The organism is Flavobacterium solisilvae (genome assembly GCF_012911605.1).
GTDB classification, from domain to species: Bacteria; Bacteroidota; Bacteroidia; order Flavobacteriales; family Flavobacteriaceae; genus Flavobacterium; species Flavobacterium solisilvae.
Window position 1 is genome coordinate 346,028 of the sequence record NZ_JAAMPT010000208.1, and the last position, 57,671, is coordinate 403,698.

The window sequence follows — 57,671 nt, forward strand, 5'->3', positions numbered from 1 at the left end:
ACGCCATCTTGTTTATTGACACCATATCGAATAATCATTTCGTTTACCCATTTCAGGTTTCCTTTTTGATATTTTCGTAAAAAATTCCCTTTCAGCAATCCCGAAATAGAACTATTTCCTCCGGCATTCCAGTTTACAAAAGCAATTTGGGTAATGTCTAAACCAACGGTATTTTTCTTTTCCCAATTAGAAATAACGGTATCTTTTACTACAGGAATTGCAGCTTCTTGTGCAAAAAAACTTGTTGAAAAAAGTAATGTTGTTAAGAGAAAAATCTTTTGAAATACCTTCATTTTTAGTAGAAAATAGTTAGACGATGCAAAAATCGGTTTTTTAGTAGTTTAAAAAAATATTTTCCAGACTTTTAACGTCGATTTTACAAATTTTTTGAAGTTCTTCCACCGTTCCATGTTCGATGAAAACATCAGGAATTCCAAGGACTTTTATCGATTTAGAATAGTTGTTTTCTGAAGCAAATTCAACTATGGCGGAACCAAATCCACCTTTTATTGTTCCGTCTTCAATAGTAATGATGTTTTCAAATGAATTGAAAATTTCATGCAACAGTTTTTGGTCCAAAGGTTTAATAAATCCAAAGGCATAATGTGCAATAGTTTCGGGTAGATTTAGATTTTTTAACGCCAAAGAAACATTATTCCCGATAAAACCAGTAGATAAAACAGCTGTTTTTGTTCCGTTTTTCAGCAAATTAGCTTTCCCAATTTCTATTTTCTCAAAACTTCCAGCTCCTAACTTCCAACTTCCAACTTCTAACTTTCCTCTTCCGCGCGGATAACGAATCGCAATTGGATGTGGCAAACCTAACGATGCGGTATAAAGGATATTTTGCAAATCGAGTTCATCTTTTGGTGCATAAATTATCATGTTTGGAATGCATCGCAGATAAGTAATATCAAAAACACCGTGATGTGTTGCGCCATCTTCACCAACAATTCCGGCTCGATCCAAACAGAAAATCACAGGCAAATTTTGCAAAGCCACATCGTGAATAACTTGGTCATAAGCACGTTGCAAAAAAGTAGAGTAGATGTTGCAAAAAACAATCATGCCTTGCGTTGCCATTCCTGCGGAAAGCGTAACAGCATGTTGTTCGGCAATTCCAACGTCAAAAGCTCTTTCGGGAAAAGCATCCATCATAAATTTCATCGAACTTCCGCTTGGCATTGCTGGTGTAATTCCGATTATTTTCGGATTATTTTTGGCTAATTCGACTAAAGTCAGACCAAAAACATCTTGAAATTTCATCGGTAAATGTGCTTCCGATTTTGGAATAATTTCTCCAGTTTTTGCATCAAATTTTCCTGGTGCGTGATATTTTACTTGGTCTTTTTCGGCTTGTTCCAAACCTTTACCTTTTGTGGTTACAATATGAAGAAATTTTGGACCTTTTATCTTTTTTAATCGCTCCAATTCCGAAATCAATTTGGGTAAATCATGACCGTCAATTGGACCGGAATAATCAAAATTCAACGATTTAATCATATTGTTTTGCTTCGGATTTTTTCCTTCTTTAACTGAAGTCAAATAGTGTTTCAAAGCACCAACACTTGGATCAATTCCAATGGCATTATCGTTTAAAATAACCAATAAATTAGCATCTGTAACTCCGGCGTGATTTAAACCTTCAAAAGCCATTCCGCTCGCAATTGAAGCATCGCCAATCACCGCAATATGATGTTTGTTTTCGCCTTTAAGTTGCGAAGCAATTGCCATTCCCAAAGCTGCAGAAATTGAAGTAGAAGAATGACCAACGCCAAACGTATCATAAATACTTTCGCTTCGTTTTGGAAAACCCGAAATGCCGTCAAGTTGACGGTTGGTATCAAACTTAGTTCTTCGTTCGGTTAAAATTTTATGACCATACGCTTGATGACCAACATCCCAAACCAATAAGTCATTTGGTGTGTCAAAAACATAATGCAACGCAATAGTCAATTCAACAACGCCAAGACTTGCGCCAAGATGACCTTCTTTTACCGAAACAATATCAATAATAAATTCACGCAACTCTGTAGCCAAATCGGGTAATTCCGAAAGGGATAATTTTCGTAAATCGGCTGGATTGTTGATGTTTTGTAAAAGATTGTTTTTCATTTGAAACTAAAAAACAAAGTTAGGGTTTTAATAGTCAAATTTTGTAATTCTGATTAATTCAATCGTATCAATTTTTGAAGTTGTTTTTTTTCGTAGTAACTTTTGTATAGTATCATTTGTAATATTCATTTCAATATCATAATAAAAAATTTGCTTTTTTCCTTCAAATTCAGCTGGATACCATTTTGGTGTTTTTTTTAGAACATTTATTAATTCATTTCCCGTTTCAAAGCCAATATCCTTTTTTACTTTAAAATCAATAAGTTCACCTGTTTTATTTACGGCAAATGAAACTACAATTTTTCCATTATTTTTAATGGCTTTTTTATGAATTATATAATTTTCTTTCACAAACTTATACAATTTTTGAAATCCTCCAGCATACTCAGGATAGGCTGTTATTCCTGGCATTCCATAAATAGCGTCATCTTCATAGATTTGTTTAATTGTGTCGTTTTTTGTTATGATATTTTCGACGGCTTTATTTTTTTCACTAGAATTATTTTTCTTTTTAATTGTTTTTATAGGATTATTTGTTTTTTCTTTTTCATATTTATCGTTAATTGAATCTTTTGGAGGTAAAATGATACCAAGTGTTATTTTTGGTTCTTCTTCAATAATTTCAACACTATCAATTTTTTGTTTAGTTCCATTTGAATTCTGACAACTAAATAAACTTGTTCCCATAGAAACCAATAATGCTAACATAAACATTTTATGAAAATGAACTTGCGAAAATAAAACTTGTTTCGGAACTCGAATAATAATAGAATTTAGTTGCTCATTTTTAAATCTTCCGCAAACGTTGCTATTTTCTCTCAAATAAGTTTTAATTTCCTCCGAATTCATTTTGGTAAAATCAACAACTTCTGTTGTACATGTATTACAAAATCTTCCTTTTGAAGAAGGATTCATTTTATTCCAATCTTCATGACAAGGTTTTGGAACACTAACTTTAAACATATTTTCCATAATTGAATTGTTGATAATACATTTATAACGAAAATCATTCTAAAATAGTATTTTTGTTTTATGGAAAGTCCTTTTACCGACGAATATTTTATGAAAAAAGCGTTGCAAGAAGCCGAAATGGCTTTTGAGCAAGGCGAAATTCCTGTTGGTGCTGTTATTGTTATCGACAATAAAGTTATTGCCAGAAGTTATAATTTAACCGAAATGCTCAATGATGTTACTGCGCATGCCGAAATGCAAGCCATAACTTCGGCGGCGAATTATATTGGTGGAAAATATTTGAAAGGTTGTACATTGTATGTTACACTTGAACCATGCCAAATGTGTGCCGGTGCGTTGTATTGGAGCCAAATTTCGAAAATTGTTTTTGGCGCACGCGATGAACAACGTGGTTTCATGACTCTGGGAACTCAATTACATCCAAAAACAGAAGTAAAATTTGGTGTTTTGGCAAAAGAAGCATCAGAGTTAATGATTCGTTTTTTTGCACAAAGAAGAAAAAAATAATCTACCTTTAGCATACTATTTAGTAGTTATTCACGTTTTACTGTAAATCAATTTGATCAATATGGAAAAAATTAAATCTTCGATAATTATTGGTGCAGCCATAATTATAACCGCTTGGATTTTGGGAAAATCATTTCAAAACCGCAATCAAAATCTAGATTCAATATCAGTAATTGGTTTAGGAACAAAAGATTTTGTTTCGGACGAAATTCTTTGGTCGGGTAGTTTTAATGCACAAAGTATGGATATTAAAACGGCTTATAATAAAATAGTATCTGACCAAAAAATAGTACGTGATTTTTTTATTTCCAAAGGATTTAAAACCAATGAATTTAGCTTTGGAGCAGTAAATTTTCAAAAAAAGTTCAAAGAAATTAGAAGTGAAAATAATGAAAACAGCTATCAAACGCGATACGAACAAGTTTTTGATGGTTATGAAGCAACACAAACCATTTCTTTTTCGGCAAAGAAAAATCCAAGCTTGATGAAACGCATCGAGGATGTTTCAGGTAAAACATCAGAATTGGTTAATTCAGGAATTGAATTGTCATCCAATTCCATTCAATATACTTTTTCGGGCTTGTCAAGTTTAAAGCAAAGTTTGATTGAAAATGCTACTAAAGATGCCAACGAAAGAGCGTCAAAAATTGTAAAAACAGCCGATGGAAGTTTGGGTAAATTAAAACGTGCTAGTATGGGTGTTTTTCAAATAACTGGTCAAGGCTCAACCGAAGACGATAGTTATGGCGGAATAAATGACACCTATAGCAAAAATAAAACCGCTCGAATTACAGTTAGATTGGAATACGAGTTGGATTAATTTTTGAAATATTACAAAATAAAAAAACCGTCTTGTTAAAAACGAGACGGTTTTTTTATTTATTCTTTAATTTTTTTTCCTTGTTCGTCATAAAAATGATATTCAAGGTACGTGTAAGCGTCACGAGGTATGATTTTCACCCATTTTTTATGTTCAAAGAACCACTTTGAACGTAATGATGGAAAACCTTTGGTAAGGTATGCTGCCACAAAAGGATGAACGTTTAGTTTTATTTTTTTGTGGTCTTTAATGATTTTTTCTAATGCAAAAGAAATTTTGTCAATAATTTGGATTGGCGCATCGATATCGCTTGCCAAATTATTAGGGTTTTCTTCTCTTGTTTCGATATTTACTTCTGGTCTTACGCGTTGACGAGTGATTTGGACTAATCCAAATTTACTTGGCGGTAAGATTTTATGTTTGGCTTTATCATCGCTCATTTCTTCTTTTAAGAAGTTGTACAGTGTTTGGCGGTTTTCAGAATTTTGCATATCGATAAAATCGATAACAATAATTCCTCCCATATCGCGAAGTCTTAATTGACGTGCAATTTCGGCAGCGGCAATTAGGTTTACTTCTAATGCTGTGTCTTCTTGGCTGGAAGCTTTGTTGGAACGGTTTCCGCTGTTTACGTCGATAACGTGAAGTGCTTCGGTGTGTTCAATAATCAGATACGCACCTTTGCTCATGGAAACGGTTCTTCCAAATGAGGTTTTTATTTGTCTTTCGATGTGGTATTTTTCGAATAATGGTACATCTTTGGACTGATAAAACTTTACGATTTTTTGTTTCTCCGGAGCTATTTCGGCTAAATAGTCCTTTGTTTCTTGGTACAACTCTTCGTCATCTGTTTGAATACTGGTGAAAGTATCATTGAATACATCTCTTAGTATTGATGAAGCTTTATTTAGCTCGCCTAATACTTTTGACGGATGATGAGCAGTTGGTAATTTTTTACACATTGCAGTCCATCTATTCATTAAGTTCTGCAAATCTTTTTCTAATTCGATAGTGCTTTTGCCTTCGGCTACTGTTCTCACAATAACGCCAAAACCTTTTGGTTTGACTGCTTGTACTAGTTTTTTTAATCGGTCTTTTTCTTCTTTTGATTCTATTTTTTGCGAAATAGAAACTCGGTCAGAAAACGGAACTAACACTACAAATCGTCCGGCAAAGGAAAGCTCTGCGCTTATTCTTGGACCTTTGGTAGAAATAGGTTCTTTTACGACTTGAACTAATACGGATTGATTGGCGCTAAGAATATCGGTTATAGCACCGTTTTTATCAATCTCTTTTTCAAACTGAAAGTTTTTTAGGGAGAAATCTTTTAGTTTACCTGCGCTTACAAGTTTTATGAATTTCAAATAAGAAGCTAAACTCGGACCAAGATCGTGATAGTGTAAAAAGGCATCTTTTTCATAGCCAACGTTTACAAAAGCAGCGTTTAGTCCGGCAACTGGTTTTCTAATTTTTGCAATAAATATATCGCCAACTTGAAAGTTGCTTGTTTCTTCTTGTTTGTGTAATTCAATTAGTTTTCCATCTTTTAATAAGGCAAAATCTACAGCATCTTCACCACTACGGATGATTAATTCTTTATTCATGTTGTAAATTTTTATCCATGTTTGAAATTAGAAATATGAATTTAGAAGTTAGAAATGATTTCTAAATTATAATTTCTGAATTCTGAATTTTCAAAACACAGATGGATTAAACATTTTAAACAGGTATTTTGTTACCCGGTGGAATTAATATTAAATTTTTTGATATTAAATATTAGATTTATGCAACTACATTTATATCTAATATCTAATATTTTAAATCTAAAATTCCATTTCAATGAACGTTTAAAAAGAAAAAAAGTAGTTTAGAACTACTTTTTCTTTTTGTGACGGTTAGCTCTCGCTCTTTTTTTACGTTTGTGCGTTGCTACCTTATGTCTCTTTCTTTTTTTACCACTTGGCATACTTTAAGATTTAGTGATTAATAAATAAGTTTTATACTGCTACTTCAGTATTAGTTTTTACTGATTCTACAAATACTTTAGCAGGTTTAAATGCAGGAATGTTATGAGCAGGAATCTTGATTGTTGTATTTTTTGAAATGTTTCTTCCAGTTTTTTCAGCTCTTGTTTTGATGATGAAACTACCAAAACCTCTTAAATAAACATTATCACCAGTTTCTAATGAAGTTTTTACTTCTTCCATAAATGCTTCAACTGTTGCTTGAACATCTCCTTTTTCAAGACCTAATTTTTCTGAAATCTTCGCTACGATATCTGCTTTCGTCATTTTCTTTCGTATTTAATATTATGTGTAATAATTTTGAGGTTGCAAATATATGAATTAAAAAAACAATATTTCAAGCATAATCTATTAAAATTTAATCACATAAAGATTTATTTTTGTCAACCACTTTTTTGCTATGAAATTTTCTAATTCTTTAATACAATGGTATTTACAAAATAAGCGAGATTTGCCTTGGCGAAATTCGACTAACCCATACCATATTTGGCTATCGGAAATTATGCTTCAACAAACGCGAGTTGCGCAAGGTTTGCCTTATTTTTTACGATTTACCGAAGCTTTTCCAACCGTTTTTGACCTTGCAAATGCTAATGAAGAACAAGTTTTAAAATTGTGGCAAGGTTTGGGTTATTATTCTCGTGCTCGAAATTTGCATAAAACAGCTCAATTTATAGCTTTTGAACTCGATGGAATTTTTCCTGCTACGTATAAAGATTTGCTAAAACTAAAAGGCGTTGGCGAATATACCGCAGCAGCAATTGCTTCATTTGTTTACAACGAAAATGTTCCAGTAGTTGATGGAAATGTGTTTCGGGTTTTAGCGCGATATTTTGATGTAGAAACCGATATTGCTTCGGCTGGAGCCAAAAAAGAATTTACGCAACTTGCCTCTGAATTACTTCCAAAGGGAAAAGCAAATGTTTACAATCAAGCCATCATGGAATTTGGCGCACTGCAATGTGTTCCAAAAAATCCCGATTGTACCAATTGTGTTTTAAACGATAGTTGCATCGCTTTGCAAAAGAAAAAAGTAGCTCAACTTCCAGTGAAATTGAAGAAGACAAAAGTTACCAATCGATTTTTTAACTATTTGATTTTTTCTGACGAAGAATCGAATACTATTATAAGTAAACGAACGGCAAAAGGAATTTGGCACAATTTATATGAATTTCCGCTGATAGAAACTGACGATTTGATTCCTGAAAACGAAATGGTTGAGGTAATCAAGAATCAAGCATTTATTTCCAATGAAATTGTTGAGGTTACATTATGCAATCCCGAAGCTATTTTGCATAAATTATCACATCAGCATTTAACTATTCGGTTTTGGGAAGTTAAGGTTCAAGGTAAAATCAGTGATAGTTTGACCTATGAATCTGCTAAAGCGATGCCGTTTCCAATTGTAATTTTTAATTTTATTTCAAAATTTTGGGTTGATTCTCAAAAAATCACTAAATTTGATTGAATTTAAACTTCATAATGATGAATGGAACTTTAAATAAAGTAATGTTAATTGGTCACCTTGGCGATGATGTGAAGATGCATTATTTCGAAGGTGGAAATTGTATTGGTCGATTTCCATTGGCTACTAACGAAGTTTATATCAATAAACAAACCAACGAAAAAATCACTTCTACCGAATGGCATAACCTTGTTGTTCGAAATAAAGCCGCCGAAATTTGTGAAAAATATTTATCCAAAGGCGACAAAATATATGTTGAAGGCAGAATAAAATCGCGCCAATGGCAAGCCGAAGACGGAACAACAAAATACACTACCGAAATTCAGGTAACCGAGTTTACATTTTTAACTACCAAAAAAGATGTAGAAGGAATTAAGCAGAATCATGCTTCTGAACCTAAAAACACTAACTTTGAAGCGTCAAGTCCTGAAAACGATTTGCCGTTTTAAAAAACCTTTTACATTCAGATTTTTTGCCTTACACATTTTATGAAAAGAATAGTTTTTAGTTTTTTAGTAGCATCGTTATTAGTGATAACGAGCTGCAAAGACGATGTTTTGCCTAAACCAGCAAGTCAACTTCGATTGGATTATCCAGTAGCAGAATATGCTTCGTTTAGTAGCGATTGTCCGTTTACTTTTGATATCAACGAAGATGCCAAAATCAAAGCCGATAACAACTGTGGTTTTAGTATTCAATATCCAAAAATGAAGGCTACAATTTATTTGACTTATAAACCTGTGAACAACGATATTACAAAATTGCTTCGCGATGCTCAAAAATTAACGTTTGAACACGTGGTGAAAGCGGATGATATTACTGAATTACCTTTTTTAAACCGAGACAAAAAAGTATTTGGAATGTTTTATCAAGTGAATGGAAATGCCGCAACCAATGCGCAGTTTTATGTTACCGATAGCACAAAGCATTTTGTAACCGGTTCTGTTTATTTTTATGCCAAACCCAATTTTGATTCCATCATGCCTGCTACAAGCTACGTCAAAGATGATATGCAGCATTTGATGGAAAGCTTGCAGTGGAAGTAGATTGTTTTCAGAAATTTCGGGGATAAAAGAGGTCGATTTTTTTTACATTAATTTGAATCAGAGTTGTATAATAGCTAATGTTATTTGACACTTTTTTATAAAAAATCTTCTTTTTCCGTTTCAGATTCTTTGCTTTTTAATTTATCAATTCTTGAATTGATGTAAGTGAAAACGTTTGATAAAATTAGAAATAAACCTAACATAATCCAAATATTTGTAGTTATACTAAGTTCATTAGTTTTATTTTCTAATCTCAACTTCGAGTTTGTTGCTATAACAATATCATATAATTTTTTTTTCTCTTCTGAATTTATTTTCTCAAATTTTAAAATTTGCTCGTATATCTTTTTTTGGTCTAAAAGAATTTTGTTTTGTTCTTCTATGTTTCTGTATGATTCTGTAATATTTCCAATTATATATATCAGGCAAAAAAATGAAATAATAGTTATTACAAATTTTACAGAGATTAACGATTTTAGGTTCATTTTTGTATGATTTTATTGAAGTGTTTCACAACAGCCAAATATACAAAAACTTCATACGGCCAAACAAAACTACATATTATATAAAAAGAAAACTTTGTTTTAACGATATTGTATTATAGTTAGTGTTTTTCAGTATAACTTTCCATATAATCAGCGATCGAACTCACTATTTTTACTTTAGGGTTAAGCGATTTTTGAATAATTTTTAAATCATTCATATTAAACTTTGAATCTGTAATTTTAAGGACTTTGAGATTTGGAAGTAAATTCAGCTTTGGTATTTCAGCAACAATGTTTAGATTTTTGTTCAATGCTAAATCTAAAACTTCAAGATTTTTAAGTTCTGATATTGAGTTAGGTAAACTTTTTAAATTGTTTGAGTTTAGAATTAAAACTTTTAATAATTTCAATTCTGATATTTTTTCGGGTAATTCGGTAATTTGATTTTTGTCTGTATCACTTTCTGGTAATGCTGAAAGTGGTGGATAAAAAACTACTTCTTTTGCGCCAAGTTGCAATTCGATTAAGTTCTTGTTTTCAAAAACACTGTCGGGAATTGTAGTTAATCTTTTGCTGCTTAAATCAATTTGGGTTTCCTTATTCAAATTAGAACAGGAATTAAATAGGAAAAGTATAAAAATGATATAATGTTTCATTGAGTAATTTTGAAGTATTGATGTAAACATTCAAATATACAAAAACTTCAAACAGCTAGACAAAACTTAAATGTAAATCAAAAAAAATCCCGAAAACTTCGGGACTTTTAATTATGCTTTTATTTTAACATCAGAGACTTTGTAGGTTTTGCCATCGGCTGTGGATTCAACCGTTTCTGAGATTTTTTCGGGAGATAAAACCGCTGCGTCAAAACTAACCGTTGCTTCTTTTTTATCAAAATCTACTTTTGCTTCTTGAACGCCTTCCATTTCGGTAAGTTTTCGCTCTATCGTTTTTGCACAACCCATCGAACAAGTCATTCCGTCTATTTTTAACGTAGCCGTTTCAGGTTTTTGTGCTACTTTTTTTTCGGTTGAACTCACTGCATTTGTTGACTCTGATAAATTTGGTTCGTTTCCAGTTTCTTTACAGCTCATAAATAATAATGAGCATAAAGTCATCGTTATAATTGGTTTAACAAAATTCATAAGTGTTTAATTTAATGTTTGTAATCATTGTTTGTTGAGGCAAAAATAATTAAAAATTAAAGTTATTACTCTTAAAATAATTACAAAATTTTGATTCACAATTTTTAACATAATTAATGAAGTTTTTAAAAATACTTATATTTACACTATGAGTTTATGGATTAAAACAAATTGGCTGGTAAAACGGATTTTTCCAAAGTATGTTTGGTCAATTCCTAACGACGAAAAAAAAGTTTTTCTCACTTTTGATGATGGACCAACGCCCGAAATTACCGAATGGGTTTTGGCAGAACTTCGAAACTACAACGCCAAAGCTACTTTTTTTTGCATTGGCGATAATATTCGAAAATATCCAGCGATTTTCCAGAAAGTTTTGGCTGAAAACCATTCCATAGGAAATCATACGTTTAATCATTTAAAAGGATGGAAAACGCCAACCGAAGAATATATCAAAAACACTCTACTTTGTCAATCACAATTCACAATTCACAGTTCACAATTCAGAAATCTTTTTCGTCCACCGTATGGAAAAATTAAACTTTCGCAAGCAAGAAGATTACGAAAACTGGGTTATAAAATAATTATGTGGGATGTTATTTCTTTTGATTTTGACCAAACAATTTCAAAAGAAAAATGTTTAGAAAATGTTCTGAAAAATGTAGAAAGCGGAAGTATTATCGTTTTTCACGACAGTAAAAAAGCATGGCAAAATCTTGAGTATGTTTTACCAAAAACCTTGAAATTTTTAAACGAAAAAGGATTTACTTGCGATAAAATAAATTAATTTCAAATTGTCATCCTGTCCCGAAACTTCGGGATGACGAAGGACTAAATCTGCTCGTTGACAATACTTATTAAAGTATTTGCGTCTAATTCGCCCGATTGTCTCCAAACCATTTGCCCATCTTTATAAATCATCAATGTTGGTAAACCTTTGATGCGAAGCGCTTCGGCTAGTTCTTGATTTTTATCAACGTCAATTTTAATCACTTTGGCTCTATCACCAAGTGCGGCTGCAACATCTCTAATTACAGGATGCATCGATACAGACGAGTCGTTCCACTCTGTGTAAAAGTCGATTAACACAGGAACTTGAGCGTTAATTAATTCTCCAAATTTTGACATAAAACCAAAATATTTTAATTTTCTTTTTTAAAGAAATGAATTTAGAATACTACAAATGTAGCATTTTTAACTAATTATGCTACTTTTTCTGCTTTTTTTAGTTCGAAAACGGTGATTTCAGGCCAAATTCCAACGCGACCAGGATAAGCATGAAATCCAAAACCGCGATTTACATAAATATATCGTCCTAAATTTTCGTATAAACCTGCCCATTGTTTGTAAACATATTGCACTGGACTCCAACGAATAATTCCCGGAATTTCAATTCCAAATTGCAATCCATGTGTATGACCAGAAAGCGTTAATTGGAAATTTTTGTTGTGATTTTTAACTTCATATTCCCAATGACTTGGATCGTGACTCATTAATATTTTAAAATCTTCATTGGTCAATCCTTCCGAGGCTTTGTTTAAATCGCCAGCTTGCTTGAAATTTTTGCCCCAATTTTCAACGCCAACAATAGCAATTTCACTTGAACCTTTTTTGATTTTTTTATTTTGGTTCAAAAGCAAATCAAAACCAATATCGCCATATACTTTTTTAATGGCTTCAAAGTTTTCGTTTTTTGCTGCTTGCGATGGCCAAGTTACATATTCGCCATAATCGTGATTGCCCAAAACGGCAAATTTTCCATATTGGTGATTATCAATTTTGTTAAAAATATCAATCCAAGGATGCATTTCAGTAGCATGCGTATTTACAATATCGCCAGTAAAAAGCATCAAATCGGTTTTTTGCTCATTGATTAAATCGATGGCATATTGAATTTTTTCAGGATTGTCAAAACTTCCACTGTGAACATCCGATATTTGAGTGATTGTAAAACCGTCAAAATCATCGGGTAAATCAGCAAAATATAATGGTTGCCTAATAACTCTGTAGTCATATTTCCCTTTTGTCATTCCATAAAGCAAAGATGTAAACGGAATTGCCGCAATAACTAACGCCATTTGACTGATGAATTTTCGTCTATCGGGTAAAAAACTGCCGCTATCGTTATCGCCAACAAAATGGGTAATTGTGCCGCTAAAAATTCTGAAAACATCTTCCAAAAGCATGAAAACGGTTAAAATAATTTTTGGAATTAAAAGCAAAAGCAAAAGTCCAAGCGTAAACAATGACATTTGAGTTTGTCCAACGCTTCGGTCAAATTTTGAAAATTGATAAAAAATAAAAGCAATTGCCAAAATAGAAACAACTAAGTAAACAACATTAACAACTTTCGATTTAGAAATTGTTCTAATTGCTTGAAAAGAGTAAACTTCTATTATTGCAATGATTATGAAAAGGAATAGCCAACGAAGCATATAAATATTTTCAGCAAAGTAACGAACTTTATCAGTTTGAGATTGTTAATTATTTTTTAAATTTCATACAGGTACTTTTTGATGAAAATATCATTCATATTAAGTATTTTTACAAATTCAAATTACAAATCATGTCACAAAAACGCCTTTATCTTCTTGATGCTTATGCACTAATTTTTCGCGGTTATTTTGCCTTTATAAAAAATCCTAGAATTAACTCTAAAGGAATGGATACATCGGCAATTATGGGATTTATGAATGCTTTGATGGATGTTATCAAACGCGAAAAACCCGATCATTTAGCCGTAGCTTTTGATAAAGGCGGAAGCGATTATCGCTATGAAATGTTTCCCGAATACAAAGCGCATCGTGATGAAACGCCAGAAGCAATTAAAATTGCCGTTCCGTACATTCAAGAATTGTTGAAAGCAATGCATATTCCAATTATTGAAGTGGCAGGTTTTGAAGCCGATGATTTAATTGGAACGTTGGCAAAACAAGCCGAAAAAGAAGGTTTTAAAGTATATATGGTTACGCCCGATAAGGATTTTGCACAATTGGTTTCCGAAAACATTTTTATGTACAAACCAGCAAGAATGGGCAACGACATCGAAATTTGGGGAATTCCAGAAGTATTGGAAAAATTTGAAATCGAACGACCAGAACAAGTGATAGATTTCTTAGGAATGATGGGCGATGCTGCCGATAATATTCCGGGATTGCCAGGCGTTGGAGAAAAAACAGCAAAGAAATTCCTAAAAGAATATGGTTCGATGGAAAATCTTTTGGCAAACACACATCAGTTAAAAGGTGCGATTAAAGATAAAATCGAAGCCAATGCCGAATTAGGTTTATTATCAAAAAAATTAGCAGCAATTTTACTCGATTGTCCTGTTGAATTTAATGCCGAAAATTTTGAACTTTCAAAACCTGATGTTGAAAAAACCGATGCGTTGTTTCAAGAATTGGAATTCCGTCAAATGAAAGCGCAGTTTGATAAATATTTTGGAACTGGAAAAGAATATGATGAAATTGACACGAATGGCAATAGAACTTCAAGCGAAACACCACAACAAACTAAAAAAACTCCAGCTAAGAAATCCAACGAAGATCAATTTGATTTGTTCGGATTTTCGGATGAGGAAAGTGGTGAAGTGAAAACTAATTCTAATTATGCAACGTTAGAAAATACCAATCATAATTATCAGATTATTCAAGGTGATTTGGGTACAAAATTGTTTTTGCAGAATTTACTTAATCAAACTTCGGTTTGTTTTGATACCGAAACTACAGGAATTGATGCTTTAAATGCTGAACTAGTTGGAATGTCGTTTTCTTGGCAAAAAGGCGAAGCATTTTACGTTCCGTTTCCAGAAAATCAGGAAGAAGCACAGATTTTAGTCGATAAATTCAAACCGTTTTTTGAAAATGAAAGCATCGAAAAAATTGGTCAGAATATAAAATATGATTTGAAAATTCTCTCGAATTATGGAGTTCAAATCAAAGGAAAATTATTCGATACGATGATTGCGCATTATTTGATAAATCCAGATATGCGTCATAATATGGACGTTTTATCAGAAACCTATTTGAAATATTCTCCAAAATCCATTGAAGATTTAATTGGCAAAAAAGGTAAAAATCAAAAATCGATGCGCGATGTTGCTTTGGAAGATATCAAAGAATACGCTGCCGAAGATGCTGATGTTACCTTTCAATTAAAACAAAATTTCAGTCCGATTTTAGACAAAGTAGAAACCAAAAAACTTTTTGATGAAATTGAAATTCCGTTAATTCCTGTTTTGGCTGCAATGGAATTGGAAGGAATCAATCTTGACGTTCCTTTTTTGAAAGAAATGTCGGTTGAAATGGCAAAAGAAAGCTCCGAATTAGAACAAAAAATATATGAAACTGCTGGTGAAAAATTCAATTTGGCTTCACCTAAACAATTGGGCGACGTTTTATTTGATAAAATGAAAATTGGCGGTGAGAAACAAAAGAAAACCAAAACGGGTCAATATGCTACTGGCGAAGAGGTTTTGAGTTATTTAGCCAACGAACATCAAATTGTAAAAGATATTTTGGAATGGCGACAAATGGTGAAATTGCAAAGTACTTACATTGATGCTTTACCTAACCAAGTTGATAAAAAAACAGGACGTGTTCACACCGATTATATGCAAACGGTTGCGGCAACTGGTCGTTTGAGTTCGAACAATCCAAACTTGCAAAATATTCCGATTCGTACTGAACGCGGACGATTGATTAGAAAAGCATTTATTGCTCGTGATGAAAATTACACTTTAGTTTCTGCCGATTATTCTCAAATAGAACTTCGAATTATCGCTGCTTTATCTGGCGAAGAAAATATGATAAAAGCGTTTCAAAATAATGAAGATATTCACAGAAGTACGGCTGCAAAAGTCTTCAATGTACCGTTAGAAGAAGTTACAAAAGAACAACGCAGCAATGCCAAAACCGTGAATTTCGGAATTATTTATGGTGTTTCAGCCTTCGGACTTTCAAATCAAACTTCGCTTTCGCGAAAAGAAAGTGCCGAGTTGATTGAGGCTTATTATGCAACCTATCCTAAATTGAAATCGTACATGAGCAATCAAGTTGATTTTGCAAGAAAAAACGGTTACGTACAAACAGTTTTAGGAAGAAGACGTTATCTAAAAGACATCAATTCGGCTAACATGATGGTAAAAAGTGGTGCTGAACGAAATGCTGTAAATGCACCAATTCAAGGTTCGGCTGCTGATATTATCAAAATTGCGATGATTAATATTCACAAAAAACTAACTTCTGAGAATTGGAAATCAAAAATGTTACTTCAAGTTCATGACGAATTGGTTTTTGACGTTCACAACTCCGAATTAGAAAAAATAAAACCCATGATTAAACACGAAATGGAAAACGCCTTCAAAATGGATGTTCCGTTGGATGTTGAAATTGGCGTTGGAAAAAATTGGTTGGAAGCGCATTGATTTTAGTGTTCAGTTTTCAGTGGCAGTTGGCAGTTGAGTAACTTTGACATTTCTTAGGAATCTCAAATACTATTTTAAATGAAGAAAATAATTCTATTTTTCTTTTTAAGTTTTTCAAATTTGATTTTTTGTCAAGTTGATGATTCAATTAAACTTAAAAACTACGTGTTAGCTGTAAATAATTTTAACAGCACAATGCCTTATTTTGTGATTTTTAAATACAAAGATTTGAATACTAATTTGATAAGAGAAGTTTGTGTTTTAAGCAGTGATTTAATTTATTCTATTTCTGAAGAAAAAAAGATAACCCATTTTGAAGCTTTTGAACTTGCGATTAAAAACGAATCTATGTATTTTGAGTTCAAAAATGTTAAATCACTTGAAAGATTAAATATGATTACTTACTCAAAGGATGAATTCAATAATTTTAAAAGAAAAAAAAGAGTTAAAAAACTTATCGTAAAAACTTTAACATCAAAACAAAGTGAAAAATTATTTCCAAAAGATGAAAAAGAACAAATTATGTTTGCACATTTTTTATTCAATTTTGGATTTTTAACTGCTATAAATGAATGCTTTGGAGGACAAGAATTAATAGTCATCAACTCTACATCAGAATAATTTACAATTTCTAAAAAAAATATCATGCTCAAGAAAATACTTTTACTTTTTATAATAGCAATTACATCAGCATCAAATGCTCAACAAACAAAATTTCAAAAAATTGATAGTTTATTGACTTTTTTGAATACCAATAACAAATTTATGGGCGAATTGTCCATCATCGAAAAAGGTAAAATGGTTTTTAGTAAAGCTTATGGCTTTGCTGATGTTGAAAGCGGAAAAAAATTAGATGTAAACACCAAATTGAAGATTGGTTCAATTACTAAAACTTTTACGGCAACTATGATTATGCAATTGGTTGACGAAAAGAAACTGACTTTAGATACAAAACTTTCAAAATTTTATCCAAAAATTCCAAACGCTGATAAAATTACCATTCATCATTTGTTGCATCACCGAACTGGAATTCCAGATTTTTTGAATGACGATCCAACAGTTGGAGAATTCATTTATGTAGAAAATAAAAAGGAAGATTTGGTAAAGCGAATGGAGAATTACACTTCAGCATTTGAACCCAATTCGCAACACAAATACAGTAATTCCAACTATAATTTACTCGGTTATATTATTGAAGATATTACCAAAAAAAGTTTTTCCGAAAATCTAAACACTCGAATTATTAAGAAAATAGGTTTGAAAAATACACTTTTCCCAACTAAAATTGATATTTCGAAGAACGAAGGCAACTCTTATTTTTTTGATGGAAAAAATTGGACAAAAGTTCCCGAATGGCATAGTTCATTGTCTTTTGCAGCTGGCGCAATGGCATCAACAACAGATGATTTGAATCTGTTTTTAGAAGCTTTATTGGAAGGTAAATTAACTTCAAAATCTTCTTTGGAGCAAATGAAATCTATGGAAGATTATTATGGAAAAGGATTAATAATTGCACCTTTTGAAAACCGAAAATTTTATGGACATACTGGCGGAATTGAAAACTTTCGCGCAGCTGCAGGTTATAATCCAGAAGATAAAACAGGTTTTTCGATTATTGTAAATGGCGATAATTATAGTAGAAACGATATTATGATTGGCGTGTTGAGTTTGTTTTATGGTAGTGACTATTCATTTCCAGAATTCAAGCAATTTGAGGTTTCGAAAGCAATATTAGAGCAATACTCAGGAACATATAAATCGGCTGCATTTCCAATGAAAATTAAAGTTTTTGTAGAAAATGGCAATTTATTAGCGCAAGCAACAGGGCAAAGTTCTTTTCCGTTAACAGCAAAAAGTGAAATTGAATTTGTTTTTGAAGCTGCCATGATACAATTGAAATTTGGAGAAAATAAAATGAATTTCAAACAAGGAACGATGGAATTCGAATTTATTAAAGAATAACTTTTATTTCATAAAACAAAAAAGCCGAAACTAAATTATTTCGGCTTTTTTTGATATAAGTTGTAGACTAATTTATAATAATTTTCTTCCAAGATTTTTCAGTTTCATTTACTAATTCTAAAAGGTAAATTCCGGTTTGTAAACCTTTTACATTTACTTCAGGAGCATCGGTTTCATTTTTAACTTCAACTGATTTTATAAAAGCGCCCGTTTGAGAGTAAATATTGATTTTTTGCAATGTTGTTTTCGCTTTTACAAGAAATTCTCCGTTGGATGGATTTGGGTAAATTTGAGTAGCTCTTAATGAAAAATCTTCAACGCCAAGTGTTGATAAAGGCGTATTTATCGCATAGCCACGATTAGAAAAGCCATGACTGTTAAGCGTATAACCTGCTGTACTTCTTCGAGCAAAAGCAAAATCAATTGAAGCTTCTGAAAAATTAAACTGATAATCATCGGTATCATTTGTATTAAAAGGTCTTGAAAAAACTATAGTTCTAAGTCCGTTAGAAGGAGTGTTATCAGAATTTGATACTAATGTCCAATTGTTAGTTGTGTCTGGAGTTGGAGCAATTCCTACTCCATTATGTGATGCATCAACTAAGGTTACATTATTCCAATAAACTACATCAATTCCATCAACCATTCCATCACCATCTTCAAAAGATCCAAATTGTAATGCAAACCATCTGTCATTTGGTCCAGACAAAGTTAATGTGGCTGTTTGAGTAGTATTGTTGAGTAGTAAAGTGGCTGTTGTATTACTCAACAAGTTAACTAATCCAGTAGATTTTTGTTGCGCAAATGCACTTAAACTAATTAAAGAGATAATAAGTAAAGTTTTTTTCATAAACGTTTATTTTAAAAGATTGATAATAGCTTCGTTTCCAGAAAAAGCGGCATATTCAAATGCTGTTTTTCCTTTGTTGTCTTGTAATGATTTATCAGCTTTATTAGCTAATAATAATTTTACTAATTCGATGTTTTTAAACTGAACAGCATACATTAATGCGGTTGTCCCTTGTGCATCAGTTAGGTTTACATCGGCTTTTTTATTGATTAATAATGAAGCTATTTCGTTGTTTCCTTTAACGATACTAGCCATCAAAGCCGTTCCCATTTCGCTTTTAGTATTTAATTCGCAATTGTTTTCAATCAAAACTTTTGCGACTTCGTTGTTTCCTCGATAGCAAGCTAGAATTAAAGGTGTATATCCGTTAGTATTTATTGTGTTAAAAGCTTTTGCATCTGTTTTAATGATTTCTAATGCTTGTTGTGCGGTTCCTTTTCTGGCGATTTCAAATACATCTAATTTTTCCTGAGCAATTGAAGTCAAACTAAAAAAGAAAACAATAAAAAGAAATGCGAATGTATTTAATTTCATGTTTCAAGTTTGATTATTACTTCTTGATGAATCAAATGTTAAAAGGTTGCGTCAATTTGTTAAAAAAGGTTAAATTTTTTTAGTTGAATCGCGTTGTCTTAATTCTGTTTTGATTACAGTTGTAGTAAAAGTGTAAGTTTCGTCGTTGCTTTCAAGTTTGTCGATTAGTAATTGTGCTGCAACTTCGCCAATTTCTGGACCATGTTGACTAACCGTTGACATACTTGGAGTCATTCTTCGTGACCAAACACCATCAGCAAAACCAATGATTGATAGTTCTTGTGGAATTTTATATCCGTTTTGAATGCCTAATTTCATTGCTGTTACCGATGCATGTTCGTCAAGAGCAAAAACGCCGTCGGGTTTGTTTTTGATAAAGAAACCGCCAATTTTAGAATTAAATTCTTCGTTGTTATTAGTTAGTATGACTAAATCTTCGTCAACCTTTATTCCTTTTGCTTCGATGGCTTTGTAAAAACCTTTTGCTCTAAGTTTTCCAACGCTTAAATTATCAATGGCTGATAACAATGCTATTTTTTTACAACCCGATTTTATTAAATGTTCGGTTGCATTCACTGCCGATTCGAAATCATCAACTATTACTTTGTCGCAGTTTACTTCGTCGGCAATTCGGTCAAACATTACAATTGGCGTTCCTTCATTGATAATTTCTTTAAAATGATTGAAGCTTTGAAGTTTTTGAGATTCTTCTGAAATGGAAAGAATAAAACCATCGATAGTTCCGTTACTCAACATTTCAAGCGCGTTGATTTCTTTTTCTAATGATTCATTAGAAATACAAGTAATCACTTTATAGCCTTTTTCGTCACAAACTTTCTCAATTCCGCTAAAAACTTTAGCAAAAAAAGAATTTAAGATATTAGGAATGATTACACCAATAGTTTTAGTTTTTCTATTTTTTAGATTTAAACCAATAACATTTGGCTTGTAATTTTTCAGTTTTGCATATTCCTGAACGCGCTGTTTTGTTGGTTCGCTAATCTCTGGACTTCCGTTCAAAGCCTTGGAAACTGTCGAAACAGAAACTCCTAATTCTTTTGCAATTTGTTTTAAAGTGGCTTTCGATTTCATTTGGTCATTGTTAAAGTGTAAAAATAGAAAAATAAATTATAGGAATGGTATAATTATTTAGATTCGCTAATTGGTTGAAAAGCAATTAAAAGAATCTTTTTCTTACTGTTTGCATATATGATATTTATTTGTACTTTTGCACTCCCTTAATTGGGAATGGAATGTTTAATTAAAATAAATTATTGTGAACACATTAAGCTACAAGACAGTTTCAGCAAACAAAGCTACTGCAGACAAGCAGTGGGTTGTTGTAGACGCTGAAGGTCATAACTTAGGTCGTTTAGCTTCAAAAGTTGCGATGCTTTTGAGAGGTAAATACAAGCCAAGTTATACACCGCACGTTGATTGTGGAGATAACGTAATTGTTATCAACGCAGAAAAAATCAACCTAACTGGAAACAAGTTAGATGACAAAACGTACATCAGACACACAGGTTATCCAGGAGGACAAAGAAGCTTATCTGCAAAAGTAATGCAACAAAAAAACCCTGCATTATTAGTAGAGAAAGCTGTAAAAGGAATGTTACCTAAAAACAAATTAGGTGCTGAATTATTCCGCAATTTAAATGTAAACGTTGGTTCAGAGCACAAACATGCAGCTCAACAACCAAAAACCGTAAACCTTAACGACTTAAAGTAATGGGAGTTATTCACAAAATCGGTAGAAGAAAATGTGCAGTTGCACGTGTTTATGTTTCTGAAGGAACAGGAAAAATTACCGTAAACAAAAGAGAATTTAACAACTACTTCCCAACAGCTACTTTACAGTACAAAGTATTGCAACCAATGTCTATGACAAACAATGCAGAAAACTTTGATGTAAAAGTAAATGTATATGGTGGTGGTTCTACAGGACAAGCTGAAGCTGTAAGAATGGCAATCGCTCGCGCAATGTGTGAAGTTGAAGCTGAAAACAGAGCTATCCTAAAACCAGAAGGATTACTAACAAGAGATCCAAGAATGGTTGAACGTAAAAAATTCGGTCAGAAAAAAGCACGTAAGAGATTCCAATTCTCAAAACGTTAATATTCAGATTTTTTTACAAATTAAAATTGAAATTAATAAAGTTGCCGATATTCTTTTTGACGAAAAAGGAATTAGTTTAGCATCTAAATTTTCAAGACGAACGAAAGTAACTACTTGAAAATTGCTATAACAACGGAACGTAAACTATTACACAATGGCAAACAAAATTGAAGTTAAAGATTTATTAGAAGCAGGTGTTCACTTTGGACACATGACTCGTAAATGGGATCCAAATATGGCTCCATACATTTATATGGAAAGAAATGGTATTCATATCATCAATCTATATAAAACTGCAGCTAAAATTGAAGAAGCTAACGAAGCTTTGAAAAAAATTGCTGCATCGGGTAGAAAAGTACTTTTCGTAGCTACCAAAAAACAAGCAAAAGACATCGTAGCTGAAAAAGCTGCAGCTTGTAACATGCCTTACATCACTGAAAGATGGCCAGGTGGAATGTTGACTAACTTTGTTACTATCCGTAAAGCTGTTAAAAAAATGGCTTCTATCGATAAAATGAAGAAAGACGGAACATTCATGACACTTTCTAAAAAAGAAAGATTACAAGTTGATCGTCTACGTGCTAAATTAGAGAAGAACTTAGGTTCTATCGCTGACATGTCTAGATTACCTGCTGCATTATTCGTAGTAGATATCAAAGCTGAACACATCGCAGTAAAAGAAGCACAAAAATTAAACATTCCAGTTTTCGCAATGGTTGATACTAACTCTGATCCACGTGAAGTAGATTACGTTATCCCAGCCAATGATGATGCTTCAAAATCAATTGATAAAATTTTATCTTTAGTTACTGATGCTGTAAAAGACGGATTAGCAAACAGAACTTCTGACAAAGAAGTTGATGCTCCAGAAGTTGAAACAGCTGTTGCTGAAGTTGCTGCTCCAGAAGTAGAAGCTACAGAAACTAAATCTGAAGAATAAATCAACAACATAATTACGAATTATGAGTTTCGAATTGCGTTGTTTTGGCGTAATTTTTAATTCGTAATTCGTAATTTTTTTTAAAGAATTTTTTAATCTTAAAATATAAAAAACAAAATGGCAACAATTACTGCTGCAGACGTAAATAAATTAAGACAATCTACAGGTGCCGGAATGATGGACTGTAAAAAAGCTTTAGTTGAAGCTGATGGAGATTTCGATAAAGCAATACAAATCCTTAGAGAAAAAGGACAAAAAGTTGCTGCTAATCGTTCTGACCGTGAGTCTTCTGAAGGTGCTGCTGTTTCTTTTGTTAATGCAGACAATACAAAAGGAGCTATCATTACTTTAAACTGTGAAACAGATTTCGTAGGTAAAAACGAAGCTTTCGTAACTTTAGCTAAAGATTTAGTAGAAAGAGCAATCAACTTCTCTTCTAAAGAAGAATTTTTAGCATCAGATTTCAACGGAATTACGGTTGCTGAAAAATTAATCGAGCAAACTGGTGTTATCGGTGAAAAAATCGAAATCGGTGGTTTTGAAATCTTAGAAGGTGCATTCGTTGGATCTTATGTTCACGTGAACAAAATTGCTGCTTTAACAGCTATTTCTGCTAAAGTTGACAACGCTGAAACATTAACAAAAGATATCTCTATGCAAGTTGCTTCAATGGGAGCTGACACATTATCTTACAAAGATTTTGATCCTGCTTTCGTTGCCTCAGAACTTGCTGCTCGTATTGCTGTAATCGAAAAAGAAAACGAAGAAGCTGCACGTTTAGGAAAAACATTGAAAAACGTTCCTAAATACATCTCTTTCTCTCAATTAACTCCAGAAGTTATCAAACAAGCAGAAGAAGATGCAAAAGCTGAATTAAAAGCAGAAGGTAAACCAGAGGCAATTTGGGACAAAATCCTTCCAGGAAAAGTAGCTCGTTTTATTTCTGACAATACTACTTTAGATCAAGAAAAAGCATTATTAGATCAAAACTTCATCAAAGATGACAGTAAAAAAGTAGCTGATTATGTTAAAGGATTTAATGTAGAAATCACTGGTTTCAAACGTGTTTCTTTAGGATAATATAGTATCAAATTTTAGATAGTAACCTCGTTTCTTAATTGAAACGAGGTTTTTTGTTTTTTGGAGCAACAGGTTTATGCTTTTTGCTATATTTTTTTGCATAACCCTAATTGGATACAGAATTACCCCGATAGGATACTTTGTTATTGTTATAGGATACTTGATTACTCCAGTTGGATATTTAGTTCATACGGATGGAAGCTTTATCTTTTTAGTAATATTGTGTTTTGATGTAATAGGATGGATTTTTACCCCAATGAAATGCTTATTTACCCTAACTTGATGAGCAGTTTATGGGGTATTATTTACTATAACTCTTATGAAATTGAATAATTGTATGTTGATGTTTCACTTTTTTTTGGTTAAAAATTTGTTAATGTAGTATTTTTCAGTTTTTTTGGCATTTGGTTTGTAATTTGATTGATAGCAAGATGTTGCTAAGTATTATTTCCAATCAAAAAATTATTATTATGAATGCAAATGTTAAAATTGAAGAGATTGCACCATTGGGAGATTTTGTTTTAACGAGTTATACTCGTGATTTTGGAGCAATAGAGAGTAAGTTTCCAAAACTAAATGCTGATTTTAAGGCAGAATTTGAAGCTAAATTGGCTCTTGTTAAAGATTTAGAGAGTAGTTTAGTTTTGACTGAACAGCAAAAAGGTGTTACTGCGAGTTTGTATGCCGAGGCAAATGAGCTTAGTAAAGAGTTGAATTTTTTGAAGGTTTATGTTAAGGATGCTGGTTTGAATTTTGGTGTTGTTTTACCCTTGAAACAGGACTTGCAGAATGGTAATATTGAAGGAGCTTTGCTAAAAATGGAAGCTGTTAAACAGTTTGTAGTTACTCATAAAACTGCATTAATGGAAGAAGGTATGCCTGCTGAATTTGATGTTGTATTAGCCAATTATAAATTGAGTATGACAACAAAAAATAATTTGCAAAATGAGATTTTGAATAATAGAAAGCAATTGACTGAGGTGAATAAAGTTCATTATGAAGAGTTGAAGTCTATGATTAAGAAAATTTGCAGTAAGGGTAAATTAGTTTTTACAAAAACTGTTTATGAGGATGAATATGTAGTGACGAAGGTAGCTCAACGAATGCGTGCTGCAAAACGTACAGCATAATGATTTTGTGATTTAGATTTTAAAAGGTTTGCGATAGCAAGCCTTTTTTTTTAATTTTAAGTTAAATTTTTTTATATAAAATATTGTTATAAATTGTCAATGTTTTATTACTAACTACATAACTTATTATCTTATGAAACAAGCAAACAACGTTCAATGGATTTTTAATACCATTACTTTTTTATTAATCATGTTGTTGTCTAATGACATCAATAGCCAAGAACAGCTTGACAAACAACTATTAACGGAACTTATTTTATTAAGTTTACTGATAGTTCAAAAACTGTAACCAAAGTGGTAGTAATAAAAAAATAAACTATGAAAAATATATTTTTCTTATTATTTGCTAGTAGCTGTTTTCCCCAAGCAGGTTCCTATGACACTACTTTTGGCAGTAACGGCAAATCAACTCATTGTCTAGAGGAATGGCAAACGTATAATAATATGGATGCCGATTTTCAATCTACTGGCAAAATAATTAGTTACAGTACAAACTACAGTGCCGTAGGAGCTAGTTTAGTTCGGTGGAATACTAACGGTAGTTTAGATACTACTTTTGGGGTTAATGGATTTATAAATTTTATGCAATCGGGTGTATTTATAAATGGCGGACACCTACCTTTCGATATGGTAATTCAACCTGATGATAAAATTATCATTATGGGGACGCAACAAAATGATGTTTATTATAATTCCTTCTGGGTAGCCCGACTACTCCCCAATGGAGAATTGGATACCAGTTTTAATGGCACTGGTTATAAAGATGTTCTTTTTGGAACGACACAAGGTGGTGGCACGTGTGTTGCATTACAACCCGATGGAAAGATACTTCTTGGAGGTTCATCGGGTAATACAGCCGACTTGTTTGCCGTGGCACGATTGAATAGTGATGGTTCTTTTGATACCGATTTTGGCATAAATGGTAAAACACAAATTGCGTTTAATGGTACTGAAAGCTTTATACAGAGTATGGCACTGCAAGCTGATGGTAAAATAGTTTTGGGTGGTTATACCGTTGCACCTACTAAAGATTTTGCTTTAGCAAGGATAAACAGCAACGGAACATTAGATACCACTTTTGGTACCAACGGAAAAATGATAACTACACTCAGTACTACACATGGAGATGTTATTACTGATTTAATTATAGAACCTGATGGTAAAATTGTAGCTGGAGGCATTTATTCTTATGAGTTTAACTCAAGAGTGTGTTTGGTTCGTTATACTTCTAGTGGTAGCATAGATAACAGTTTTGGAACAAATGGGATTTTTATTAATGCCAATTATTACAGTCGAAATTGTAGTTTGGCCCGTCAGCTTGATGGTAAATTCGTTTCAGCCAGTGGTTGGGATGGAACTTATTTTATAGTAGCTCGGTATAATAATAATGGAACTCTTGATACTGCTTTTGGAGATACTGGTTATGTAAATGCTTTTTATGGTTATGCAGCTAAAATACTTTTACAATCTGATGATAAAATAGTTGTTACTGGCACAATATTTAATTCTGACGATCAAGTGTGTACTGCCATAATTCGTTTGAATCCTGGAACATTAAGTGTTGAGGAATTTGAGGATGAAGAAGTGGTTGTTTATCCTAATCCAAGTAACGGAATATTTCAGTTGACTTTTAATGAAGCTTTTTCTGAAAAAATTGAATACTCGGTTTATGATGTATTGGGTAAAATAATAGTAGAGAAAGAGAATTCAAACGACTTAGATGCAACTGAAGTAAATCTTGAGAATTATCCTGCCGGAATTTATTTGCTTCGTATGAAAATAGGCGAGGTTGTGGTAAACAAAAAGCTTTTGAAAAATTAAACACAAAACAAAACCCCAATTCAATCAGAATTGGGGTTTTGTTTGATATTTACCTCGTAACTCTAAAATTCCTTGCTCGCATCAATGCATCGCTTGTTGCAGCTTTTCCGCGGTATTTTTTATAGGCAATTTCAGGATCAATTGTATTTCCTATGCTGAAAACATTTTCCAATAAACGTTTGGAAACTTCTTTGTCATATAATCCGCCTTTAGATTCTGTGAAAGCTTCGGTTGCATCGGCACTAATAACATCTGCCCATAAATAACCATAATATCCAGCGGCATAATCATCGCCTGAAAAAATATGTCCAAACTGCGGAATTCGGTGACGCATTACAATTTCCGAAGGCATTTTTAGCTCAGATAACGTTGTTTTCTCAAAATCTCTTGGATCAATTTCAGGATTTTCTAATAAATGTAATTTCATGTCAACCAAAGCGCTCGAAATGGTTTCTACGGTCGAAAAGCCTTCGTTGAACGTTGCTGCATCTTCAATTCGTTTTACTAAAGTCATTGGCATTGGTTCTTTCGTTTGATAATGCAAAGCAAATTTATTCAACACTTCTGGCGTTGATAACCAACGTTCCAAAATTTGCGATGGAAATTCAACATAATCTCTTGGCGTATTTGTTCCCGATAAACTTGGATAGGTAACATCCGAACACAATCCATGTAACGCGTGACCAAATTCATGGAAAAGTGTCGAAGCATCATCCCACGAAATCAGGATTGGTTCGTTGTCATTTCCTTTGATGAAATTACAATTATTGGAAACCAATGTTAAAACTTCGCCATCAACTCGGCTTTGTTCTCTATAAGCTGTCATCCAAGCGCCAGAACGTTTCCCTTTTCGTGCATAAGGATCAAAATAGAATAACCCAACCGTTTTTCCAGAATTTTTACGTGAAACTTCCCAAACGCGAACGTCTTGATGAAAAACAGGAACATTATTTACTTGTTTGAAATTCAAATTGAAAACTTCGCCAGCAACCCAAAACATTCCTTCGCGGAGTTTTTCTAACTGCAAATAAGGTTTGATTTGATTAGCATCGACATCATATTTTTCTTTGCGAACTTTTTCGGCATAATAGCGATAATCCCAAGGTGCAATTTTAAATTTTCCGCCTTCGACTTCAACCATTTTTTGCATTTCGGCTACATCTTCATGTGCTTTTGCCACAGCTGGTTGCCAAACGGATAGCATCAATTCCATTGTTTTTTCAGGATTTTGTGCCATCGTATTAGACAAACTCCAATCGGCAAAGGTTTTAAAACCTAACAATTTTGCCTTTTGAGCACGAAGCTTTAATATCTGAACTAGAATAGCATTGTTGTTGTTTTCGTTGGAATTATCGCCACGTTTTACAAAAATGTCAAATGCTTTTTCGCGCAAATCTCTTCGGGATGAAAACGTCAAAAATGGTTCAATCGATGAACGCGTGTTGGCAATGCAACCTTTTACTTCTAGTTTTCTTTCTTTGGCTTCGGCAATTGCCGCATTTTTTAATTCGGCTGGTAAACCTTCAAAATCGGCTTCGGTTTTTAATTCCAAATAATAATTGCTTTCATCGGCTAATTGATTTTGACTAAACTTGGTAAAAAGTGATGCCAATTCCTGATTGATTTTGGCAACTTTGGCTTTGCTTTCCGCAGATGCTTTTGCGCCTTCGCGAACAAAATTGGCATAATGATACCAAACCAAACGTTGTTGTTCGCCAGTTAATTTACTTTTATCTTTTGAGTTGTAAATGGTTTCTATTCGCTCAAACAACTTTTTGTTTTGGTAAATTTTACTGTTCAATTCTGAAAACAATGGCGTAACTTCTACTTCGATGGGTTCAAATTCGGGCGTATTCAAATTGGAACTGTAGATGTCAAAAACAGCTTTTGCCTGACTTAATTTTTTTCCTGCTTTTTCCATGGCAACGATGGTGTTTTCAAATGTAGCAGGTTTTGGATTGTTGGCAATTGTGTTGTATTCGTCTAGTTTTTCTTGAATTGCAATTTTTATTGCGGGTTTTAAATCAGAGATTTTATATTCGTTAAAGGCTGGAACGCCACCATAATTTCCGGTCCAGTTTTTTAATAACGGGTTTTGATTGTTCTGTGCTTCGGCAGTAATAATTGGAATACTCATAAGCAAGGTTGCTATTATTTTTTTCATGATTTGATTAATTTTCTCAAAAATACGAAAATAGAATTGTAATTGAATGCAAGTTAATAACTCGTAATTAGCTATTTTTGAGAAAAGAAATTATCATGTTCACTAGAAGAAAAGATACCGTTTATATTATCCTTGCTGGGATTTTTATTACCAATGCAATAGTTGCTGAACTTACTGGCGGAAAGCTAATTGACGTTTTTGGCGTTCCAATGAGTATCGGGATTTTACCTTGGCCAATTGTTTTTGTAACCACCGATTTAATCAATGAGTATTTTGGTGAAAAAGGAGTGAAGCGATTATCACTGATTACTGCAGGATTGATCGCTTATACCTTTTTTGTGCTGTATTTTGCCATAAAAATTCCTTCTACCGGGATTAGTTCGGTAACGAGTGAGCAATTCAAATCGGTTTTTGGGCAAAGTCAGTTGATAATTGTTGGAAGTATTGCGGCATTTTTAGTATCGCAGTTGATTGATGTTACCATTTTTCATTTGGTAAAGAAACGAACAGGCAATAAAATGATTTGGCTTAGAAGTACAGGTTCAACGGTAATTTCGCAGTTTTTTGATAGTTTTATCGTTCTAGGAATTGCGTTTTATCTGCCAGGAATTATGGATTTTAAAACCTATATAATTTCGGGATTAACAGGTTATTCCGTTAAATTAGTCATTGCGATTTTAATGACGCCAATGATTTATTTAGGACATTATGTAATACAAAAATACATTTCAAAAGATGGAAAATAGAGTTCGATGTGCTTGGTGTGAAAAAGATGATTTATATAGAGATTATCACGATAACGAATGGGGAAATCCAGTTTATGACGACGAAACCATTTTTGAATTTCTAGTTTTAGAAACGTTTCAAGCTGGTTTAAGTTGGTACACGATTTTGAAGAAAAGAGAAAACTTCAGAAAAGCATTTGACAATTTTAATTATAAAAAAATCGTAAAATACGACAAAGATAAAATTCAAGAATTGCTTCAAGACGAAGGTATAATTAGAAATAAACTGAAAGTTCGCGGAACGGTTTCTAACGCCATTGCTTTTATGAAAGTTCAGGAAGAATTTGGTAGTTTTTCAAAATACATTTGGGGTTTTACAGGCGGAAAACCAATTGACAATCAACCCAAAGTATTGCGAGATATTCAAGCAACTTCTGCGATTTCGGATGCATTAAGTAAAGATTTAAAAAAACGCGGATTTAAATTTGTAGGTTCAACCGTTGTTTACGCACACATGCAAGCAACAGGAATGGTGAATGACCATGTGGAAACGTGCTGGAAAAGGAAGTAGTTTTTCCAAAAAATTTGACCACTAAGTTCACTATGAAAGCTCAAAGAACACTACGTAATTGTGTACTTTTTGATAAACTTCGTGTACTTTGTGGTTGGACAATCAAACAGTAGATTTCAAAACCCTCATAAAAGTATCTCTCGAAATTTCAAAAGCACCTAATTTTTCCAAATGATCGTTATGAACTTGACAATCAAGTAACAAGTAATTGTTTTCTTTTAAGTGTTTTATCAAAGTTACAAACGCAATTTTACTAGCATTTGATACTTTGGAAAACATGCTTTCACCACAAAAAACATGTCCTAAATCAACGCCATACAAACCGCCAACTAATTCGCTATTTTGCCAAACTTCAACCGATTTGGCAATTCCCATTTCGTGTAATTTGGTATAAGAAGCAATGATATCTTCAGAAATCCATGTATCATCTTGACCTTTTCGTTCAATTTGTTGGCAATTGCGGATAACCTCAGCGAAATTTTGATTAAAAGTAACTTTAAATTTATTCTGATTGAGAAGATTTCGGATGCTTTTTGATACTTTATACATTTGAGGCACAACAACCATTCGTTCTGTTGGCGACCACCAAAGTATCGGTTCATCATCATTAAACCAAGGAAAAATACCATTTTGATACGCTAACAAAAGTCTTTCTATTGACAAATCACCACCAATAGCCAAAACACCTTCATAGGAAGCTTCGTCAACAGGCGGAAAATAAAGTTCTTTGGTTAAAAAATACATTTTTCAATTTCAAAAATCAACTACAAAATTCAACTTCAAAAATCATCTCGTCCTAAAAGACGAGATAAAAATCAACTACAAACTCAATTGTAATGAAAAAGCCAGAAATTCAAGTATTACTTAAACTTCTGACTTCTAACTTTTGACTTCTAACTTATTAAAAAGGTAAATCGTCGTGTTCTTCTTCTTTAAAATCGGTTGCTGGAGCAAAAGCTTCTGCTGGTGGCATTGCCGGCATTGCTGCTGGTTGTTCTGCTTGAAGTCTTTCAATTCTCCAACCTTGAATATCGTTAAAATATTTAGTTTCTCCTTGTGGATTAACCCATTCTCTTCCTCTAAGATTGATAGAAACTTTTACCGCTTCACCTACATTATAGTTGTTTAACAAATCACATTTATCTTGTACAAAATTAATACTGATAAACTGTGGATATTGCTCTTCTGTAGCCACAACCAATTCTCTTTTTCTAAAGCTAGCACTCACTTGTTGCTCAGCATTTATTACTTTAATTTTTCCGGTAACTTCCATAATTATAATTTAGCTAAAAGTACTTTCCATGCCGAAAGCACATCATTATTATTCAAATATTCTTTTGCTTTTAACTGAATTTTTTGCTCATCATCTGAACTTAAAACACCTTTTACCGCAAAATTTTGTTGTACAAATATAGCAATTTCTTCTTCGGTTGGCAACGCTTCTACATTTCCTAATTTTCCCAAATCATTCCCGTCAAAAATAGGACTATTTTTAATAAAATCAGGAATAGCATCAACGCCAATTCCAAGCGTAACCAAAGGTTTTTCTACTTCAAATAATCCTTGATTGGAACGCGAATACCAATTGCCACCAAGACGCGAAACCAAATCAATTTTATTTTGGTCAATTGTTCCTTTCTCGTCCAAAACCGCTTCATTGACATGAATTTTTACGACTTCACAAATAATCAAATTTCCCGCACCACCTTGATTTCCCAAAGCAATAATTTCGTTGACCTTGCATTCAAATTGTACTGGACTTTCTGCAACACGATACGGTTTTACCATATCCGAAGGCAACATTGTCAATCCCGATTTTACAAATTCGTTCACACCATCAGGATATTCCGTACTCGAAAGCGACATTTGTTGCACAATATCATAATTTACCACATTAATTACTACTTGTTTTGTAGCCTGACAGTTTTCCAAAGTGTGTTTCGTTGTGTTATTTCTCACGCGTCGAGCTGGCGAAAAAACCAAAATCGGCGGATTAGAACTAAAAACATTAAAAAAACTAAACGGCGACAAATTAGGTTTCCCATTTTCATCCATCGTGCTGGCAAAAGCAATTGGTCTTGGCGCTACAGCACTTTGCAAATAACCTTGTAGTTGCGCTGGCGACAGTGTATGTGGTTCAAAAGAAAGCATGATTTTTTATTTTTTCAAAAATACAATTTTAATTCATTATTGTCAATCTCAATTTAGTTGAGATTTGGAGCAAAAGGTTTGGGAATTCTTGTTGTCCATTTTCCTGCTATTCGTTTCAATCTTTTTATTATTTTGTCACATCGAGCGCAGTCGAGATGCTTATTTTCAAAATAATAAAAAGGATTTTCACTTCTATCAGGGCTAAAAGAATAAACGTATTGCATTTTTACCACTTTTGGCTATATTTATAAAAAAAATTTTCAATGCAGTTTTCCGAAAAAAGAACAACCATTCGCTGGATAATTATCATAACATCATTTGTTATCGTAAGTTTAATTCTTTGGAACACGTATTCCTTTTTTCAAATCTTTAAAAGCGAAGAACGTGTAAAAATGGAACAATGGGCTTTGGCTCAAAAAGCATTCAAAGAAGCTGGATTGGATGATGATGTAACGTTGCCGTTTCAAATAATTTCGACAGCAACAATTCCTATTATTCAAACTACAAACAATGATTCAATTATCAACACTACCAATATTGATGAAGAAATTGTAAAAGATAAAAACAAACTAAATCAATTGTTTCAAAGTCTTAAAAATCAAAACGAACCCATCGTTACCCAAGATGAAAAAGGACGAGATAATTACCTTTACTACAGCGACTCGCCTTTGTTGAACAAATTAAAGTATTACCCAATTGCACTTTTGTTGATAATTTTTCTTTTTGCCACAGTAGTTTACAACTTCTATCGAAGTACAAAAATGGCAACCCAAAACAAACTTTGGGCAGGAATGGCAAAAGAAACCGCACATCAAATCGGAACACCATTATCATCTTTAATCGGTTGGCTCGAAATCATGAAAGCCGATAATGTTGATGAAACTACGGTTTCCGAAATAGAAAAAGACATCAATAGACTTCAAACCATAACGGATAGATTTTCAAAAATTGGCTCAGAACCAATTCTAGAAAATCGTAACATTATTGAAGAAACCGAACAATCTTTTGACTATTTAAAATCTCGTTTTTCAAATCAAGTTACCTTTTCATTCAAAGCACCCGAAAAAGTTTTGATGGTTTCATTAAACCCAATATTACACAGTTGGACCGTTGAAAATTTAGTCAAAAATGCTATCGATGCAATGAAAGGTCGAGGAAAACTAGCCGTTGAAATTATAGAAGAAAATAATTTGGTAAAAATCTTAGTCACCGATTCTGGAAAAGGAATTCCAAAAAATCAATTCAAAAAAGTTTTCGAACCCGGATTTACAACCAAAAAACGCGGTTGGGGTTTAGGTTTGTCATTAACAAAAAGAATTGTGGAAGAATACCACAAAGGAAAAATTAAAGTCCTAAATTCTGAAATCAATAAAGGAACAACTATGCAAGTTTCTTACAGAAAAACATAAAAGAAAACGCCTCATCTATTGAGGCGTTTTCTTTATAAATTATTCTGAATGGCTTCGGCGAGTGCTTCAAATTCTTCTTTGGTAAGTGAAACCTTTCGCTGAAAACGCATATCATCCATGTCTTGCAACGGAATTAAATGTACATGAGTATGTGGAACTTCAAGTCCAACAACGGCAACACCAATTCGTTTGCATTCAACGGTTTTTTCTAACGCTTTTGCAATTTTTCTTGAAAATTTCATTAATCCAAGATAATGTTCTTCTTCCATGTCAAAAATCTTGTTGATTTCTTCCTTCGGAATACAAAGCGTATGACCTTTTGCATTTGGGTTTACATCCAAAAATGCCAAATAATTTTCATCTTCAGCTATTTTGTAACATGGAATTTCTCCGTTTACTATTTTGGTGAAAATACTAGCCATAATTAGTCTCTAGAAATTTCTAATATCTCAAAATTCAATTTTCCATTTGGTACCGTAATTTCAGCGATTTCACCAACTGATTTTCCTAACAATCCTTTTCCGATAGGAGAAGTTACTGATATTTTTCCAGTTTTTAAATCGGCTTCGCTTTCAGCAACCAATGTATATTTCATTTCCATACCATTTGCCTGATTTTTGATTTTTACATTAGATAAAACCAAAACTTTAGAAATATCTAGCTGCGACTCGTCAATTAAACGTGCATTAGCATATAAATCTTCCATTTTAGAAATACGCATTTCTAAAAGCCCTTGAGCTTCTTTAGCCGCGTCATATTCGGCATTTTCAGACAAATCGCCTTTATCTCTTGCTTCTGCAATTGCTTGTGATGCTTTTGGTCTTTCAACGCTTTTTAAATGTTCTAATTCGTCTTTTAATTTCTTTAATCCTTCTGCTGTGTAATACGATATGCTCATAATTTCCTCATTTGTATAAATAGAAAAAATCCCATCGCAACGGGATTTCTTTTTGCAAAGATACTATTTTTGATTTATTTTAAATTTGTTTCACTCAATAGTGTTTGCCAAAGTTAAATAATTTATTTTTGTTTGTCGAATATTTAGAACTAAAAATTTAGATGAAAAAAATTATTGCTATACTATTGTTTATGGGATTAATTTTAAGCTGCGATTCTGGAACGGTTAACTACAGAAATCCTTACTTGCCTAATTATCCTGTGGATTTATTTATCAACTTGAGTTTGCCTCAGTATTCTAATCTTAATTTTCCAGGAAATTATGTTGTGGATTATTCTCAAGGCATTCGTGGAATTGTTATTTACAACACTGGAAGCGGTTATACAGCTTTTGATATTGCTTGTCCTAATCAGGATTTGACTTCGTGTTCTACGATGACTATTGCAGGCACTAATGCTGTTTGTCCTTGCGATGACGCTGAATATAGTTTGTTTACTGGAATTGCTGGAGGAAAAGATTATCCTATGAAACCGTATCGAGTTTTGGTAAATGGAAGTTCTCTAAACGTAAGAAATTAAAAAAAATCCCGTATCAATTAAACGATACGGGATTTTATTTTTTTTTAGAATTTCAAAGTAATTCCGGCTAAGAAATTAATTCCAGCTTGTGGAAAAAATCCTGCACCTTCAATAGTTGAAATGGTTCCAGGATTACTAAAATCGTCATCATAGGTGTAGAAATAACCATTGGATTCATATTCTAAATTGAACAAGTTATTTACTAATGCCGAAAAAACCATCGATTTTAAACCTTTATTGATTTTCCATTCATAAGAAACATTCAAATCGCTCACAAAATAGGCGTCTAATTTTGAATTGTCTGAATCGATATTTCCCATATATTGTTCGCTCACAAATTTTGATAATAGCGAAATTTGAAAATCTTTTATTGGCAAAAAGGTAATTCGGTTTCCGGCAACAATATTTGGCGAAAAAGCAATATCAGTATTTCCTAAATTTTGTAAAACACCATCTCGCTGAAAGTAGAAATCACGGTTTTTGTTTTGGCTCAAAGTAACATTTGGGTTCCAAATTAATTTATCGGTTATAGCAATTACCGATTCAACTTCTAAACCAATTCGATAACTTTTTCCGCTATTGGTAAAAATCGGTGAACCAACATCGTTCAAAGCACCAGTTAAAACCAATTGATCTTGGTAATTCATATAAAATGCATTGGCAGAAATTTTCACTTTTTGCGTGTTGTATTTCCAACCCAATTCATAGTCAAACAAACGTTCTGGTTTAATTGCACCAGCTTCATAATCATCGCGTCTAGGTTCTTTATTGGCAATTCCGAAATAACCATAAAATGAATTTTTATCATTCAATTGATAATTCAAACCAGCTTTTGGATTAAAAAATCGAAACGTATCGTTTACATCATCAAAACGGAAACTTGTTGCTTGATAATTTACCATTCGATACTGCAAATCGGCAAAGAAATTAAGTTTTCCAAATTGCTGTGAAGCTTTTGCATAAACATTTATGTCGTCTTTGTTTCCAAAATTATCATAATAACGATTAGAATTTGGCACATAATATTGCGTCCAAACTACTTCTCCAAAATGATCTCCTAAATAACGATTTGCTGCTCCGCCAAATAGAATATCAGTTTTAGCAGTTTTATAATTCAAAGAAAAAGTAGCGCCAAAAAAATCGTTATCTAACCATCTTTTTCTAACCAAATCCGATTCCGCATTTCCTTGAGAATTTGGTAAAAAATAATCGGCTAAGGTTTCGTCTTCTTTGTATTGTTCAAAATAACCTTTCCCTTTGGTATAATGCAACGCAGCATTTGAAATCCATTTTTCGGACCATTTTTCGGACCAATGCAACTGAAAATGATTTTGCCAATAATTATCGGTTTCATTATCATAAAACTTCATGTTTCCATTTTCGTCAAAATACATTCCGGCAACGTTAAACGTTCTGTCATTTTTCAACTTTTCTGGATCTTCAATACCATACCAAGCTTGATAGGTTTTTTGTTTTCCGCCAAAAGCAATTGCTTTAATCAACGTCGTTTCGGTTACATAATTTCCATTGAAAAAATAGCCAAACATGCTAGATGAAGCTCTATCGATAAATCCATCAGAAGCAACATTTGACAATCGTGCATTCAATTCAAAATTGTTATGCAAACCCGTTCCAAAGGCCAAAGTGTGTTTTCGTGTTCCAAAACTTCCAACAGAATTTGAAATTTCAGCAAATGCTTTCTCCTGATACGACTTTGTTTGCATGTTTAAACTTGCACCAAAAGCTCCAGCACCATTCGTAGAAGTTCCAACTCCGCGTTGCAACTGAATACTTTCTAGCGACGAAGCAAAATCGGGTAAATTAACAAAAAATGTTCCTTGACTTTCGCTGTCATTAAACGGAATTCCGTTGAGCGTAACGTTAATTCTAGAACCATCAGCTCCACGAACTCTCATGTAAGTGTAACCAACTCCATTTCCTGCATCGGTTGTAGAAACTACAGATGGCAAATAATTCAGTAAAACCGGAATGTCTTGCCCTAAATTTCGTGGCGCAATTTCTTCCTTAGAAAGATTGGAATGTGTAATTGGATTTCTGCCTTTTGCTCTAACCGAAGAAACCGTTACTTCGTTAAGCTGATTGACTTTTGTTGTGTCTTTTACTTTTTCCTGTGAAAAAGAGAGAAAAGAAAAGAGAGAAAAAGTAAATGCCGAAATCAAACGAAATTTTTGACTTTTGCTTTTTGCTTTTTGTCTTTTGTAATTGAAAAGATATTCCATTCGTAAAAATGTTACGAATAAAAAGAGGTAATTATTCTTTGTTAAAAAATAAAAATGTTTGTTTCCTGCGACAAAGTCAGCGTGCACTCTGTTTTGTCACTTTTCCCTAAACAGCATTACCTGTTCTAGGTTCATTGGGTATAATCTCAGCTTGTAATTTAAAGCACCCCTTTTTGAGACGAGGCAAAGATAAATAAAGTATCAAGATTAGAGTATTAAGAATTAAGATTTTTTTTCTTGATACTAAATATCTGGTCTTTTCCTGTTCTGTTTTACTTCAGAATTAGTTTTTTTATCCTTAATTCGCTTTTCAACAACCGATTTTGGTACTGAAGTTGGCTTTCTTTTCTTTGGAACAACCAAAGCTTTTTTTAGCATTTCCAAAAAACGCTTGGTTACAATTTCTTTATTTTTGAGTTGGCTTCGGTCTTCATCGCAGTTTAAAATCAAAATGTTTTCCGAAGTTAATTTGGTTGCCAATTTTTCAGAAATAAGCATTTTTTGCTCGTCGGAAAGTGCTTGAGAAGCATTCAAATCAAAAGTCAAAACCACTTTTGACGAAACTTTGTTTACGTTTTGTCCGCCAGCACCGGAACTTCTAACGGCTTTGTATTGCAATTCAGTTAAAAGTAAATCAGTTTTCATATTGCGGTTGATGTGCCGGTTTTAATAAATCGTTTACTGTTTTCACCGGATTGAATGTTACGAGCGGAACTTCTACAAAAACAGTTATCCATTTTGCCATTGCACCATTCCAAAGTCCAGGTAATTCGTATCCTTTTAATTCTTTTCCTTTGTTGTTTTTTTGCACAATAAATCCGGAGGTATGATCGACGAATTGTGTTAAATCAAATTTATTTCCATGATAATCTTTGGTTGCGCAAACTAAATCCACTGGATTAAAATGAGTTGCTTTGGATAAAATTTCGTTTTGAACAAAATCGTTTGTATCAACTTGAGAACTTTCTACAATTTGGAGAGACAAATTACCTTTAGCATTTCTTACCCAAAATGGTCCGCCGCCAGGTTCACCTTCATTTTTTACCATTCCACAAACACGAATTGGTCGGTTTAATTTGGTTTTAATGAACTCGATTTTGTGCTCAAATGTAAACTTCTGAAAATCATCTCTTACTTTAATGTTCAGTTTTGATTTCATAAAATCAACAACAGTTTCCACTTCGTTTTCTTGAAATTCTTGTTTTTCGATGGCATTCAAAATGGCAAAAATTTGCTCTTGAAATTCGAGTAAAATTCCAGCCAAACCTTTTTTATACAAAGTAATTTCTTTGATATGATTTTGGATTACATTGTCAATATTTTTGATAAAAATAACATCAGCATCAAGCGAATTTAGGTTGTTTATCAATGCGCCATGTCCACCAGGACGAAAAACTAATTGTCCATTTTCATTACGAAATGGTTGGTTTTTTAAATCAACAGCAATCGTATCCGTTGATTTATGCTGATAAGAATAACTCACATTCAAAGTGGTTTCAGTTCTATTTTCTACTTTTTCTTTTACATTATCTACAATTTCACGAAATAAGGCTTCATGATTTTCTGAAACGGTAAAATGAAGATGAGAAACGCCATTTGACGTAGCATAAAAAGCACATTCATTCAGGTGTTCTTCCACTGGAGTTGCAATGTGTGATTGATATTTATGAAAATCCAAAACACCTTTGGGTTTATTTGCAAAATCAAAATGTTCACTTGAAAGCATTGTTTTAATGAAATAATAACTTTTTTCGTGACTTTCTAGCGAATAATAATTGGGAACCAAAGATTTAACCTTTGATTTTATTTCTTCAAAAAAAGGAAATTTTTCAATTCCGGCTAAAAAAGTGGGAAGGTTTTTGTCTTTTTTTCGGTTGATGTATGCGTTTATGGTTTCATTTTCATGATCAAAATCATTAAGAAATTCATTCAAAAATTTGAACATTCGACTGGCTGCACCCGAAGCTGGAACGAATTTTTTCAACTTTAACGTTGATTTTTTTTCGTCAAAAAATACTGATTTTGAATTGAATTCGTCTTCAGAAAGTTTTAAAATTCCGTCGTCAATTTTTGCTGGACGATACAAATACATTTTTGGAATTCCAGTTTGGAAAATAGCGAGTTCTGCCTCAATTTTACTCAAATCAATTCCATGTTTGTTAATTTGATTAAAATCGGCTTCGGTAAATCCGTATGTGTTGACTAATTTGTCTTTTGTTGTAAAATTTTCTTCCATTCTAAATAACCATAAATGGCGATAATTGTGAAAAATACATATTGAATACTCGTGAAAGTATATCCTTTAGCAAAATACATTGGGATAGAAATGATATCACCAATTATCCATAAAATCCAGTTTTCTATCTTTCGTCTTGCCATTAACCACATTCCAACGAAAAATATTCCTGTTACAAATGTATCAATATAGGATGTCCAATGTGTTAATTTATCAAAAAAGATATAAACCGAAATGACTAATGCTATACTTGCAAGAAATAGCAACATTCCTTTTTTTATTTCGGATGAAGCAATTTTTGAAATGGGAAATTCATCTACTTTGCCTTTTTTTCTTGTCCAAATATACCAACCATAAATGCTCATGATTACGTAGTAAAAATTAATCATCATGTCACCAAGCAATGACCATTTCCAAAGTAAAAACACATAAATTGCCGTATTGATAATTCCTGTTGGAAACACCAAAATGTTATTTTTTTTGGCAAACCAAACACTGAATAGTCCGAATAAAATTGCGGTTAATTCTAAGGCAATTTCAAGCGCTGGATAATTTTTATATTGGGAAAAAAGGAAATCTATCATTTTTTTTGCACTTCGACTGCGCTCAGTGTGACATTATGTTGATTATCAAAAAAGTTTATGTCATTTTCAAAAGCTGTTCCAATAACAACCATATCTGCGCCAGCAAGAAAAGCGTCGTCAATAGCTTTTTTGGAACGAATTCCGCCACCAACAATCAACGGCACAGAAATTCTACTAGAAACTTCTGAAATCATTTCCAAAGGAACGGCATTTTTTGCGCCACTTCCAGCTTCGAGGTAAATTAATTTATTGCCAATAAATTCGCCCGCTTTAGCCGTTTGTGTAACATATTCGATATTATTTTTACTCAAAGGTTTGGTTTTACTAACGCGTTCTACGGCAGTTTCGTTTCCACTTTCAATTAAAATATAACCCGTTGAAATTACTTCCAAAGTTGTTTTTTCTAAAATTGGAACGGCTTCAACTTGATGTTCAATTAAATAATCAGGATTTCGTCCAGAAAGTAATTGCAGAAACAAAATCCCATGAGCTTCTGAAGAAATTTGCGATGGATTTCCAGGAAAAAGTAAAATAGGAAGTTTAGTATTTTTTTTTAACTGGACGATAATTTCGTCTAAATGATTACCTTCAAATGAGCTTCCGCCAACTAAAATATGTGTTGCTGGCGATTGATTTATTTTTTCTGCCAAAGTTGAAATGGTTTCCAGTGCAACTTTATCGGGATCGATTAAAATTGCCAGAAGTTTTTCTGACTTGGCTTTTGAAATTCGTATTTCGTTGTAAATGTTTGTCATTTTTTAGTTATTCGTTTTTTTCGAAAGCACAAACAAAAACATAGTCTTCGATAAAATCAAAAACTACATCGAAATATTCTGTTTTGTTGTTAAACTTCAATTTGGCAACTGCTTTTTTATCTTCCAAGTTAAATTCTTTTTCAAAAATATGTAGCGGAAAACTAATTCCAGGTTTGTTTTTAATTTTAAAAACACTTTCTTTAATTCCCCAAATTACGGTAGCTTTTCTCATTTTTTCTTCATGCGATAAGTTTTCCAAATGAAAAATTTCCATAAATCTTGGAGCAATTTTTAAGGTTTTCTCTTTTAATAATTCTAAATCAGCACCAATCACTTCATCACTAATCACGATAACCGAAAATTCATGCGAATGAGAAATGGTGATATGTTTTCCATCATTCAAATGTGGTTTTCCAAATTCATCATAATACAAATCAAAATCAGTATATCCAGCCGACATCAGCAACTTTCGAACGCTCAAAAAGCCTTTTTGATGACTTTCGGATTTCATTGTTTCTAATCGTGCCAACGAAACATCTTTCAAAGCAACACTCCGAAAAAGTTCGTCCCAGGTTTCGGATATTTTCCAAACCCAAAGTTTTGTTGTCTTGTTTAATTCTTTGATTGTAAGTAATGGCATGACAGTGTTGAAATTATCTATTTGTTTTTCAAAAGATTAAAGGATTAAACATTTCACAAATTTTGAAAATAAATTATTAAATTAAAAACCTATGTTGTAATTTTGCATCAAATTTTATAAAACAAATATACAAATAGATGAGTACACAAACATTACCATTTGTAGCTTACAAAGTTAAAGACATTAACTTGGCAGCTTGGGGAAGAAAAGAAATTGAATTAGCTGAAGCTGAAATGCCAGGATTAATGGCTTTAAGAGCTGAATATGGCGCAACTCAACCGTTGAAAGGTGCGAGAATTGCAGGTTGTCTTCACATGACTATTCAGACTGCTGTTTTAATTGAAACTTTAATTGCTCTTGGTGCAGAAGTTACTTGGTCATCTTGTAATATTTTCTCAACTCAAGATCAAGCTGCTGCTGCAATCGCTGCTGCTGGAATTCAAGTGTATGCTTGGAAAGGTTTAAATGAAGAAGAATTTGACTGGTGTATCGAACAAACGTTATTCTTTGGTGAAGACAGAAAACCATTGAACATGATTTTGGATGATGGTGGTGATTTGACTAACATGGTTTTTGACCGTTACCCAGAATTAATTCCTGGTATTAAAGGTTTGTCTGAAGAAACTACAACTGGTGTTCACCGTTTATATGAAAGAATGAAAAACGGAACTTTGTTCATGCCGGCAATTAACGTAAACGATTCAGTTACTAAATCAAAATTTGACAACAAATATGGTTGTAAAGAATCGGCTGTTGATGCTATCAGAAGAGCAACTGATGTTATGTTAGCTGGAAAAAGAGTTGTAGTTTGTGGTTATGGTGACGTTGGAAAAGGAACTGCGGCTTCTTTCCGTGGCGCTGGTTCTATTGTAACTGTAACTGAAATCGATCCAATTTGTGCTTTACAAGCTGCAATGGATGGTTTTGAAGTGAAAAAATTAGACACTGTTGTTGGAAATGCAGATATTATCATTACCACAACAGGAAATAAAGATATTGTTGTAGGAAGACATTTTGAAGCGATGAAAGATAAAACTATCGTTTGTAATATTGGTCACTTTGACAATGAAATTGATATGGCTTGGTTAAACAAAAACCACGGTTCAACAAAAATCGAAATCAAACCTCAAGTTGATAAATACAACGTAAACGGAAAAGACATCATCATTTTGGCTGAAGGTCGTTTAGTAAACTTAGGTTGTGCAACTGGTCATCCAAGTTTTGTAATGAGTAATTCATTTACAAACCAAACTTTGGCACAAATTGAATTATGGAATAATTCGGCTAACTATAAAAATGAAGTATACATGTTGCCTAAACATTTAGATGAAAAAGTGGCTGCTTTACACTTGGCTAAACTTGGTGTTGAATTAGAAACTTTAAATGATGAACAAGCTGCTTATATTGGAGTAGAAGTTCAAGGTCCATTTAAACCAGAATATTACAGATATTAATATTTTAGCATAAAAATATTAAATCAAAAACCCTTGCAATTGCAAGGGTTTTTTGTTGGCTGAAATAAAAGAAAAATCCTAATTTATCCCCGATTGTAACGGAAATCCTCGCAGAGATTGAAGTGGAAAGCGGGAAAATGGTTTTCAAGGAATTAATAATCTTTCGATTTTTATATGTTTTTTTGTAACTTTGAATAATTGGCACATATTTTGTTTGGTTAATTTTAACATTTAAAAACTATAAAAAAATGAAAAAAGTATTTTTGACTATGGCAGCTGTAGCGATGATTTTTGCTACATCTTGTAAAAAAGAAACAACAGAAACAACTCCAGAAGAAGTGGTTACAACTGTTGAAAACGAAGTTTCTGAAGGTGCTGATGCGCTAGAAGCAAGTTATAACGAAGCAGTTGCTAAGCTTGAAGAAGCTAAGAAAAACGGCGATGCAGCAGCTGAAAAACTAGCTCAAGAAGCAGTTGATAAAGCAAAATCGGCTTGGGAAGCAGCAAAAGCTTCAACAGAAGAAGCAGCAAATGATGTAAAAGAAGGTGTTGAAAACGCTGCTGGTGATGTAAAACAAGAGTTGAAAAAAGCAACTGAATAATTTTAATAAGCTTAAAACAAAAATCTCTTAGTTTAAGAAACTAATTTAGAATTTTTAAACAAAAAACCCGTTCGCCTTGGCGAACGGGTTTTGTATTTTAATAAGAGTTTGTTCTTATGCTTCGAATGGAATTACAGAAACAAATGATTTGTTGTCACCTTTTTTCTGAAATTTCACTACTCCATCAACTTTTGCATGTAAAGTATGATCTTTACCCATGTAAACGTTTTCACCTGGATTGTGTTTAGAACCTCTTTGTCTAACGATGATATTACCAGCAATTGCAGCTTGACCACCATAAATCTTAACGCCTAAACGTTTCGATTCTGATTCTCTACCATTCTTAGAACTACCGACACCTTTCTTGTGAGCCATGACGTTTTAGTTTTTAAATGTTAATTATTCTTCTGTAGCTTCAGCTTTTTTTGCTGCTTTCTTTTTTGGAGCACTTCCGTTGATACCTTCAATCACGATTTGAGTTAGGTATTGTCTGTGTCCATTTCTTTTTTTGTAACCTTTTCTTCTTTTCTTTTTGAAAACGATTACTTTGTCTCCTTTTAAGTGTTGTAACACTTTGGCTTCTACTGAAGCACCTTCTATAGCTGGGGCGCCAAGAGTAACGTTTCCATTATCGTCTAATAAAAGAACTTTTTCAAAAGATACTTTTGAACCTTCTTCATTAGCTAAACGGTGAACATAAACTTTTTGGTCTTTGCTTACTTTAAATTGTTGCCCTGCTATCTCTACGATTGCGTACATAACAATAATGTTTAATTAATTTTAAATTCCGACTTTTCGGGATGCAAATATACAACTAATTCTTTTACACGCAACTGAATGCTTAAAAAAGATTTTTTCCTAGTAAAAATAAGACTTTATGTAAGTTTTAATTTTTTGAACCAGAATAAAAAAGTACTTTTGTGTAACAAAATGGTAAGTTGGCTTACTAACTAAACTATCAACGAAAAAAATTTCAATTTTTTATGAAAAAATCATTAATTGCTTTAAGTTCAATACTTATGTTTGGCGGAGTTGCTTCTGCTCAAAAGGTTGCTTTTGAAGAATATGACTTAGACAACGGATTGCATGTAATTTTACACAATGACCAATCTGCTCCAGTCGTTATTACTTCGGTTATGTATCATGTAGGTTCAAAAGACGAAAATCCAGAAAGAACAGGTTTTGCTCACTTTTTTGAACACCTATTATTTGAAGGTACTGAAAATATTAAAAGAGGTGAATGGTTTAAAATTGTAACTGCTAATGGTGGTACAAATAACGCTAATACTTCAGAAGATAGAACCTATTATTTTGAAGTTTTCCCTTCAAACAGCTTAGAAGTTGGTCTTTGGATGGAATCAGAAAGATTAATGCATCCAGTGATTAACCAAATTGGTGTTGATACTCAAAATGAAGTAGTTAAAGAAGAAAAAAGACTTCGTGTGGATAATCAACCTTATGGAAGCATAATTGCTGAGGTAAAGAAAAATATGTTTAAAGTTCATCCTTATCGTTGGGCGCCAATTGGTTCTATGGAACATCTTGATGCAGCAACATTGGAAGAATTTCAAGCGTTCAATAAAAAATTCTATACACCAAATAATGCAGTTCTTGTAGTTGCTGGTCAATTAGATATTGCACAAACTAAAGCTTGGATACAAAAATACTTTGGCTCAATTCCAAGAGGTGAAAAAGTTAAAAAACAAACATTTGTTGAAGAACCAATCACCGAAACAATTAGAGCAAAATATGAAGATCCAAACATTCAGAAACCGATGGTGGTTGCTTCATACAGAACACCGTCAATGAAAACTCGTGATGCTAGAGTTTTAGATATGATTTCAACAATTTTAAGCGATGGTAAAAGTTCTCGTTTATACAAAAAAATAGTTGACGACAAGAAAATGGCGTTACAAGTTGGAGCTTTCAACTACAGTCAAGAAGATTATGGTCAATACATTCTTTATGGAATGCCACAAGGTGATGCAACTTCGGAGGATTTAATTAAAGAAATTGATGAAGAAATTGTAAAACTTCAAAACGAATTAATCTCTGAAAAAGATTTCCAAAAACTTCAAAACATCTACGAAAACAACTATGTAAACAGTAATTCAAGTGTTGAAGGTGTTGCAGAAAACTTAGCTTCTTTTTATTTATTATATGGTGATGTAAATTTAATCAATACTGAAATTGAAATTTACCGTTCGATTACAAGAGAAGAAATTAGAAACATCGCTAAAAAATATCTAAATCCAAATCAAAGATTAATTTTAGACTATGTTCCAGGTAAAGACAAAGCTCAAAACTAAGACATCAATTATTATGAAAAAATCTCTAATTATACTAGCAAGCTTGTTTTTAACAATTACAACGCAAGCACAAGACAGATCACAACCAAAACCTGGACCATCACCAGCTATCAATCTAAAAAAACCAACCACTTTTACATTGCCAAATGGTTTAAAAGTATTAGTTGTTGAAGATCATAAATTACCAAGAGTTTCGTATAGCCTTTCTATCGACAATGCGCCTTATGCAGAAGGTGACAAAAAAGGAGTTTCTGATTTAACCAGTAGCTTGATTGGAAATGGTTCTACTAAAACTCCAAAAGACGTTTTCAATGAAGAAATCGACTTTTTAGGTGCAAGCATTAACTTTTATGCTTCTGGAGCATCGGCTAGCGGATTATCAAAACACGCTACCAGAATTTTGGAATTAATGGCTGAAGGTGCAATTATGCCAAACTTCACTCAAGAAGAATTTGATAAAGAAAAAGACAAATTAATCGAAGGTTTAAAAACACAAGAAAAAAGTGTTTCGGCTGTAGCTTCAAGAGTTGAAGATGTTTTAGCATATGGAAAAAATCATCCTGCTGGAGAATATCTTTCTGAAGAAACGATTAAAAATGTGTCATTATCTGATGTAAAACAAAACTACAGAACCTATTTTGTTCCTCAAAATGCGTATTTGGTAATCATTGGTGATATTAAAACAAAAGACATCAAAAAATCAGTTGAAAAACTTTTTGGTCCATGGGTAAAAGCAACTGCTCCAGCATTGACATATTCTAATCCAAGTAATGTTCAATATACTCAAATCAACTTTGTTGATATGCCAAACGCTGTTCAATCGGAAGTGATTTTAATGAATACTGTAAGTTTAAAAATGTCTGATCCTGATTTCTTTCCAGTAATCTTGGCTAACCAAGTTTTTGGTGGTGATTTCAACAGTTATTTGAATATGAATTTACGTGAAGCTCACGGTTGGACGTATGGTGCAAGTTCTTATGTTGGTGCAGATAAATACACTAATTCTAAATTTGTAGCTAGTTCTCAAGTTAGAAATTCAGTTACTGATAGTGCTGTTGTTGAAGCTTTAAAGGAATTAAAAAGAATTAGAACTGAGAGAGTTTCTGATGAAATGCTAAACAATGTAAAAGCAGGTTACATCGGTCGTTTTGTTATGCAAGTTGAAAAACCAGCAACCGTTGCTCGTTATGCTGTAAATTCTTTAACACAAGGTTTGCCAGCTGATTTTTATGAAAATTATATCAAAAAAATCAATGCGGTTACTGCTGATGACGTTATGAGAGTTGCTAACAAATATATGTTACAAGACAACTTGAGAATTTTGATTGTAAGTAAAGGTTCAGAAGTAATTCCTGCTTTAGAAAAATTGAAAATTCCAATGTTCTATTTCGATAAATATGGTAATCCAACTGAAAAACCTGCTATGAAAAAAGCAGTTCCAGCTGGTGTAACTGCAAAAACAGTTGTTGACAACTACATCAAAGCTATTGGTGGAGAAAAAGCTGTAAAAGCAGTTAAAACTATATCTTTTGTAGGTGAAGCAAAGCATCCACAAGCACCAATGCCAATTGCTTATGTTATGAAAATTGACAGCAAAGGAAAATTTATGGATGAAATATCAATGGCTGGAATGGGTTCTTTAGTGAAACAAGTGGTAAACGGAAATACAGCTTATGTATCACAACAAGGACAAAAAATGCCAATTGAAGGAGATGATTTAGCTGAAATGAAAGAAATAGCAATGCCGTTTAGCGAAACATTATTAGCTACTAAAGCGGGTGTTAAAGTTGATGCTATCGAACCAATCAATGGTTCTGATGCTTATGTTGTTGTTAATGGCGATACAACTCATTATTTCGATGTTGCTTCCGGATTAAAAGTTGCTGAAAGTAAATCTATGGAACAACAAGGTCAAAAAATCACACTAATGACAAGTTTCAATAATTATAAAGAAGTTAAAGGAGTGAAAGTTCCATTTAATATAATCAAAAATCTTGGCTTTGAGTTAGATGTAAAAATGACTGATGTAAAAATCAACGAAGGTGTTACTGATGCCGATTTTCAATAATTGAAATTTTTTTAATAGTTTTAAAAACCATCTCGTTTATTCGAGGTGGTTTTTTTATGGTATCAAATTTATTTTTACTTTTAATTCAAATTTTTTAATCAGATGAATTTAAGTTATTGGGAAATAAAAAATTGGTTTACCAATGTTGATTTTACTATTGTAGGCAGCGGAATTGTAGGTTTACATTGTGCTTTGGCATTGCGAGAAAAATATCCAAACAGTAAAATATTAGTTTTAGAAAAAGGGATTTTACCACAAGGTGCAAGTACAAAAAATGCCGGCTTTGCTTGTTTTGGAAGCATTTCCGAAATTTTAGACGATTTAAAAAACCATTCCGAAGAAGAAGTTATTCAACTCATTCAAAAACGCTGGAACGGATTGCAATTACTTCGTAAAAATCTTGGTGATGAAGCCATTGATTTCAAACCTTTTGGCGGATACGAATTGTTTTTAAAAGATGATGAAAGCGGTTACAACGAATGTTTGCAACGAATTCCGTTTGTAAATGAAATTTTGAAACCTATTTTTAGAAACGACGTTTTTAACAAAGAAGTAGATCGATTTGACTTTAAAAACATACACGAATACTTGATTTTTAATCCATTTGAAGCTCAAATCGACACTGGAAAAATGATGAATGCTTTGCTCCAAAAAGCTATCGCAAACAATATTTTAATTCTAAATCAAGTAGTGGTTAGTTCTTATTCGGATAAAGGGAATTCGGTAGAAGTTCAGATGAATGATTTTAGTTTTTCAACCCAAAAATTGTTTTTTGCAACCAATGGCTTTGCCGAAAAGATTACCAATAGTCAAGTAAAACCGGCAAGAGCGCAAGTTTTAATTACTGAACCAATTCCAAATTTAGATATCAAAGGAACATTTCATTTAGACAAAGGCTATTACTATTTTAGAAATATTGATGATAGAATTCTTCTTGGCGGTGGAAGAAATTTAGATTTTGAAGGTGAAACTATAACTGAGTTTGGTCAAACTGAATTAATTCAAAATCATTTGGAAAAATTATTAAAAGAAGTAATTTTACCTGATGCAGATTTTAAAATTGCGCATCGCTGGAGTGGCATTATGGGAATGGGTTCAAGCAAAAAACCAATTGTTGAACCGCTTTCTGAAAATGTTTTTTGTGGCGTTCGCCTTGGCGGAATGGGAGTCGCAATAGGAAGTTTGATAGGAAAAGAATTAGCAGATTTAGTTTAATAAAGTATGATTAGAAAAATATTTCGTTGGATTTGGAAAGCCACACTTTGGTTTATTGCCTTGTCAATTTTGTCAGTGATTATCTTTAAATGGGTTCCAGTGCCAATAACGCCATTGATGATGACACGTGCTATTGATAATAAAATGGAAGGGAAAGATATGATTTTAAGCCACGATTGGGAACCAATTGAAAATATTTCGCCTAATCTTCAAAAAGCTGTTATCGCCAGCGAAGATGGAAATTTTTTAAAACATAACGGTTTTGATTTTAAAGCGATGCAAAAAGCGTTTAAAAACAACCAAAAAGGTAAGCGATTAAAAGGCGGAAGCACGATTTCGCAACAAACTGCCAAAAACGTTTTCCTTTGGCAAGGTAGAAGCTATTTGCGAAAATGTTTGGAAGCCTATTTTACAGTTTTGATAGAACTTATTTGGGGAAAAGAACGAATTATGGAAGTTTATCTTAACTCAATAGAAATGGGTAACGGTGTTTATGGAGCCGAAGCTGCTGCACAACATTGGTATAGAAAAAGTGCTGCCGATTTAACCAAACAAGAAGCTGCTGGAATTGCCGCAATTTTGCCAAACCCAAGAAAATATAAAGCAACTAATTCGTCTTCTTATATTGAAAGAAGAAAATCCAAAATTGTTCGCGTAATGAATCAAATTGATAAAATTGAATATTAACAAAACCGACTTTTGTCGGTTTTGTTTTTTAGTAAAATAAAGGTTTATATTGTTGCCAATGCTTGTAAATCAAAATTGAATTTATAATAACAATTAGTAATGCAATACTAATTCCTGGAATGTCTAAAAACATGTGGAATAACAAAATATTGATCGAAATTGGTGCTAAAAGGATTAAGGCAAAAGCTACCCATTTTTTTAGCAAAAGCATTGCGCCAATCATTACTTCTAATATTCCAACAACAGGAAAAATATAACCAGTTGCTCCAAGTGAATTCATAAATTCTCCAGCCGAACCCGTCGGCGCATCCATGGGTATAAAATGTAAAAACTTATTAGCTCCAAAAATAAGAAGCAGTAATCCTAAAACAATTCTGGCGATTTTTGTAAACATTGAATTCATAGAAAAGCAAATTTGTGATTAGTAATAGGGTAAAAATAGTATAAATTTTTTATAATCTGTAATTTTGATATTGTTTTATAATAAATAATCAAAAAAAATGTTAAAAAATTAGAAACTTATTTGTTTTGATTTTTACTTTTTTTAAAAGAAAAACGCATTTAGATTAAAAGAACTCGTTAAATATTTCCTTTTTTCACTCAGTCTTTTACCTTTGTACTTCTGAATAAAGAAATACCATGAATAAATATAGTAAAAGACGAGAAGCACTCTTATATCACGCAAAACCAACGCCAGGAAAAATTAAAGTGGTTCCAACTAAAAAATATGCTACCCAAAGAGATTTGTCGTTAGCCTATTCGCCAGGTGTTGCCGAACCTTGTTTGGAAATTGCTAAAGATGTAAACAACGTTTATAAATATACTTCCAAAGGAAATCTTGTAGCCGTTATTTCTAACGGAACGGCGGTTTTAGGTCTTGGTGATATTGGTCCAGAAGCGTCAAAACCCGTAATGGAAGGAAAAGCATTGTTGTTTAAAATCTTTGCTGATATTGATGTTTTTGATATTGAAGTAGGAACAAAAGATATCGATGCTTTTATTGAAACCGTAAAAAATATTGCGCCAACTTTTGGTGGAATTAATCTTGAAGATATTAAAGCACCTGAGTCGTTTGAAATTGAAAGACGATTGGTGGAAGAGTTGAATATTCCGGTGATGCACGATGATCAGCATGGAACGGCAATTATTTCTTCGGCGGCATTGATAAACGCACTCGAATTAGCAGAAAAACAACCCGAAAACGTGAAAGTTGTCGTTTCTGGAGCAGGTTCGGCAGCATTAGCTTGTGCGAATTTGTATTTGCTTTTAGGTGTAAAAACTGAAAATATTATTATGTTCGACAGTGGTGGTGTGCTTTCTTCTGAAAGAACCGACTTGTCTGATTTACAAAAAAGATATACTGCCGGAAAACCAGGAACAACTTTAGCAGAAGCGATGAAAAATGCCGATGTTTTCCTTGGATTATCCGCTGGAAATATCGTTTCTCCTGAAATGCTTTTGTCGATGGCAAAAAACCCAATCGTTTTTGCGATGGCAAACCCAATTCCAGAAATTGATTATGATTTGGCCATTGCAACTCGAGAAGATATTATCATGGCAACGGGACGTTCTGATCATCCTAATCAAGTGAATAACGTACTTGGTTTTCCTTATATTTTCCGTGGCGCATTGGATGTTCGCGCGACCAAAATTAATGAAGCAATGAAAATGGCAGCGGTTCGTGCTTTGGCAGCTTTGGCAAAAGAATCGGTGCCAGAACAAGTGAATATTGCCTATGGCGAAACAAGATTGAATTTTGGAAAAGAGTACATCATTCCAAAGCCATTTGATCCAAGATTGATAGCCGTTGTTGCGCCAGCAGTTGCAAAAGCGGCCATGGAAAGTGGCGTGGCATTGAACCCAATTTCCGATTGGGGAAAATATGAAGAAGAATTGTTAGACCGATTAGGTTCTGATAATAAGATGGTTAGGTTGTTGACCAACAGAGCAAAAACAGAACCAAAACGTGTGGTTTTTGCCGAAGCCGATCATTTGGATGTTTTGAAAGCAGCTCAAATTGCGCACGAAGAAGGAATCGCCAAACCAATTTTGTTAGGAAATAAAGAAGTGATTTTGGAACTAAAAGAAGAACTTGGTTTTGATGCTGATATTCCAATTTTTGATCCAAAAACCAGCGAAGAAGACAAACGTAGATTAGAATATGCCCAGATTTTTTGGGAAGCAAGACAACGCAGAGGAATTTCGTTGCTCGATGCTCAAAAATGGATGCGTGAACGCAATTATTTTGCTGCAATGATGGTTAATCATGGCGATGCCGATGCTATGGTTTCGGGATATTCTAGAAGTTATCCATCTGTAGTAAAACCTTTGATGCAATTAATTGGGAAAGCACCAGGAATTTCCTTGATTGCTACGACCAATATGATGATGACTAATCGCGGACCAATGTTTTTATCCGATACTGCGATAAACCCAAACCCAACAGCAGATGATTTGGCAAAAATTGCTTTGATGACTGAAAAAACAGTTCGAATGTTTGGAATGGAACCCGTTATTGCCATGGTTTCGTATTCGAATTTTGGTTCTTCTTCAAATGAAAGTGCTACTAAAGTTAGAGAAGCGGTTGCTTATCTTCATAAATATTATCCCGATTTGATTGTGGATGGCGAAATTCAAACGGATTTTGCCTTAAATTCAGATATGCTAAAAGAGAAGTTTCCTTTTTCAAAATTGGCCGGAAAGAAAGTTAACACCATGATTTTTCCTAATTTAGAATCGGCAAATATTACGTATAAATTGTTAAAAGAACTTTATAAAGTAGATTCTATTGGTCCAATTATGCTTGGAATGGAAAAACCAGCTCATATTTTTCAGCTTGGTGCAAGCGTAGAAGAAATGGTCAACATGGTAGCAGTTGCAGTAGTTGACGCTCAAGAAAAAGAAAAAAGAAGAAAGATGATTCAAGTAAATTTATAGATTTTTTTAACATTAGTTCAAGTAAAAATACTCTGTTAGAGAAATTTGTTATATTTGAAATGACTTTTTAATCAAAATGATAGCACATATTCAAGGCAAATTAGTAGAAAAAACACCAACCGAAGTTGTGATTGATTGCAACGGAGTTGGTTATCATATTCATATTTCTTTGCACACTTATTCTTTATTACCAGCAACCGATTTTATCAAGCTTTTTACTTTTTTACAAGTAAAAGAAGACTCGCATTCGCTTTTTGGTTTTGTAGAAAAATCAGAGCGCGAGTTGTTTAAATTATTGCTTTCAGTATCTGGAATTGGTGCAAGTATTGCTAGAACGATGTTATCTTCATTAGATCCAAAACAAATTATTCACGCTATTGGCAGTGGTGATGTTGCTACCATTCAATCGATTAAAGGAATTGGAGGCAAAACAGCGCAGCGCGTTATCTTGGATTTAAAAGAAAAAGTGTTAAAAATCTATGATTTAGATGAAATTTCGATTTCTTCACACAATATTAACAGAGAAGAATCGTTATCTGCTTTGGAAGTTTTAGGATATCAACGAAAAGCATCTGAAAAAATTGTCGATAAGATTATCCTAGATAATCCGTCGGCAACCGTTGAAATGATTATCAAACAAGCCTTAAAAAATTTATAATTTTTGGAAACAAATTACAATACTTTTTTTTCAAACAAACTAATTAAAACTGTTTTCGGACTGTTTTTTTTGATTAGTTTCGATGCACTTTCGCAAGTTGAAGAAAACGAAACACCGAAAGATTCGGTTGGATATAAAACAGGTAGAGTTGAAATTGGTAATCCAAACAGTATTATCAATGCTTATACTTATGATCCGATAACTAATAGATACATCTACACAAGTACTTTTGAAGGATTCAATATTAATTATCCTATAATTTTAACTCCAAAAGAGTATGAAGAATTGGTGCTTAGAGAATCAATGCGAGCTTATTATAAGCAAAAATCAAAAGCGATTGATGGAAAAGGAACCGATGCCGAGAAGAAAGATTTGTTGCCAAGATATTATGTGAATTCTGGATTTTTTGAAACGATATTTGGTTCTAATACTATTGATGTAAAACCAACAGGTTCGGTAGAAATGGATTTGGGCGCACGATATACTAAGCAAGATAATCCGGCATTTTCTCCTAGAAATAGAGCGCAAACCACTTTTGATTTTGATCAAAGAATTTCGATGAGTTTGATGGGAAAAGTGGGAACAAGATTAAATGTTAATGCTAATTATGATACCGAATCGACATTTGCTTTTCAAAATCTTATCAAATTAGAATATGCGCCAACAGAAGATGATATTATTCAAAAAATAGAAGTTGGTAACGTGAGTATGCCGTTGACCAATTCATTGATTCGTGGTGCGCAAAGCCTTTTTGGGGTAAAAGCACAATTTCAATTTGGTAAAACAACGATTACTGGAGTTTTCTCGGAACAAAAATCGCAAACGCGCTCAGTAACAGCTCAAGGTGGTGGAACAATTCAAGATTTTGAATTATTTGCATTAGAATATGATGCGGACAGACACTTTTTCCTTTCGCAATATTTTAGAAATAAATACAACAAAGCGCTTGAACGATACCCTTATATTGATAGTAGAGTGCAAATTACCCGAATTGAAGTTTGGGTTACCAATAAGCAAAACCGAATTAGCAATACCAATAATAATTTAAGAAATATTATTGCGCTTCAGGATTTAGGTGAAGCTCAAATTCAAGGAATAAATGACGATGATATAGTTTCTACAAACTTAGCATATTATCCGAACTTTTTTACTAGTTCACCTGATACTCCAACGAATAATAAAAATAATATTTTCAACCCAGCAACAATAACATCATCGCCTCAAAACTTTGTTGGAACACTTCCTCCAGGAGTTGGTATATTAAATTCAAATGTTAGAGAAATTGTGACTTCTTCTCAAGGATTTAATCAACCAATCCTTCCTGGAAATACGCCAATTCTTACAGAAGGCACAGCTTATGCTAAGCTCGAGAACGCAAGAAAATTAACCCAAAATGAATTTACTTATCATCCGCAATTAGGTTATATATCGCTTCAACAACGATTAGCAAACGATGAAGTTCTTGCTGTTGCTTATCAATATAGTATTGGTGATGAAGTGTATCAAGTAGGAGAATTTGGTACCGATGGAGTAGAGTCTACCTCAATTTCGGGAACACCAGATAGTCCAAACGTTTCTACAAATAGTTTGATTTTAAAAATGTTGAAAAGTAGCTTAACGAATGTTAATGCGCCAATTTGGAACTTGATGATGAAAAATATTTATCAAATTCCGGGTGGATATCAATTGCAACAAGAAGATTTCCGTTTCAACATTCTTTATACTGATCCATCACCAATAAATTATATTTCTCCGGCAAACTCATCATCACCATTACCTGCTGATGTTGCCGAAACACCGTTGATAAAAGTTTTCAATGTCGATAAATTGAATTATAATAATGATCCACAAAATGGTGGTGACGGTTTCTTTGATTTCTATCCAGGATTGACAGTTGATCAGCAAAATGGTAGAATTATATTTACGACTGTTGAACCTTTTGGTCGTCATTTATTCGAAAAATTAAGAACTAGTTCTTCCGAAGATTATTTTGAAAATTATGATGCTACCAATATACCAACTACAAATACATTCAACCCAAATCAGGCAAAGTATGTATTTAGAGAAATGTATAGAACTACTCAAGCTGCTGCTTTACAAGATGCATCGAGAAATAAATTTCAATTAAAAGGTCGATACAAATCGGCTGGTGGCGACGGAATTCCAATTGGAGCTATCAATGTTGCAAGAGGTTCGGTTGTGGTAACTGCTGGCGGAAGAGTTTTAGTGGAAGGTGTTGACTATAGCGTAAATTATCAAGCAGGAAGAGTTCAAATTCTTGATCCATCATTAGCCAATACACCAGTGGAAGTTTCGGTAGAAAATAACGCAACTTTTGGTCAACAAACCCGTAGATTTATGGGAATTAACGTGGAACATAAATTTAGTGATAAATTAATGTTTGGTGGTACATTCTTAAAAATGACCGAAAGACCATTTACCAATAAATCCAACTATGGACAAGAATCAGTAAATAATACAATCTTTGGTTTCAATGCTATCTATTCTACAGAAGTTCCTTTCTTAACACGATTAGCTAATAAATTACCAAATATTGATACAGATGTTCCATCAAACCTTTCGTTGCGTGGAGAGATTGCTTTCCTAAAACCTGATGCTTCAAAGAATGATGCATTCGATGGTGAATCAACAGTGTATGTTGATGATTTTGAAGGTTCACAAACAACTATTGATATGCGTGCGCCACTTTCATGGTCGTTATCTAGCGTTCCTGAATTTCCATCAAATCCATCGCCTGGAACTGTACCATACAACTTTAATTCAACGGCTTTGGATTTATCCTACGGATACAAAAGAGCAAAACTAAGTTGGTACAGTATCGATCCAACGCTTTTTGTACAAACGCCAAGCGATGTTGGAAATGATGGAGTTTCGCTAAATACAACACGTAGAATTTTTAATCGAGAATTATATCCTAACCAAGATTTAACGGTTGGTCAAACTCAAGTTATTAATACACTTGATTTAACGTATTATCCAGCAGAACGCGGACCATATAATTTTGAACCTGCTGGAGCAACAGGGAATTTGCCAAATCCAGCCGAAAATTTTGGTGGAATTACGCGTGCTATTAATTCAACCAATTTTGAACAAAGTAATGTGGAATACATACAGTTTTGGATAATGGATCCATATTATAATGGAGGTTCAAATCCCGATTTGAATGCGCAAAATCCATTAAATACTGGAAAAATTTATTTTAACCTTGGAGAAATATCCGAAGATATTTTAAAGGATGAAAGAAAACAATATGAAAACGGGTTGCCAGCTAACGGTAATTCGCAAGCTTTAACAAGTTCAACTACTTGGGGAAAAGTGCCTTCTTCTCAGTCGTTAATTTATGCTTTTGATGTTGATGGAGCTAATAGAGCTGCGCAAGACGTTGGTTTTGATGGGTTAAGTGACGAAGAAGAAAGAAGTCTTCTAGGAATGGATCCAGCATTTGCAAGTTTGCCCGATCCAGCTGGAGATAATTATCAATATTTTTTAAATGCTAGCGGAAATATTTTCCAGCGTTATAAAAACTATAATGGTGTTGAAGGAAACTCGCCAGTTACGGTTACCGATAATAATAGAGGTTCAACAACGTTACCCGATGTTGAAGACTTGAACAGAGATAATACCATGAACACCATCAATGCTTATTATGAATACAGTATTGATATTAAACCAGATATGGCTGTTGGAACAAATTTTATCACAGATGATAATCCAACAACGGTGTCAAATCTTCCTAATGGTGGAGCAATCAGTGCTCGATGGCTACAGTTTAAAATTCCAGTAAAAGAATTTCAAAATAAAGTAGGAAGCATTGCCGATTTTCGTTCCATTCGTTTTATGAGAATGTTTATGACTGGATTTACGGAGCCAATTACAGTTCGTTTTGGTGCTTTGGATTTAGTTCGTGGTGAATGGAGACGTTATGAAAATTCATTTGAAGCAAACGATAATAATCCAAATGATGATGGAACTAACTTTGATGTATTATCTGTAAACATTCAAGAAAATGCAAAAAGAAAACCAATTCCTTATGTAACACCACCAGGAGTTGTTAGAGAACAAGCAGCAATGGGTAATGATATCGTGAACCAAAACGAGCAATCACTTTCTCTTCGAGCTTCGGGACAAGGACTTAGAACAGCCGATTCAAGAGCAGTTTTCAAAAACGTAAGCATTGATATGCGTCAATTTAATAAATTGAGAATGTTTTTGCATGCAGAAGCGTTGCCGACCGATCCAACACCATTGCAAGATGATCAAATGGCAGCTTTCATTCGTTTAGGAAATGACTTTACCGATAACTTCTATGAAGTTCAAATTCCGTTAAAAGTTA

General features: G+C 33.1%; 58 protein-coding genes (2 of these 58 running past the window's edge). 29 read left to right on the top strand and 29 right to left on the bottom strand.

Going from position 1 to position 57,671, the window contains the following annotated elements:
- The 3 genes in view from G6042_RS11940 to G6042_RS11950 are tightly spaced (at most 40 nt apart) and all read right to left on the bottom strand, a layout consistent with a single transcriptional unit that may run on beyond the window.
- Positions 1 to 293, bottom strand: partial view of a DUF3078 domain-containing protein gene (locus G6042_RS11940; RefSeq protein ID WP_169524658.1) — the 5' end (the start) only. Its footprint begins 661 nt before the window's first position; only the first 293 of its 954 coding nucleotides appear in the window; its start codon is at positions 291 to 293; the stop codon falls past the left edge of the window.
- A gap of 40 nt (positions 294 to 333) precedes the next feature.
- Positions 334 to 2,115: a 1-deoxy-D-xylulose-5-phosphate synthase gene (locus G6042_RS11945; protein ID WP_169524659.1), complete on the bottom strand. Its 1,782-nt coding sequence runs from the start codon at positions 2,113 to 2,115 to the stop codon at positions 334 to 336.
- Between the two features lie 27 nt (positions 2,116 to 2,142).
- Positions 2,143 to 3,087: an energy transducer TonB gene (locus G6042_RS11950; RefSeq protein WP_169524660.1), complete on the bottom strand. Its 945-nt coding sequence runs from the start codon at positions 3,085 to 3,087 to the stop codon at positions 2,143 to 2,145.
- A 60-nt stretch (positions 3,088 to 3,147) separates the two neighbouring features.
- On the opposite strand from G6042_RS11950, the gene G6042_RS11955 reads away from it, so the two are divergent.
- Positions 3,148 to 3,594, top strand: coding sequence for a nucleoside deaminase (locus G6042_RS11955; RefSeq protein WP_169524661.1), 447 nt, complete (start codon positions 3,148 to 3,150; stop codon positions 3,592 to 3,594).
- Positions 3,595 to 3,655: 61 nt separating this feature from the next.
- Complete coding sequence (locus G6042_RS11960) at positions 3,656 to 4,414, top strand: SIMPL domain-containing protein (RefSeq protein ID WP_169524662.1); 759 nt, start codon at positions 3,656 to 3,658, stop codon at positions 4,412 to 4,414.
- A 59-nt stretch (positions 4,415 to 4,473) separates the two neighbouring features.
- Here the strand turns inward: G6042_RS11960 and G6042_RS11965 are convergent, their stop codons facing one another.
- Together G6042_RS11965 and G6042_RS11970 are read right to left on the bottom strand one after the other, a co-directional pair.
- Entirely contained in the window at positions 4,474 to 6,018 is a 1,545-nt protein-coding gene (locus G6042_RS11965) for an Rne/Rng family ribonuclease (protein WP_169524663.1), read from the bottom strand.
- A gap of 393 nt (positions 6,019 to 6,411) precedes the next feature.
- Positions 6,412 to 6,705 carry an HU family DNA-binding protein gene (locus G6042_RS11970; protein ID WP_131474623.1) on the bottom strand — a complete coding sequence of 98 codons (294 nt, stop codon included), beginning with the start codon at positions 6,703 to 6,705 and terminating at the stop codon, positions 6,412 to 6,414.
- Between the two features lie 133 nt (positions 6,706 to 6,838).
- Here G6042_RS11970 and mutY point away from each other — a divergent pair, with 133 nt between their 5' ends.
- Genes mutY through gldD form a run of 3 tightly spaced genes read left to right on the top strand, consistent with a single transcriptional unit; the run spans position 6,839 to position 8,949 of the window.
- A complete protein-coding gene (mutY, locus tag G6042_RS11975; RefSeq protein ID WP_169524664.1) occupies positions 6,839 to 7,906 on the top strand; it encodes an A/G-specific adenine glycosylase in 1,068 nt (355 codons plus the stop codon).
- A gap of 17 nt (positions 7,907 to 7,923) precedes the next feature.
- Positions 7,924 to 8,352 (top strand): single-stranded DNA-binding protein, encoded by a 429-nt coding sequence (locus G6042_RS11980; protein ID WP_169524665.1) that lies wholly within the window; start codon positions 7,924 to 7,926, stop codon positions 8,350 to 8,352.
- 39 nt (positions 8,353 to 8,391) lie between these two features.
- Complete coding sequence (gene gldD, locus G6042_RS11985; protein WP_169524666.1) at positions 8,392 to 8,949, top strand: gliding motility lipoprotein GldD; 558 nt, start codon at positions 8,392 to 8,394, stop codon at positions 8,947 to 8,949.
- A gap of 95 nt (positions 8,950 to 9,044) precedes the next feature.
- Here the strand turns inward: gldD and G6042_RS11990 are convergent, their stop codons facing one another.
- The 3 genes from G6042_RS11990 to G6042_RS12000 form a co-directional block, all read right to left on the bottom strand.
- The gene (locus tag G6042_RS11990; protein ID WP_169524667.1) at positions 9,045 to 9,434 is read right to left on the bottom strand and encodes a hypothetical protein; all 390 of its coding nucleotides are present in this window, start codon (positions 9,432 to 9,434) and stop codon (positions 9,045 to 9,047) included.
- 119 nt (positions 9,435 to 9,553) lie between these two features.
- Positions 9,554 to 10,090 carry a leucine-rich repeat domain-containing protein gene (locus G6042_RS11995; protein ID WP_169524668.1) on the bottom strand — a complete coding sequence of 179 codons (537 nt, stop codon included), beginning with the start codon at positions 10,088 to 10,090 and terminating at the stop codon, positions 9,554 to 9,556.
- A gap of 111 nt (positions 10,091 to 10,201) precedes the next feature.
- Positions 10,202 to 10,579 (bottom strand): heavy-metal-associated domain-containing protein, encoded by a 378-nt coding sequence (locus G6042_RS12000; protein ID WP_169524669.1) that lies wholly within the window; start codon positions 10,577 to 10,579, stop codon positions 10,202 to 10,204.
- A gap of 148 nt (positions 10,580 to 10,727) precedes the next feature.
- Between G6042_RS12000 and G6042_RS12005 the strand changes: the two genes are divergently transcribed.
- Positions 10,728 to 11,363 carry a polysaccharide deacetylase family protein gene (locus G6042_RS12005; protein WP_169524670.1) on the top strand — a complete coding sequence of 212 codons (636 nt, stop codon included), beginning with the start codon at positions 10,728 to 10,730 and terminating at the stop codon, positions 11,361 to 11,363.
- A gap of 44 nt (positions 11,364 to 11,407) precedes the next feature.
- Here the strand turns inward: G6042_RS12005 and G6042_RS12010 are convergent, their stop codons facing one another.
- Both G6042_RS12010 and G6042_RS12015 read right to left on the bottom strand, forming a co-directional pair.
- Positions 11,408 to 11,704, bottom strand: coding sequence for a thioredoxin family protein (locus G6042_RS12010; protein WP_169524671.1), 297 nt, complete (start codon positions 11,702 to 11,704; stop codon positions 11,408 to 11,410).
- A gap of 74 nt (positions 11,705 to 11,778) precedes the next feature.
- Positions 11,779 to 13,011: a metallophosphoesterase gene (locus G6042_RS12015; RefSeq protein ID WP_169524672.1), complete on the bottom strand. Its 1,233-nt coding sequence runs from the start codon at positions 13,009 to 13,011 to the stop codon at positions 11,779 to 11,781.
- Between the two features lie 128 nt (positions 13,012 to 13,139).
- Here G6042_RS12015 and polA point away from each other — a divergent pair, with 128 nt between their 5' ends.
- The 3 genes from polA to G6042_RS12030 all read left to right on the top strand — a co-directional run bounded on the left by polA (position 13,140) and on the right by G6042_RS12030 (position 17,963).
- Positions 13,140 to 16,001 carry a DNA polymerase I gene (gene polA / locus G6042_RS12020; protein ID WP_169524737.1) on the top strand — a complete coding sequence of 954 codons (2,862 nt, stop codon included), beginning with the start codon at positions 13,140 to 13,142 and terminating at the stop codon, positions 15,999 to 16,001.
- 228 nt (positions 16,002 to 16,229) lie between these two features.
- A complete protein-coding gene (locus tag G6042_RS12025; protein WP_169524673.1) occupies positions 16,230 to 16,622 on the top strand; it encodes a hypothetical protein in 393 nt (130 codons plus the stop codon).
- A 24-nt stretch (positions 16,623 to 16,646) separates the two neighbouring features.
- Positions 16,647 to 17,963: a serine hydrolase domain-containing protein gene (locus tag G6042_RS12030; RefSeq protein WP_169524674.1), complete on the top strand. Its 1,317-nt coding sequence runs from the start codon at positions 16,647 to 16,649 to the stop codon at positions 17,961 to 17,963.
- 67 nt (positions 17,964 to 18,030) lie between these two features.
- Here G6042_RS12030 and G6042_RS12035 read toward each other — a convergent pair whose 3' ends face one another.
- From G6042_RS12035 to G6042_RS12045, 3 genes are all read right to left on the bottom strand, one after another.
- The gene (locus G6042_RS12035) at positions 18,031 to 18,813 is read right to left on the bottom strand and encodes a T9SS type A sorting domain-containing protein (protein WP_169524675.1); all 783 of its coding nucleotides are present in this window, start codon (positions 18,811 to 18,813) and stop codon (positions 18,031 to 18,033) included.
- A 6-nt stretch (positions 18,814 to 18,819) separates the two neighbouring features.
- Positions 18,820 to 19,347, bottom strand: coding sequence for an ankyrin repeat domain-containing protein (locus tag G6042_RS12040; RefSeq protein WP_169524676.1), 528 nt, complete (start codon positions 19,345 to 19,347; stop codon positions 18,820 to 18,822).
- Between the two features lie 69 nt (positions 19,348 to 19,416).
- The gene (locus tag G6042_RS12045; protein ID WP_169524677.1) at positions 19,417 to 20,439 is read right to left on the bottom strand and encodes a LacI family DNA-binding transcriptional regulator; all 1,023 of its coding nucleotides are present in this window, start codon (positions 20,437 to 20,439) and stop codon (positions 19,417 to 19,419) included.
- 184 nt (positions 20,440 to 20,623) lie between these two features.
- Here G6042_RS12045 and rplM point away from each other — a divergent pair, with 184 nt between their 5' ends.
- The 7 genes from rplM (at position 20,624) to G6042_RS12080 (ending at position 26,436) form a co-directional block, all read left to right on the top strand.
- Positions 20,624 to 21,079 carry a 50S ribosomal protein L13 gene (gene rplM / locus G6042_RS12050; protein WP_169524678.1) on the top strand — a complete coding sequence of 152 codons (456 nt, stop codon included), beginning with the start codon at positions 20,624 to 20,626 and terminating at the stop codon, positions 21,077 to 21,079.
- Positions 21,079 to 21,465 carry a 30S ribosomal protein S9 gene (gene rpsI / locus G6042_RS12055; RefSeq protein ID WP_169524679.1) on the top strand — a complete coding sequence of 129 codons (387 nt, stop codon included), beginning with the start codon at positions 21,079 to 21,081 and terminating at the stop codon, positions 21,463 to 21,465. The genes rplM and rpsI overlap by 1 nt, the downstream gene beginning before the upstream one ends.
- Before the next feature lie 154 nt (positions 21,466 to 21,619).
- Positions 21,620 to 22,405, top strand: a complete 786-nt coding sequence (gene rpsB, locus G6042_RS12060; protein WP_169524680.1) for a 30S ribosomal protein S2 — start codon at positions 21,620 to 21,622, stop codon at positions 22,403 to 22,405.
- Positions 22,406 to 22,522: 117 nt separating this feature from the next.
- A complete protein-coding gene (gene tsf / locus G6042_RS12065) occupies positions 22,523 to 23,485 on the top strand; it encodes a translation elongation factor Ts (protein WP_169524681.1) in 963 nt (320 codons plus the stop codon).
- A 470-nt stretch (positions 23,486 to 23,955) separates the two neighbouring features.
- The gene (locus G6042_RS12070; protein WP_169524682.1) at positions 23,956 to 24,615 is read left to right on the top strand and encodes a hypothetical protein; all 660 of its coding nucleotides are present in this window, start codon (positions 23,956 to 23,958) and stop codon (positions 24,613 to 24,615) included.
- A gap of 133 nt (positions 24,616 to 24,748) precedes the next feature.
- Complete coding sequence (locus tag G6042_RS12075) at positions 24,749 to 24,904, top strand: hypothetical protein (RefSeq protein ID WP_169524683.1); 156 nt, start codon at positions 24,749 to 24,751, stop codon at positions 24,902 to 24,904.
- Between the two features lie 29 nt (positions 24,905 to 24,933).
- Entirely contained in the window at positions 24,934 to 26,436 is a 1,503-nt protein-coding gene (locus tag G6042_RS12080; RefSeq protein WP_169524684.1) for a T9SS type A sorting domain-containing protein, read from the top strand.
- 49 nt (positions 26,437 to 26,485) lie between these two features.
- Here the strand turns inward: G6042_RS12080 and G6042_RS12085 are convergent, their stop codons facing one another.
- Positions 26,486 to 28,600, bottom strand: coding sequence for a M3 family metallopeptidase (locus tag G6042_RS12085; RefSeq protein WP_169524685.1), 2,115 nt, complete (start codon positions 28,598 to 28,600; stop codon positions 26,486 to 26,488).
- A 95-nt stretch (positions 28,601 to 28,695) separates the two neighbouring features.
- On the opposite strand from G6042_RS12085, the gene G6042_RS12090 reads away from it, so the two are divergent.
- Entirely contained in the window at positions 28,696 to 29,346 is a 651-nt protein-coding gene (locus G6042_RS12090) for a queuosine precursor transporter (RefSeq protein ID WP_169524686.1), read from the top strand.
- Positions 29,336 to 29,896: a DNA-3-methyladenine glycosylase I gene (locus tag G6042_RS12095; RefSeq protein ID WP_169524687.1), complete on the top strand. Its 561-nt coding sequence runs from the start codon at positions 29,336 to 29,338 to the stop codon at positions 29,894 to 29,896. Before G6042_RS12090 ends, G6042_RS12095 begins: the two co-directional genes overlap by 11 nt.
- A gap of 102 nt (positions 29,897 to 29,998) precedes the next feature.
- On the opposite strand, the gene aat is transcribed toward G6042_RS12095, so the two are convergent.
- From aat to G6042_RS12115, 4 genes are all read right to left on the bottom strand, one after another.
- The gene (aat, locus tag G6042_RS12100) at positions 29,999 to 30,640 is read right to left on the bottom strand and encodes a leucyl/phenylalanyl-tRNA--protein transferase (protein WP_169524688.1); all 642 of its coding nucleotides are present in this window, start codon (positions 30,638 to 30,640) and stop codon (positions 29,999 to 30,001) included.
- A 157-nt stretch (positions 30,641 to 30,797) separates the two neighbouring features.
- The gene (locus G6042_RS12105; protein WP_169524689.1) at positions 30,798 to 31,169 is read right to left on the bottom strand and encodes a DUF3127 domain-containing protein; all 372 of its coding nucleotides are present in this window, start codon (positions 31,167 to 31,169) and stop codon (positions 30,798 to 30,800) included.
- Between the two features lie 2 nt (positions 31,170 to 31,171).
- Positions 31,172 to 32,047, bottom strand: a complete 876-nt coding sequence (locus tag G6042_RS12110) for a flavin reductase family protein (RefSeq protein ID WP_169524690.1) — start codon at positions 32,045 to 32,047, stop codon at positions 31,172 to 31,174.
- Between the two features lie 53 nt (positions 32,048 to 32,100).
- Positions 32,101 to 32,271, bottom strand: a complete 171-nt coding sequence (locus G6042_RS12115; protein WP_169524691.1) for a hypothetical protein — start codon at positions 32,269 to 32,271, stop codon at positions 32,101 to 32,103.
- A 39-nt stretch (positions 32,272 to 32,310) separates the two neighbouring features.
- Between G6042_RS12115 and G6042_RS12120 the strand changes: the two genes are divergently transcribed.
- The gene (locus G6042_RS12120; RefSeq protein ID WP_169524692.1) at positions 32,311 to 33,456 is read left to right on the top strand and encodes a sensor histidine kinase; all 1,146 of its coding nucleotides are present in this window, start codon (positions 32,311 to 32,313) and stop codon (positions 33,454 to 33,456) included.
- Between the two features lie 32 nt (positions 33,457 to 33,488).
- Here the strand turns inward: G6042_RS12120 and G6042_RS12125 are convergent, their stop codons facing one another.
- Both G6042_RS12125 and greA read right to left on the bottom strand, forming a co-directional pair.
- On the bottom strand, positions 33,489 to 33,878 hold the full coding sequence (locus tag G6042_RS12125; protein WP_169524693.1) for an HIT family protein: 390 nt from the start codon (positions 33,876 to 33,878) through the stop codon (positions 33,489 to 33,491).
- A gap of 2 nt (positions 33,879 to 33,880) precedes the next feature.
- Complete coding sequence (greA, locus tag G6042_RS12130; protein ID WP_169524738.1) at positions 33,881 to 34,357, bottom strand: transcription elongation factor GreA; 477 nt, start codon at positions 34,355 to 34,357, stop codon at positions 33,881 to 33,883.
- A gap of 158 nt (positions 34,358 to 34,515) precedes the next feature.
- Here greA and G6042_RS12135 point away from each other — a divergent pair, with 158 nt between their 5' ends.
- Positions 34,516 to 34,932 (top strand): Rieske (2Fe-2S) protein, encoded by a 417-nt coding sequence (locus G6042_RS12135; RefSeq protein WP_169524694.1) that lies wholly within the window; start codon positions 34,516 to 34,518, stop codon positions 34,930 to 34,932.
- Between the two features lie 44 nt (positions 34,933 to 34,976).
- Here the strand turns inward: G6042_RS12135 and G6042_RS12140 are convergent, their stop codons facing one another.
- The 6 genes from G6042_RS12140 to G6042_RS12165 form a co-directional block, all read right to left on the bottom strand.
- On the bottom strand, positions 34,977 to 37,172 hold the full coding sequence (locus G6042_RS12140; RefSeq protein WP_169524695.1) for a TonB-dependent receptor: 2,196 nt from the start codon (positions 37,170 to 37,172) through the stop codon (positions 34,977 to 34,979).
- Positions 37,173 to 37,415: 243 nt separating this feature from the next.
- Positions 37,416 to 37,817, bottom strand: a complete 402-nt coding sequence (arfB, locus tag G6042_RS12145; RefSeq protein WP_169524696.1) for an alternative ribosome rescue aminoacyl-tRNA hydrolase ArfB — start codon at positions 37,815 to 37,817, stop codon at positions 37,416 to 37,418.
- A complete protein-coding gene (locus tag G6042_RS12150) occupies positions 37,807 to 39,408 on the bottom strand; it encodes a DUF4301 family protein (RefSeq protein ID WP_169524697.1) in 1,602 nt (533 codons plus the stop codon). Before G6042_RS12150 ends, arfB begins: the two co-directional genes overlap by 11 nt.
- Entirely contained in the window at positions 39,375 to 39,992 is a 618-nt protein-coding gene (pnuC, locus tag G6042_RS12155; RefSeq protein WP_169524698.1) for a nicotinamide riboside transporter PnuC, read from the bottom strand. Before pnuC ends, G6042_RS12150 begins: the two co-directional genes overlap by 34 nt.
- Entirely contained in the window at positions 39,989 to 40,747 is a 759-nt protein-coding gene (locus G6042_RS12160) for a geranylgeranylglyceryl/heptaprenylglyceryl phosphate synthase (RefSeq protein WP_169524699.1), read from the bottom strand. The genes pnuC and G6042_RS12160 overlap by 4 nt, the downstream gene beginning before the upstream one ends.
- A gap of 7 nt (positions 40,748 to 40,754) precedes the next feature.
- A complete protein-coding gene (locus tag G6042_RS12165) occupies positions 40,755 to 41,387 on the bottom strand; it encodes a 4'-phosphopantetheinyl transferase family protein (protein WP_169524700.1) in 633 nt (210 codons plus the stop codon).
- A 137-nt stretch (positions 41,388 to 41,524) separates the two neighbouring features.
- Here G6042_RS12165 and ahcY point away from each other — a divergent pair, with 137 nt between their 5' ends.
- Positions 41,525 to 42,841, top strand: a complete 1,317-nt coding sequence (gene ahcY / locus G6042_RS12170) for an adenosylhomocysteinase (protein ID WP_169524701.1) — start codon at positions 41,525 to 41,527, stop codon at positions 42,839 to 42,841.
- Between the two features lie 248 nt (positions 42,842 to 43,089).
- The gene (locus tag G6042_RS12175; RefSeq protein WP_169524702.1) at positions 43,090 to 43,443 is read left to right on the top strand and encodes a hypothetical protein; all 354 of its coding nucleotides are present in this window, start codon (positions 43,090 to 43,092) and stop codon (positions 43,441 to 43,443) included.
- A gap of 114 nt (positions 43,444 to 43,557) precedes the next feature.
- Here G6042_RS12175 and rpmA read toward each other — a convergent pair whose 3' ends face one another.
- Both rpmA and rplU read right to left on the bottom strand, forming a co-directional pair.
- The gene (gene rpmA / locus G6042_RS12180; RefSeq protein ID WP_169524703.1) at positions 43,558 to 43,818 is read right to left on the bottom strand and encodes a 50S ribosomal protein L27; all 261 of its coding nucleotides are present in this window, start codon (positions 43,816 to 43,818) and stop codon (positions 43,558 to 43,560) included.
- A 24-nt stretch (positions 43,819 to 43,842) separates the two neighbouring features.
- The gene (rplU, locus tag G6042_RS12185; protein ID WP_169524704.1) at positions 43,843 to 44,202 is read right to left on the bottom strand and encodes a 50S ribosomal protein L21; all 360 of its coding nucleotides are present in this window, start codon (positions 44,200 to 44,202) and stop codon (positions 43,843 to 43,845) included.
- A 224-nt stretch (positions 44,203 to 44,426) separates the two neighbouring features.
- Here rplU and G6042_RS12190 point away from each other — a divergent pair, with 224 nt between their 5' ends.
- The 4 genes from G6042_RS12190 to mtgA all read left to right on the top strand — a co-directional run bounded on the left by G6042_RS12190 (position 44,427) and on the right by mtgA (position 49,722).
- Complete coding sequence (locus tag G6042_RS12190; RefSeq protein WP_169524705.1) at positions 44,427 to 45,752, top strand: M16 family metallopeptidase; 1,326 nt, start codon at positions 44,427 to 44,429, stop codon at positions 45,750 to 45,752.
- Between the two features lie 13 nt (positions 45,753 to 45,765).
- Positions 45,766 to 47,820: a M16 family metallopeptidase gene (locus tag G6042_RS12195; RefSeq protein ID WP_169524706.1), complete on the top strand. Its 2,055-nt coding sequence runs from the start codon at positions 45,766 to 45,768 to the stop codon at positions 47,818 to 47,820.
- Positions 47,821 to 47,922: 102 nt separating this feature from the next.
- Positions 47,923 to 49,035, top strand: a complete 1,113-nt coding sequence (locus tag G6042_RS12200; protein ID WP_169524707.1) for an NAD(P)/FAD-dependent oxidoreductase — start codon at positions 47,923 to 47,925, stop codon at positions 49,033 to 49,035.
- Positions 49,036 to 49,041: 6 nt separating this feature from the next.
- Positions 49,042 to 49,722, top strand: a complete 681-nt coding sequence (gene mtgA, locus G6042_RS12205; protein WP_169524708.1) for a monofunctional biosynthetic peptidoglycan transglycosylase — start codon at positions 49,042 to 49,044, stop codon at positions 49,720 to 49,722.
- Positions 49,723 to 49,750: 28 nt separating this feature from the next.
- On the opposite strand, the gene G6042_RS12210 is transcribed toward mtgA, so the two are convergent.
- Positions 49,751 to 50,125 (bottom strand): DoxX protein, encoded by a 375-nt coding sequence (locus G6042_RS12210; RefSeq protein WP_169524709.1) that lies wholly within the window; start codon positions 50,123 to 50,125, stop codon positions 49,751 to 49,753.
- 236 nt (positions 50,126 to 50,361) lie between these two features.
- Between G6042_RS12210 and G6042_RS12215 the strand changes: the two genes are divergently transcribed.
- From G6042_RS12215 to sov, 3 genes are all read left to right on the top strand, one after another.
- The gene (locus tag G6042_RS12215) at positions 50,362 to 52,659 is read left to right on the top strand and encodes an NADP-dependent malic enzyme (RefSeq protein WP_169524710.1); all 2,298 of its coding nucleotides are present in this window, start codon (positions 50,362 to 50,364) and stop codon (positions 52,657 to 52,659) included.
- A 76-nt stretch (positions 52,660 to 52,735) separates the two neighbouring features.
- A complete protein-coding gene (gene ruvA / locus G6042_RS12220) occupies positions 52,736 to 53,317 on the top strand; it encodes a Holliday junction branch migration protein RuvA (RefSeq protein ID WP_169524711.1) in 582 nt (193 codons plus the stop codon).
- Positions 53,318 to 53,320: 3 nt separating this feature from the next.
- Positions 53,321 to 57,671, top strand: the 5' portion of a protein-coding gene (gene sov, locus G6042_RS12225) for a T9SS outer membrane translocon Sov/SprA (protein WP_235933302.1). Its footprint extends 2,933 nt past the window's final position; only the first 4,351 of its 7,284 coding nucleotides appear in the window; the start codon lies at positions 53,321 to 53,323; its stop codon lies beyond the right edge, outside the window.

Coding starts and splice junctions, on each gene's coding strand:
- G6042_RS12165 (WP_169524700.1), bottom strand. CDS start 41,387: ATGCCATTACTTACAATCAAAGAATTAAACAAGACAACAAAACTTTGG.
- G6042_RS12125 (WP_169524693.1), bottom strand. CDS start 33,878: ATGGCTAGTATTTTCACCAAAATAGTAAACGGAGAAATTCCATGTTAC.
- G6042_RS12085 (WP_169524685.1), bottom strand. CDS start 28,600: ATGAAAAAAATAATAGCAACCTTGCTTATGAGTATTCCAATTATTACT.
- gldD (WP_169524666.1), top strand. CDS start 8,392: ATGAAAAGAATAGTTTTTAGTTTTTTAGTAGCATCGTTATTAGTGATA.
- G6042_RS12030 (WP_169524674.1), top strand. CDS start 16,647: ATGCTCAAGAAAATACTTTTACTTTTTATAATAGCAATTACATCAGCA.
- G6042_RS11995 (WP_169524668.1), bottom strand. CDS start 10,090: ATGAAACATTATATCATTTTTATACTTTTCCTATTTAATTCCTGTTCT.
- G6042_RS12080 (WP_169524684.1), top strand. CDS start 24,934: ATGAAAAATATATTTTTCTTATTATTTGCTAGTAGCTGTTTTCCCCAA.
- G6042_RS12095 (WP_169524687.1), top strand. CDS start 29,336: ATGGAAAATAGAGTTCGATGTGCTTGGTGTGAAAAAGATGATTTATAT.
- G6042_RS12070 (WP_169524682.1), top strand. CDS start 23,956: ATGAATGCAAATGTTAAAATTGAAGAGATTGCACCATTGGGAGATTTT.
- G6042_RS11955 (WP_169524661.1), top strand. CDS start 3,148: ATGGAAAGTCCTTTTACCGACGAATATTTTATGAAAAAAGCGTTGCAA.
- G6042_RS11990 (WP_169524667.1), bottom strand. CDS start 9,434: ATGAACCTAAAATCGTTAATCTCTGTAAAATTTGTAATAACTATTATT.
- G6042_RS12215 (WP_169524710.1), top strand. CDS start 50,362: ATGAATAAATATAGTAAAAGACGAGAAGCACTCTTATATCACGCAAAA.
- rpsI (WP_169524679.1), top strand. CDS start 21,079: ATGGGAGTTATTCACAAAATCGGTAGAAGAAAATGTGCAGTTGCACGT.
- mutY (WP_169524664.1), top strand. CDS start 6,839: ATGAAATTTTCTAATTCTTTAATACAATGGTATTTACAAAATAAGCGA.
- ahcY (WP_169524701.1), top strand. CDS start 41,525: ATGAGTACACAAACATTACCATTTGTAGCTTACAAAGTTAAAGACATT.
- mtgA (WP_169524708.1), top strand. CDS start 49,042: ATGATTAGAAAAATATTTCGTTGGATTTGGAAAGCCACACTTTGGTTT.
- arfB (WP_169524696.1), bottom strand. CDS start 37,817: ATGAAAACTGATTTACTTTTAACTGAATTGCAATACAAAGCCGTTAGA.
- ruvA (WP_169524711.1), top strand. CDS start 52,736: ATGATAGCACATATTCAAGGCAAATTAGTAGAAAAAACACCAACCGAA.
- aat (WP_169524688.1), bottom strand. CDS start 30,640: ATGTATTTTTTAACCAAAGAACTTTATTTTCCGCCTGTTGACGAAGCT.
- G6042_RS12140 (WP_169524695.1), bottom strand. CDS start 37,172: ATGGAATATCTTTTCAATTACAAAAGACAAAAAGCAAAAAGCAAAAGT.
- G6042_RS12040 (WP_169524676.1), bottom strand. CDS start 19,347: ATGAAATTAAATACATTCGCATTTCTTTTTATTGTTTTCTTTTTTAGT.
- G6042_RS12010 (WP_169524671.1), bottom strand. CDS start 11,704: ATGTCAAAATTTGGAGAATTAATTAACGCTCAAGTTCCTGTGTTAATC.
- G6042_RS12115 (WP_169524691.1), bottom strand. CDS start 32,271: ATGCAATACGTTTATTCTTTTAGCCCTGATAGAAGTGAAAATCCTTTT.
- G6042_RS11965 (WP_169524663.1), bottom strand. CDS start 6,018: ATGAATAAAGAATTAATCATCCGTAGTGGTGAAGATGCTGTAGATTTT.
- G6042_RS11980 (WP_169524665.1), top strand. CDS start 7,924: ATGAATGGAACTTTAAATAAAGTAATGTTAATTGGTCACCTTGGCGAT.
- G6042_RS11960 (WP_169524662.1), top strand. CDS start 3,656: ATGGAAAAAATTAAATCTTCGATAATTATTGGTGCAGCCATAATTATA.
- G6042_RS12150 (WP_169524697.1), bottom strand. CDS start 39,408: ATGGAAGAAAATTTTACAACAAAAGACAAATTAGTCAACACATACGGA.
- G6042_RS12110 (WP_169524690.1), bottom strand. CDS start 32,047: ATGCTTTCTTTTGAACCACATACACTGTCGCCAGCGCAACTACAAGGT.
- G6042_RS12210 (WP_169524709.1), bottom strand. CDS start 50,125: ATGAATTCAATGTTTACAAAAATCGCCAGAATTGTTTTAGGATTACTG.
- tsf (WP_169524681.1), top strand. CDS start 22,523: ATGGCAACAATTACTGCTGCAGACGTAAATAAATTAAGACAATCTACA.
- G6042_RS12120 (WP_169524692.1), top strand. CDS start 32,311: ATGCAGTTTTCCGAAAAAAGAACAACCATTCGCTGGATAATTATCATA.
- G6042_RS11945 (WP_169524659.1), bottom strand. CDS start 2,115: ATGAAAAACAATCTTTTACAAAACATCAACAATCCAGCCGATTTACGA.
- G6042_RS12175 (WP_169524702.1), top strand. CDS start 43,090: ATGAAAAAAGTATTTTTGACTATGGCAGCTGTAGCGATGATTTTTGCT.
- G6042_RS12195 (WP_169524706.1), top strand. CDS start 45,766: ATGAAAAAATCTCTAATTATACTAGCAAGCTTGTTTTTAACAATTACA.
- G6042_RS12090 (WP_169524686.1), top strand. CDS start 28,696: ATGTTCACTAGAAGAAAAGATACCGTTTATATTATCCTTGCTGGGATT.
- G6042_RS12135 (WP_169524694.1), top strand. CDS start 34,516: ATGAAAAAAATTATTGCTATACTATTGTTTATGGGATTAATTTTAAGC.
- G6042_RS12200 (WP_169524707.1), top strand. CDS start 47,923: ATGAATTTAAGTTATTGGGAAATAAAAAATTGGTTTACCAATGTTGAT.
- G6042_RS12075 (WP_169524683.1), top strand. CDS start 24,749: ATGAAACAAGCAAACAACGTTCAATGGATTTTTAATACCATTACTTTT.
- G6042_RS11950 (WP_169524660.1), bottom strand. CDS start 3,087: ATGGAAAATATGTTTAAAGTTAGTGTTCCAAAACCTTGTCATGAAGAT.
- G6042_RS12160 (WP_169524699.1), bottom strand. CDS start 40,747: ATGACAAACATTTACAACGAAATACGAATTTCAAAAGCCAAGTCAGAA.
- G6042_RS11970 (WP_131474623.1), bottom strand. CDS start 6,705: ATGACGAAAGCAGATATCGTAGCGAAGATTTCAGAAAAATTAGGTCTT.
- G6042_RS12190 (WP_169524705.1), top strand. CDS start 44,427: ATGAAAAAATCATTAATTGCTTTAAGTTCAATACTTATGTTTGGCGGA.
- rplU (WP_169524704.1), bottom strand. CDS start 44,202: ATGTACGCAATCGTAGAGATAGCAGGGCAACAATTTAAAGTAAGCAAA.
- G6042_RS12000 (WP_169524669.1), bottom strand. CDS start 10,579: ATGAATTTTGTTAAACCAATTATAACGATGACTTTATGCTCATTATTA.
- G6042_RS12015 (WP_169524672.1), bottom strand. CDS start 13,011: ATGCTTCGTTGGCTATTCCTTTTCATAATCATTGCAATAATAGAAGTT.
- G6042_RS12105 (WP_169524689.1), bottom strand. CDS start 31,169: ATGGAAGTTACCGGAAAAATTAAAGTAATAAATGCTGAGCAACAAGTG.
- G6042_RS12005 (WP_169524670.1), top strand. CDS start 10,728: ATGAGTTTATGGATTAAAACAAATTGGCTGGTAAAACGGATTTTTCCA.
- rpmA (WP_169524703.1), bottom strand. CDS start 43,818: ATGGCTCACAAGAAAGGTGTCGGTAGTTCTAAGAATGGTAGAGAATCA.
- rpsB (WP_169524680.1), top strand. CDS start 21,620: ATGGCAAACAAAATTGAAGTTAAAGATTTATTAGAAGCAGGTGTTCAC.
- G6042_RS12035 (WP_169524675.1), bottom strand. CDS start 18,813: ATGAAAAAAACTTTACTTATTATCTCTTTAATTAGTTTAAGTGCATTT.
- G6042_RS12045 (WP_169524677.1), bottom strand. CDS start 20,439: ATGAAATCGAAAGCCACTTTAAAACAAATTGCAAAAGAATTAGGAGTT.
- pnuC (WP_169524698.1), bottom strand. CDS start 39,992: ATGATAGATTTCCTTTTTTCCCAATATAAAAATTATCCAGCGCTTGAA.